The organism is Massilia sp. LC238, from assembly GCF_000735635.1.
Taxonomy (GTDB): domain Bacteria; phylum Pseudomonadota; class Gammaproteobacteria; order Burkholderiales; family Burkholderiaceae_D; genus Telluria; species Telluria varians.
The window spans coordinates 1-57,147 of sequence record NZ_JNNN01000050.1 but is presented as its reverse complement, the minus strand read 5'-3'; the positions used below and the strand labels follow the sequence as shown (position 1 = coordinate 57,147).

Below are 57,147 nucleotides of genomic sequence, written 5' to 3'. Positions count from 1 at the left end.
TGCATCGACCGCTACGCGCGCCGCGAGGGCGGCCTGGTCAAGGGCGCGGTCGTGCTGTATGGCGGCCGTATCTCGCCCGAGGGCAAGATGACTCAGGTATCGGTACTGGGCGCGGAGAATGTGAACGACGCGATGTTCATGGCCTGCGTCGCGCGCAGCTTGTGCGAATGGGAAGTGAAGCCCAGTGCGGACCGGAAGGAACGCCTGGTCATGCTGCCGCCGGTGTGGCTGCGCTACATCCGGAACGCTGACGGCGTCCAGGGCAGCACGACGCCTGCTTTCCAGTAGTCGCGGCACGCCGGCCCGGCTCCGGCCGGGCATCTCTGGGCGCCTTCCACCCATGGCCCCCACCCCATTTCCTTGCTATCATTCTGCCCGGGCGTATTCCGCCCATTTTTTATTTGCGAACTCCCTGCACAGCCAGTCCTGTGCCCACTCCCTCTTTCTTTTTGACCAACATGCAAGAAATTTTCATCGACATCAAATCCCTGGATGCGGACGCGCGCGGCGTCGGCCACCTCGAGAACGAAGACGGCACCCCGGGCAAGGTGATCTTCGTCGAAGGCGCACTGCCGGGCGAACGCGTCAGCTTTGAAACCCTGCGCAAGAAGAAGAACTGGGAGTCGGGCCGCATGGTCACCCTGCAGCGCGCCTCGTCGATGCGGGTCGAGCCGAAGTGCCAGCACTTCGGCTACTGCGGCGGCTGCTCGATGCAGCACCTCGAGCCCTCGGCCCAGGTCGCGATGAAACAGCGCGTCCTCGAGGACAACCTGTGGCACCTGGGCAAAGTGAAAGCGGAGAACATCATGCGCCCGCTGTACGGCCCGACCTGGGACTACCGCTACCGCGCGCGCCTGTCGGTGCGCCACGTGGCCAAGAAGGGCGGGGTGCTGGTCGGTTTCCACGAGCGCGCTTCGTCCTATGTGGCCGACATCACCTATTGCGAGATCCTGCCGGACCACTTCGCCCACTTGATCGTGCCGCTGCGCGAGTTCGTCGGCCAGCTGTCGATCTACAACCAGATGCCGCAGATCGAAGTCGCGATCGGCGAAGAAGTGACCGTGCTGGTGCTGCGCATCATGGCCCCGCTCACCCCGGCGGACGAGGAACTGGCCAGGGCCTTCGCCGACAAATGGAACATCCAGTGGTGGCTGCAGCCGAAGGGCCCGGATACCGCCTACCCGTACTACCCGCTGGGCAAGGAGCTGTACTACACGCTGCCGGAATTCGGCATCCGCATGCCCTTCAAGCCGACCGATTTCACCCAGGTGAACCACCAGATCAACCGGGTGCTGGTCTCGAAGGCGCTGCGCCTGCTGGACGTGCAGCCGGGCGAGCGCGTGGCCGACCTGTTCTGCGGCCTTGGCAACTTCACGCTGCCGCTGGCGACCCAGGCGCGCGAGGTGGTGGGGATCGAAGGCAGCACCGCGCTCACCACCCGCGCGCTGGAGAATGCGCAGGCCAACGGCCTGGCCGCCAAAACCTCGTTCTCGACCCGCAACCTGTTCGAGGTGAACAAGGACGACCTGGTCGCGCTCGGCAAGTTCGACCGCATGCTGGTCGACCCGCCGCGCGACGGCGCCATGGCCCTGTCGCTGGCGCTGGCCGACCTGCGCGAGTCCCACGAGGAGCTGATGCCGCAGCGGATCGTGTACGTATCCTGCAGCCCCTCGACGCTGGCGCGCGACGCCGGCATCCTGGTGCACAAGGCGGGCTACGTGCTGAAGAAGGCGGGGGTGTGCAATATGTTCCCGCATACCTCGCACGTGGAGTCGATCGCGGTGTTCGAGCTGGGCGAGAAGCCGGCGGCAGCCGCCACCTACGAAGTGCCCGCCGAGGCCTAACGCACACAGATCGGGGTCAGGTCTGACATTCAGACACGGTCTCAAGCGTAAGTACGGAAGAGCTTGTGTCCGAATGTCAGACCTGACCCCAGTGGTATAAAAAAAGCCGACCTCGAGGTCGGCTTTTCATTTCGGCTGAAACCGCTTAGTCGCGGTCGCCGCCGGCGATGCCCAGCAGTTGCAGCAGGCTGGTGAAGATGTTGTACACGTCCAGGTAGATCGACAGGGTGGCGGTGATGTAGTTGGTTTCGCCGCCGTTGACGATGCGCTGCACGTCGAACAGGATGAAGGCCGAGAAGATACCGATCGCCAGCAGCGAGATCACGATGGTCAGGGCCGACATCTGCAGGAAGATGTTGGCCACGGCTGCCAGGATCAGCACGATCACGCCGGCCATCAGCCAGCTGCCCATGCCCGAGAAGTCGCGCTTGGTGGTGGTGGCGATGCTGGCCATCACAGCGAACACGCAGGCGGTGCCGCCGAAGGCGGTCATGATCAGGGTGCCGCCGTTCGAGTAGCCGAGGGTGTGCTGCAGCAGCGGGGTCAGCATCAGGCCCATCACGAAGGTGAAGGCCAGCAGCAGGCCCAGGCCGACGGCCGAGTCCTTGAACTTCTGGATCGCGAAGATGAAGCCGAAGGCGACCAGCATGAAGCCGATGAAGCCGATGCCGCCGATGCCGGCCATCAGGTCGAACGACACGCCGATGTAGGCGCCCAGCACGGTCGGGATCATCGACAGCGCCAGCAGCCAGTAGGTGTTGCGCAGGACTTTGTTGCGCGTGACGTCGACCCGGCCGGCTTTGGTCAGGTCGATCGTACTGCGGGGTTGCGAATTAGGGATCATGGTGCCTCCGGTTGGTGGATGAGCGTCACTGAAAACCATACAAGCAGATGCTTAGCAGAGCCTTAAGCCAGGACGATTTTGCCCTGCAACTCTACCACTTTGCTTGCCAGTGCCGCAATATCGGTTATATGAGGCAGCTGTGGTAAAATTAAAGGTTAATTGAGTTCCAAATTCAGTTGCAGGAGCCACTAAAGGTTCTTGATTCAAACCATTCTTTTCATTGGAGTTTTACATGGCAATCGAACGCACCCTGTCGATCATCAAACCGGACGCAGTTGCAAAAAATGTGATCGGCCAAATCTATAGCCGCTTCGAAGGCGCTGGCCTGAAAGTCGTCGCTGCACGCATGACCCAGCTGTCGCAAGCCGAAGCCGAAGGCTTCTACGCCGTGCACGCTGCGCGTCCGTTCTTCAAGGACCTGGTCAACTTCATGATCTCGGGCCCGGTCATGATCCAGGTGCTGGAAGGCGAAGGCGCGATCCTGAAGAACCGCGACCTGATGGGCGCGACCGATCCGAAGAAAGCTGAAGCCGGCACCATTCGCGCCGACTTCGCCGACTCGATCGACGCCAACGCCGTCCACGGTTCGGACGCCGCTGAAACCGCTGCCGTGGAAATCGCTTACTTCTTCCCGGCACTGAACGTCTACTCGCGTTAATTAGTAGGGGGAGCGCATCCGGGGCGCGCCCCGTAAATTTTCCCCCGGACTAATTTAAAAGAGTAAACCACTCGCCCGCGGCCCCGGGCCGGCGCGAGTGGTTTCAGGAAATAAAGGATTTTGCCATGACGACTCTCACCAACCTGCTGGACTTCGATCCCGCGCAACTCGTTGCGTACTGCGCCGAGCTGGGTGAGAAACCGTTCCGCGCCAAGCAGCTCCAGCGTTGGATCCACCAGTTCGGCGCTGCGAACTTCGACGACATGACCGACCTGGCCAAGTCGCTGCGCGAAAAGCTCAAGACCCGCGCCGAGATCCGTGCGCCGGGCATCATCAGCGACCATACCTCGCTTGATGGCACCCGCAAGTGGCTGGTCGACGTCGGCAATGGCAACGCCGTGGAAACCGTGTTCATCCCGGAAGAAAACCGCGGCACGCTGTGCATCTCGACCCAGGCCGGCTGCGCCGTCAACTGCCGCTTCTGCTCGACCGGCAAGCAGGGCTTCAACCGCAACCTCACCGTGGCCGAGATCATCGGCCAGCTGTGGATGGCCGAGTTCGAGCTGCGCCGTACCAAGGGCATCGAGCCGGGCCCGAAGGGCGAGCGCCAGATCACCAACGTGGTCATGATGGGCATGGGCGAGCCGCTGCTCAACTACGAGCCGACCGTCACCGCGCTGAAGATGATGCTGGACGATAACGCCTACGGCCTGTCGCGCCGCCGCGTGACCCTGTCGACCTCGGGCGTGGTCCCGAACATCGACAAGCTGTCCCAGGACGTGCCGGTGGCCCTGGCCGTGTCGCTGCACGCGTCGAACGACGCCTTGCGCGACATCCTGGTGCCGCTAAATAAAAAATACCCGCTGCGCGAGCTGCTGGCGGCCTGCAAGCGCTACCTGGAATTCGCCCCGCGCGACTTCATCACCTTCGAATACTGCATGCTCGACGGCTTCAACGACAGCGACGAGCATGCGCGCGAACTGATCGCCCTGGTGAACGACCCGGTGGTGGGTGTGAACTGCAAGTTCAACCTGATCCCGTTCAATCCGTTCCCGGAATCGGGCCTGACGCGCTCGAAGAACCCGCGCATCAAGGCCTTCGCCCAGGTGCTGATGGATGCCGGCATCGTCACCACCGTGCGCAAGACGCGCGGCGACGACATCGACGCCGCCTGCGGCCAGCTGGCCGGCGAAGTGCAGGACCGCACCCGCGTGGCCCAGCGCATGGAAAAGATGGCCGAGTACCAGAAGAAGTTCGGCGCCGACTTCGGGCGCATCGTGGAGATCCCTTCCTGATGGTTCGCGCAGCCGGTCGTGCAGCTCTCCTGTCAGCGTCTATCGCTGCGCTGGCTGTGCTCGCCGGCTGCGCCAGCAATGGCGCCGGCAGCGGCGAACTGAAGACCGCGTCCGACGTCACGGCGGCGGAAAAGCGCGCCTCGATCCGCCTGCAGCTGGCGGTCGGCTACTACCAGAACGGCCAGTACGAAATCGCCCTCGACGAGGTCAAGCAGGCGCTCGCGGCCGACCCGGGCAATGCCGAAGCCCACGGCCTGCGCGCGCTGATCTACACCGCGATGGGCCAGCTGGCCCTGGCCGACGACAACTACCAGACCGCCCTGCGCCTCAAGCCGGGCAACCCGGATTTGTCGAACAACTACGGCTCCTTCCTGTGCACCTCGCTGAACAAGCCGGCCCAGGCCATGCCGTACTTCGACGCGGCGCTGCGCAACCCGTCCTACCAGACCCCGGTGAGCGCGCTGGTGAATGCCGGACTGTGCAGCATCCGCAGCAAGAATTTCCAGGCCGCCGAGCGTTACCTGCTCGAGGCCCTGCGTTACAACCCCGACCTGCAGGCGAGCAACGCCGGCCTGGCGCGGACCTATTACGAGCGGCGCGAGTACCCGCGCGCCGGTTTTTTCATTAACCGCCTGATCGAGACTTCGAAACTCGACACGCTGTCGGCCGACGCGCTCTGGCTGGCTTTGCGCGTGCAGCGCAAGCTCGGCGACCGGACCCAGGAAGCCAGCCTGGCAGCCCAGCTGCGGCGGCGCTTCCCCGGCTCGCCGGAGTACGCGGCCTTCGAGCGCGGCGCATTCGATGAGTGAGACAAGATGATGAACGAGCATGCAGACCAGCCGGCGACGCCGGGCAACGACGCTGGCATTCCCGGCAAGACCCTGCAGTCCCAGCGCGAAGCGATGGGCTGGAGCGTGGAGCAGGTGGCCGACCAACTGAAACTGGCGCCGCGCCAGGTGGTGGCGCTGGAAGCCGGCGATTACGCCTCGCTCCCGAGCCCGGCCGTGACGCGCGGCTTCGTGCGCGCCTACGCCAAGCTGCTGAAGATCGACGCCGCCCCACTGGTCGCCAAGATCGAGATGAACATGCCGCCCGAAGCCCAAGCCGGCGCCACCGCCTCGATCCCGCGCCGCGAGCAGCGTCCGGCCTCGTTCTCGCAAAGCCGCTTCCCGATCGGCGGCAAGCGCAATAAGGTGCCGGTCGGCCTGATCGCCGGCGTGGCGGTACTGGTCGCCGCCGGCGCCGCGCTCTGGCACTTCGGCCTGCTCCCGGGCAGCCAGCAGCCGCAAGCGGACAATGGCGCCCTGCTCGAAACCCCGGTGGTGACCCCGCACGGCGGCGCGCCGGCCGCGCCGGCGCACCAGGACAGCCTGCAGAACCCGTCGGTGCCGCTGATCTCGGTGCCGGCGCCGGCAGGCGAGGGTGCGACCGCGCCGGCAGGCGCCACGCCGCCGGCCGCGGCGCCGGCGACCGCCCCGGGCGCAACGCCGCCGGCCGCCGCTGCGCCGGGCACCGCGCCCGCAGCTACGACCGGAGCGCCGGCCACGCTGGCAGCGCCCGTGACCGCCGTACCTGCCGCGCCGGCAGCCGCCGGCGGCAATGCGCTGGTGCTGAACGTGCGTGAAGATGCCTGGATCGGCGTGGTCGTCGGCGGCAAGCGCCTGCTGTGGCGCGAGGTCAAGGCCGGCTCGACCGAAACCTTCGACGTCACCGCGCCGGGCATGCTGACCGTCGGTAATCCGGCTGCCGTCAGCGCGACCCTGCGCGGTTCGCCTGTCAGCCTGGAACAGGCCCCGGGCAAGAAGTTTGCTCAAGTCTCTTTGAAGTAATGGAACGGAACATGATCGTGAACGAACCCTGCATTGGCGAACCGATCCCCTCGGGCCCGCTGCCGCGCCGCGCGCGCCGCAAGGTCGCGGTCTCGCATGGCAATCGCACCGTCTGGGTCGGCGGCGACGCGCCGGTGGTGGTGCAGTCGATGACCAACACCGATACCGCCGACGCGATCGGCACCGCGATCCAGGTGAAGGAACTGGCGCGCGCCGGCTCCGAGATCGTGCGCATCACCGTGGACACCCCGGCGGCGGCCGCCGCGGTGCCGGCGATCCGCGAACAGCTCGACCGCATGGAAATCGACACCCCGCTGGTGGGCGACTTCCACTACAACGGCCACCTGCTGCTGCGCGACTATCCGGAATGCGCGCAGGCGCTTTCCAAATACCGCATCAACCCGGGCAACGTGGGGCAGGGCGCCAAGCGCGACACCCAGTTCGCCCAGATGATCGAAATCGCGGCGAAGTACGACAAGCCGGTGCGCATCGGCGTCAACTGGGGCTCGCTGGATCAATCCCTGCTGGCCCGCATCATGGACGAGAATGCGGCGCGCGCCACCCCGTGGAGCGCGCAGGCCGTGATGTACGAAGCGCTCATCACGTCGGCGATCGAGAATGCCGTGCGCGCCGAGGAAGTGGGCCTGGCGCGCGACAAGATCATCCTGTCGTGCAAGGTCTCGGGCGTGCAGGACCTGATCGCGGTCTACCGCGAACTGGCGCGCCGCTGCGACTACCCGCTGCACCTGGGCCTGACCGAGGCCGGCATGGGCAGCAAGGGCATCGTCGCCTCGACCGCGGCGCTGTCGGTGCTGCTGCAGGAAGGCATCGGCGACACCATCCGCATCTCGCTGACCCCGGAACCGGGCGGCGACCGCACCAGGGAGGTGGTGGTCGGCCAGGAGATCCTGCAGACCATGGGCCTGCGCAAGTTCACCCCGATGGTGATCGCTTGCCCGGGCTGCGGCCGCACGACCTCGACCGTGTTCCAGGAACTGGCGGACAACATCCAGACCTTCCTGCGCGAGCAGATGCCGGAATGGAAGAAAACCTACCCGGGCGTGGAAGCGATGAACGTGGCCGTGATGGGCTGCATCGTGAACGGTCCGGGCGAATCGAAGCACGCCAACATCGGCATCAGCCTGCCGGGTACCGGCGAATCGCCGGCGGCGCCGGTGTTCGTGGACGGGCAGAAGGTGGCCACGCTGCGCGGCGAGCGCATCGTGGATGAGTTCAAGACCATCGTGCTGAACTACGTGCAGAAGAATTACGGCCGCCAAGAGGCGGTCGCACAATAAAATACACCACCGTCATCCCGGCGAAGGCCGGGATCCAAGTTGCACGAGCAGTCGAGATGCACGCAGAACTTGGGTACCGGCCTTCGCCGGTACGACGGTTTTAAGGCTAACGGTACTAACAATGTCCAAACCAGAAAAAATCGTCGCCGTCAAAGGCATGAACGACATCCTCCCGGCCGATGCGCCGATGTGGGAGCTGTTCGAGAACACCGCCGAAACGATCCTGAAGAGCTACGGCTACCAAAAGATCGTCACCCCGATCGTCGAGGATACCTCGCTGTTCGCACGCGCCATCGGCGCCGTGACCGACATCGTCGAGAAGGAGATGTACTCCTTCGAAGACTCGATGAACGGCGACCAGCTGACCCTGCGCCCGGAAGGCACCGCCGGCGCCGTGCGCGCCGTGATCGAGCACAACCTCGTGTACGACGGCCCCAAGCGCCTCTGGTACAAGGGCCCGATGTTCCGCCACGAGCGTCCGCAGCGCGGCCGCTACCGCCAGTTCTTCCAGTTCGGCGCCGAAGCCGTCGGCTTCTCGGGCCCGGACATCGACGCGGAACTGATCATGCTGTGCCGCCGTCTTTGGGACGACCTCGGCCTGCAGAACGTGCGCCTGGAGCTGAATTCGATCGGCAATGCCGACGAGCGCCTGCGACACCGCGCCGACCTGATCGCCTACTTCGAGAAACACGACGACATCCTCGATGCCGAAGCCAAGCGCCGCCTGCACAGCAACCCGCTGCGCATCCTGGACACCAAGAACCCGGCCATGCAGGAAATGGTCAACGGCGCGCCGAAGCTGCTCGACTACCTGGGCGAGGAGTCGCTCGCGCACCTGAACGGCCTGCGCAAGATCCTCGACCGCAATGCGGTGCAGTACACCATTAACCCACGCCTGGTGCGCGGCCTGGATTACTACAACCGCACCGTGTTCGAATGGGTCACCGACGAACTGGGCTCGCAGGGCACCATCTGCGCGGGCGGCCGCTACGATCCGCTGATCGAACAGTTCGGCGGCAAGGCCACCCCGGCGGTCGGCTTTGCGATGGGCATCGAGCGCATCATCGAACTGATGAAGGGCCTGGGCGAGACCCAGGCGCCGAGCCAGTGCGACGTCTACCTGGTGCACCAGGGCGAGGACGCCCAGCTGCAAGCCTTCATCCTGGGTGAGCGCCTGCGGGATGCCGGCCTGGATGTTGTGTTACATTGCGCAACGCCGGCAGGCGCGGGCAGCTTCAAGAGCCAGATGAAGAAGGCCGACGGCAGCGGCGCCTCGTTCGCCGTGATCATCGGCGAAGACGAGATCGCGAACCAGAAGGCCGCGGTCAAGTCCATGCGCGGCGAGGCCGGCGAGCAGCAGCAGGCCAGCGTGCCCTTCGAGGAAGTGGTCGACTACGTGGTCGACCAGATCGTCGGAGGCGGCGGCCACGACTGCGACGACGAGAATTGCAACGAGCACGGTCATCACCACCGTCCGTAACGGCACCGATTTACCATTCCAAATAACAAACAGACACTGAGCAGACCATGGCATACGACCTCGAAGAACAGGAACAGATAGCGACTTTCAAGGCCTTCTGGGCGCGTTTCGGCAACCTCATCATGGGCGTGCTGATCGTCGCGCTCCTCGCCTACGCCGGTTACAACTTCTGGCAGTCGCGCCAGCGCACCCAGGCCGTCGAGGCCTCGGCGCTGTACGACGAGCTGCAGGCTGCCCTGGTCGCCAGCGACAATGCCAAGTCCCAGCGCATCGCCGGCGACATCAAGCAGAAGTACGAAGGCACCGTGTACGCGCAGATGGCCAGCCTGGCCGCCGCCAAGACGGCCTTCGATGCGAACGACCTGAAGACCGCCAAGGCGCAGCTGCAGTGGGTGGTGGACAAGGGCAACGACGAGTACAAGGCGATCGCGAAACTGCGCCTGGCCGGCGTGCTGCTGGACGAGAAGTCCTTTGACGCCGCACTCAAGCTGCTGAACGACAAGTTCCCCGAGCAGTTCTCGGCCGAAGTGGCCGACCGCAAGGGTGACGTGCTGGTGGCGCAAAACAAGATCACCGAAGCGCGCCAGGCCTATGTGTCCGCACTGGCTGCGATGCACAAGGATAATCCGGGCCGCCAGCTGGTCCAGATCAAGCTCGAAGCCATCGGCGGCACCGTGCCGGAAGCGAAAGACGCCAAAGCCAACGCCGCGGCCGCGTAAACTCCAAGATTGACAGGCCCGCGCAGGCCGCGAAGGCATGCGCGGGCTTTGCGTCCTCTACAGCTCTACAGTCCAGGAACAAGGTTAAAGAATATGCGTATCAGCAGCAAACTTGTCGGTGTTGGTGTACTGGCCCTGGTGACGGGTTGCTCGAGCCTGAGCCCGTCCAGCATGGTCAACAAACTCAGCTCGCTCAATCCGTTCGCGTCGAAATCCAAGACCGACCAGCCGGCGCCGCTGGTGGAACTGAAGGCGACGATGGCCGTGCGCACCGCGTGGAAGCTCGACATCGGCAAGGCCGGTCCGTACACCTTCTCGCCTGCGCTGGCGGGCAACACCGTGGTCGTGGCCGGCGGCAACGGCGACATCGCCCGTGTCGAGGCTGAAAGCGGCAAGCAGCTGTGGCGCATCAAGGCCGGCAGCGAACTGTCGGCCGGCGTCGGCACCGACGGCAACCTGATCGTGGTCGGCGGTACCAAGGGCACCGTCCTCGCCTTCGACATGGATGGCAAGAAACTGTGGACTTCGCAGCTGTCGAGCGAACTCCTGTCCTCGCCGGTGGTGGGGCAGGGCATCGTCGTCGCCCGCAGCCTGGACAACCGCATCGTCGGCCTAGATGCCAAGACCGGCGAAAAGAAATGGACCGTGCAGCGCGTGACCCCGTCGCTGACCCTGCGCACCGCACCGGGCATGATCGTCAACGGCAGCGACGTCATCGTCGCCCAGCCGGCCGGCCGCCTGTCCTCCATGATCCTGGCCACCGGCGCGCCGCGCTGGGACCAGGAAGTGGGCGTGGCGCGCGGCGCCACCGAACTGGAACGCGTGACCGACATCGGCGGCGCCCCGGTGCTGTTCGAGGGCGAGGTCTGCGCCGCGTCCTACCAGGGCCGGGTCGCCTGCTTCGATGCCAGCGCCGGTTCGCCCAAGTGGACCCGCGACCTGTCGTCGGAAGTCGGCGTCGCCGTCGACCAGCGCTTCGTGTTCGCGGCGGACGACAAGGGCGCGCTGTACGCCTTCAACCGCGACACCGGTTCGAGCGCCTGGAAGAACGACAAGCTGGCTTTCCGCCGCCTGTCGACTCCGGTCTCGTTCGGCCGTGCGGTGGCGGTGGGCGACTACCAGGGCATCGTGCACTTCCTGTCGCGCGAGGATGGCAGCTTCCTCGCACGCGCCGCTACCGACGGCAGCGCCGTCATCGGCACTCCTCTGGTGGCTGGATCGCACCTGATTTTTCAAACACAAAATGGAACTGTGGCCGCCATCGCGGTCGAATAGAATAACTACATGAAGCCGGTAATTGCACTCGTTGGTCGCCCGAACGTCGGGAAGTCGACCCTATTCAACCGCCTGACCCGCTCGCGGGACGCGCTGGTGGCCGACCTTCCTGGCCTGACCCGCGACCGCCACTATGGCGAAGGCCGGATCGGCGAACGGCCGTTCCTGGTCATCGACACCGGCGGTTTCGAACCGGTGGCCAAAGAGGGCATCATGTTCGAGATGGCGCTGCAGACGCGCCAGGCGGTGGCGGAAGCCGACGTCGTCGTGTTCATCGTCGACGGCCGCCAGGGCCTGACCCCGCACGACAAGACCATCACCGATTACCTGCGCAAGTCGGGTCGCAAGGTCATGCTCGTGGTCAACAAGTCCGAGGGCATGAAGTACACCTCGGTCACTGCTGACTTCTACGAACTCGGCATGGGCGACCCGTACGTGATCTCCGCCGCCCACGGCGACGGCGTGCACGACCTGGTGAACGAGGCGCTCGACTTCGCCTTCGCCAACCGTCCGGATGAAGAAGACGAAGCGGAACATCCCGACCACGGCATCAAGATCGCCATCGTCGGCCGACCCAACGTGGGTAAATCGACGCTGATCAATACCCTGGTCGGCGAGCAGCGCGTGATCGCCTTCGACATGCCGGGCACCACCCGCGACTCGATCGAAGTGCCCTTCGAGCGCGAGGGCAAGAAGTACACCCTGATCGACACCGCCGGTATCCGCCGCCGCGGCAAGATCTTCGAGGCCATCGAGAAATTCTCGGTGATCAAGACGATGCAGTCGATCTCGGACGCCAACGTCATCATCCTGCTGCTCGACGCCCAGCAAGATATTTCCGAGCAGGACGCCCACATCGCCGGCTTCATCCTGGAATCGGGCAGGGCGCTGGTGGTGGCCGTCAACAAGTGGGACGGCCTGCAGTCGGACCAGCGCGACCAGGTCAAGATGGACCTCGACCGCAAGCTCGACTTCCTGTCCTTCGCCAAGACCCACTTCGTCTCGGCCCTGAAGGGCACCGGCATCAGCCAGCTGATGAAGTCGGTGGACTCGGCCTATGCCGCTGCCACCGCCAACCTGTCGACCCCGCGCCTGACGCGCGCGCTGCAGGAAGCGATCGAGAAGCAGGAGCCGAAGCGCAAGGGCAGCACCCGTCCCAAGATGCGCTACGCCCACCAGGGCGGCCAGAATCCGCCCATCATCGTCATCCACGGCAATGCGCTCGAAGCCGTCAGCGACCCGTACAAGCGCTATCTGGAAAAACATTTCCGCGATACCTTCAACCTGGTCGGCACCCCAGTGCGCATCGAATTCAAATCCGGTAAGAATCCTTTTGCCAAGGAGCAGAATTAAATCAGTGCTGGGGCATAGCAGTACGACAAAGAGTGGCGAAACAGGTTACAGTAGCTCAGGGCTTTCATTCGCCACAGCTGAATGCGGCTCAGGCACTTGAAATTTGGCAAACCGCCACTATTTTTAAACTACAACAACATTACGGAGCTGTTATGAGCAACAAAGGGCAACTGTTACAAGACCCATTCCTGAACGCTTTGCGCAAGGAGCACGTCCCCGTCTCCATCTACCTGGTCAACGGCATCAAGCTGCAAGGCCACATCGAATCCTTCGACCAGTACGTCGTCCTGCTTCGTAATACCGTGACCCAGATGGTCTACAAGCATGCCATTTCCACCGTTGTCCCGGCTCGCGCCGTCAACCTTAACCTCGACTCCGAAGCCGAGTAAGGCCGATGGCTGACGCCCCCGGCAACACCTCCATGCGCGCAGCGCTGGTCGGCATCGATTTCGGTAGCGGTGATTTCACCGCCAGCCTGGAAGAGCTGTCGCTGCTTGCGCGCTCCGCCGGCGCCGAACCGATCACCACGATCACGGCCAAGCGCAGCAGTCCCGATCCCGCCCATTTCGTCGGCAGCGGCAAGGCCGACGAAATCAAGATGGCCTGCAAGGCCGAGGGCATCGAGCTCGTCATCTTCAACCATGCCCTGTCGCCTGCCCAGCAGCGTAACCTCGAGCGCAGGCTCGAGGTGCGCGTGGTCGACCGTACCAGCCTGATCCTCGACATCTTCGCCCAGCGCGCCCAGAGCCACGAGGGCAAGTTGCAGGTGGAACTGGCCCAGCTGCAGCACCTGGCCACGCGCCTGATCCGCGGCTGGACCCACCTGGAGCGCCAGAAGGGCGGTATCGGCCTGCGCGGCCCGGGTGAAACCCAGCTCGAGACCGACCGCCGCCTCATCGGCGAGCGCGTCAAGATGCTGCGTACCCGGCTCACCAAGCTGCGCAAGCAGCACGAGACCCAGCGCCGCCAGCGCGGGCGCAACCAGACCTTCTCGGTCTCCCTCGTCGGTTATACCAACGCCGGCAAGTCGACCCTGTTCAATACGCTGACCAAGGCCGGGGTGTATGTTGCGAACCAGCTGTTCGCGACGCTCGACACCACCAGCCGCCGCCTGTACCTGGGCGACGAAGTGGGCAACGTGGTGATTTCCGATACCGTCGGCTTCGTGCGCGAACTGCCGCACCAGCTGGTGGCGGCCTTCCGCGCCACGCTGGAAGAAACCATCCACGCCGACCTGCTGCTGCACGTGGTCGACGGCAACTCGCCGGTGCGCATGGAACAGATCGAGCAGGTGAACGAAGTCTTGCGCGAGATCGGCGCCGATCATGTGCCCCAAATCCTGGTCTGGAACAAGATCGATGCGGCCGGGCTCGAGCCCGGGGTCGAGCGTGATGAATATGATAAGATCAGCCGCGTTTTCATCAGCGCCCACAGCGGGGCCGGCCTGGACCTGCTGCGAGATGCCATCGTCGAGGCGGCGTTGGCGGCACGCGCAGAACAGGAACAGTCGCGCAATGGGGAAGAACCGGCGGTGGGCGGCTCCCTGGCCAATTCTGCAGAGAACAATATGACAACCTCCACCCATCTCGGGCCACACTAGCCTATGCTCGTTTCTTTACTAAAACGTTGCGGCATCAAACTGTCGCTGAACGACCCACGTTGGGGTCATAAACCCGACGGTGACCACAAGGCCCAGGAGGGCCGCCGGCCGGGTGAAGGCCCGCCCGACCTCGATCAACTCTGGCGCGATTTCAATGCGCGCCTGAACCGCATCTTTGGCGGCCGCAACAACGGCGGCGACGGCGGCGGCGGCCCGGGCGGCCGCGGCGAGATGCGCGGCGCCGGCATCGGCGCCGGCGTGGTGGCGACCATCGTCGGCCTGATCTGGCTGGCGAGCGGCGCCTTCATCGTGCAGGAAGGCCAGACCGGCGTCGTCACCACTTTCGGCAAGCTCAGCCATACCACCGGCGCCGGCTTCAACTGGCGCTGGCCGTACCCGATCCAGGCCCACGAGACCGTCAACGTCTCGACCATCCGCACCGCCGAGATCGGCTATCGCGCCAACGTGCGCAACAAGCAGCCGCAAGAGTCGCTGATGCTGACCGACGACGAGAACATCATCGACATCCAGTTCGCGGTCCAGTACACGCTGAAGGACCCGGTCCAGTGGCTGTTCAACAACCGCGAGAACGACGAGACCGTGCGCCAGGTGGCCGAGACCGCCATCCGCGAAGTGGTCGGCAAGAGCAAGATGGACTTCGTCCTGTACGAAGGCCGCGAGAAGGTCGCTGCCGACGTGCACCAGATGATGCAGCAGATCCTCGACCGCTACGCGCTGGGCGCTCTGGTCACCAATGTGACCATGCAGGGCGTGCAGCCGCCGGAGCAGGTGCAGGAAGCCTTCGACGACGCCGTCAAGGCCGGCCAGGACCGCGCCCGTGCCCGCAACGAGGGCGAGGCCTACGCCAACCAGGTGATCCCGCAGGCACGCGGCCAGGCCTTCCGCCTGCAGCAGGACGCCGAGGCCTACCGTTCGATGGTGGTCGAGAACGCGACCGGTAACGCCTCGCGCTTCGACCAGGTGGTGGCCGCCTACGCCAAGGCCCCGGCCGTCACCCGCGACCGCATGTACATCGATACCATGCAGCAGATCTTCTCCAGCACCAGCAAGGTGATGGTGGATTCGCGCGCGGGCAATCCGATGATCTACCTGCCGCTGGACAAGCTGATCCAGCAAGGCGCCGGCAACGAAAGTGTCGGCGCCCGTTCGGGTCCGGTGCAGGTGCCGCAGTCGGCGCCGCCGTCGGACGTCATGCAAGCCATGGATTCGGTGCGCCAGCGCGACAGCCGCAGCCGCGATTCCTCACGTGACAGGGAGAGCCGTTAATGAACCGCCTCGTAACTTTATTTGTGGCGGGCTTCATTGCCCTGATGCTGCTGTCGTCCACCGTGTTCGTGGTCGACCAGCGCCGCTTCGCCATCGTGTTCGCCCTGGGCCAGGTGCGCGACGTGATCACCGAGCCGGGCCTGCACTTCAAGCTGCCGCCGCCGTTCCAGAACGTGATCTACCTGGACAAGCGCATCCTGACGCTCGACACGCCTGACGCCGACCGTTTCATCACGGCCGAGAAGAAGAACATCCTGGTGGATGCCTTCATGAAGTGGCGCATCACCGACCCGCGCCTGTACTACGTCAGCTTCGGCGGCGACGAGGCCCGTGCCCGCGACCGCCTGTCGCAGATCATCAAGGCAGCCCTGAACGACGAGATCACCAAGCGCACCGTGCGCGAAGTGATTTCCGGCGAGCGCGGCGCCGTGATGAACGCGGTGAAGGAAAAGGTCGTGGCCGAAGCCAAGGAGATCGGCGTGGGCGTGGTGGACGTGCGCCTCAAGCGCGTCGACTACATCGAGCAGATCAACAACTCGGTGTACGAACGCATGAAGGCCGAGCGCGTGCGCGTGGCCAACGAGCTGCGCTCCACCGGCGCCGCCGAATCCGAACAGATCCGCGCCGACGCCGACCGCCAGCGCACCGTGATCATCGCCGAAGCCTTCCGCGAGGCCGAGAAGATCAAGGGTGACGGCGATGCCAAGGCATCGGTGATCTACGCCGAGTCCTTCGGCAAGAACCCGGAATTCGCCAAGTTCTACCGTTCGCTGGAAGCCTACCGCGCGACCTTCAAGAACCGTGGCGACGTGATGGTGGTGGATCCGAATTCGGAGTTCTTCAAGTACTTCAAGCAGCCGGGCGGGAAGTAAGCCAGGTCGCTTTTGTAGGGTGGGCGGGTTCCCCGCCCACGCGGTCGAGTAGCGGTGGATTTGCCCGAGCGGCTATTCACACCTCAGCTATTACCGCGTGGGCGGGAGACCCGCCCACCCTACGTTTACTCTGCCGGTTTTAGTCTATACAAGCGTTGCAACATGGCACTATGGCAAGCCGCCAGACCTGTCAAACCAACATCCCCCGCCTACGCCTTATCATTTTCGGGTAAAATTGCCGATTCGGCGCTCGCACCGTGCGCCAGCACGCCCGTGCCCTTTGTACCGCTCTTGTCAAACAACCCGTTAGCTCCGCCCATGCCGAACTGGCTTCTGCCTGAAAATATCGCCGATGTCTTGCCGTCCGAAGCGCGCAAGATCGAGGATCTGCGCCGCAAGATGCTCGATACCTTCCGCCTGTACGGCTACGAACTGGTGATGCCGCCGCTGCTCGAGTACGTCGAGTCGCTGCTGGCCGGAGCTGGGCAGGACACCGAACTGCGCACCTTCAAGGTGGTCGACCAGCTGTCCGGCCGCCTGCTCGGCCTGCGCGCCGACATGACCACGCAAGTAGCGCGCATCGACGCGCACCTGTTGAATCGGGAAACCGTCACCCGCCTGTGCTACGCCGGCAGCGTGCTGCATACCCGTCCGTCGGGCCTGCACGCCACCCGCGAGCCGATCCAGATCGGCGCCGAGATCTACGGCCACGCCGGCCTGGAAGCCGACGCCGAGATCCAGGAGCTGGCGCTCGGTGCGCTGGCGCTGGCCGGCTTCGACAGCGTTCGCCTCGACCTGTGCCACGTCGGCATCCTGCGCGCCATCCTCAGCGACGATCCGGCCGCGCGCCGCGACGAAGCCCAGCTCATCGCCATGCTGCGCGCCAAGGATGTGCCGGGACTGGACGGGCTCACGCAAGATTATCTGCCCGCCACCCGCAAGGCCCTGCTGGCGCTGCCGCACCTGTACGGCGACGTCGAGGTGCTGGCGCGCGCCAGGGAAGAATTGCCGGCCCTGCCGGGCATCACCCGCGCGCTTGCCGAACTGGCCGCGCTCGCCGCGAGCGCCATCGGCCGCGCCGAGGTGGCGATCGACCTGGCCGACCTGCGCGGCTACCAGTACGAAAGCGGCGCCATGTTCGCGCTCTACGTGCCGGGCCTGCCGAACGCGGTGGCGCGCGGCGGCCGCTACGACCATGTGGGCGAGGCCTTCGGACGTGCGCGTCCGGCGACCGGCTTCTCGCTCGACCTGCGCGAACTGGCGCGGCTGCTGCCGACTGCCGAGCGCAAGCATTCGATCCGCGCGCCCTGGGGCAATGCGCCGGAGCTGAAGGAAAAAATCGCTGACCTGCGCAAGGCAGGCGAAGTCGTGATCCAGTCCATGCCGGGTCACGACAATGTTCAGGACGAGTTCGAGTGCGACCGCGTGCTCGTCCTCGAAAACGGAAATTGGATTCTCAAAAACTTAGGTTAAGTGATGTCAAATACTAACGTGGCAAAGAACGTCGTTGTCATCGGCACCCAGTGGGGCGATGAAGGTAAAGGCAAGATCGTCGACTGGCTGACCGACCATGCGGCCGGCGTCGTCCGTTTCCAGGGCGGCCATAACGCGGGTCACACCCTCGTGATCAAGGGCCAGAAGACCGCGCTGCAGCTGATCCCGTCGGGCATCATGCGCGAAGGCGTGGCCTGCTACATCGGCAACGGCGTGGTCGTCTCGGTCCCGGACGTGATGCGCGAAATCGACAAGCTGCAGGCCGCCGGCATCGAAGTGGTGTCGCGCCTGAAGATCTCGGAAGCCTGCCCGGTCATCCTGCCTTACCACGTCGCCATCGACAAGGCACGTGAAGCCAAGCGCGGCGAGAACAAGATCGGCACCACCGGCAAGGGCATCGGCCCGGCCTACGAAGACAAGGTCGCCCGCCGTGCGATCCGCATCGCCGACCTGCTCAACGAAGAGCGCTTCGCCGAGAAGCTCAAGGAAAACCTCGAGTACCACAACCACGTGCTGGTCAACTACCTGGGCGCCGATCCGATCGACTTCCAGACGACCTACGACGACGCCATGGCCCTGGTCCCGCGCCTGCGCCCGATGGTGGGCGACGTCTCGTCGCAGCTGTACGCCGCCCACAAGGCAGGCGGCAGCCTGCTGTTCGAAGGCGCGCAAGGCTCGCTGCTCGACGTCGACCACGGCACCTACCCGTTCGTGACCTCGTCGAACTGCGTGGCCGGCAATGCGGCCGCCGGCGCCGGCGTCGGTCCGGGCATGCTGCACTACATCCTCGGCATCACCAAGGCCTACACGACCCGCGTGGGTTCGGGCCCGTTCCCGGCCGAACTGCCGACCGACGCCGGCGTGGGCGAGCACCTGTCGCGCATCGGCCACGAGTTCGGCACCGTGACCGGCCGTGCCCGCCGCTGCGGCTGGTTCGACGCCGCGCTGCTGCGCCGCTCGGTGCAGATCAACGGCGTGTCGGGCATGTGCCTGACCAAGCTGGACGTGCTGGACGGCATCGAGTCGCTGAAGCTGTGCACCGGCTACAAGATCGACGGCCGCGAGGTCGACATCTTCCCGGTCGGCGCAGAAGAAGCGGCGCTGTGCGAGCCGGTCTACGAAGAGATGCCGGGCTGGACCGAATCGACCGTCGGCGCCAAGTCGATGGAAGAGCTGCCGGCCAATGCCCGCGCCTACATCAAGCGCATCGAAGAACTGGTGGGCGTGCCGATCGACATGGTGTCGACCGGCCCGGACCGCGAAGAAACCATCGTGCTGCGCCATCCGTTCGCAGCTTAATAACAATAGGAATGACCTGAAATGAACACCCCTGCATCGACCGACAAGGACCTCTGGGTTTCGTGGGACGAGTACAACCGCCTGGTCGAGCGCCTCGCGCTGCAAGTGTATGAATCGAACTGGAAGTTCGACATGGTGCTGTGCCTGGCGCGCGGCGGCGTGCGTCCCGGCGACGTGATCTCGCGCATCTTCGACGTGCCGCTGGCGATCCTGTCGACCAGCTCCTACCGCGAAGAAGCCGGCACCAAGCAGGGCAACCTGGACATCGCCAAGTACATGACGATGACCAAGGGCCCGCTGGCCGGCCGCATCCTGCTGGTCGATGACCTGGCCGATTCGGGCGTGACCCTGCAGAAGGTGCGCGAGCACCTGCAGACCAACTATCCGGACGTCTCGGAAGTGCGCTCGGCCGTCATCTGGGTGAAAGGTACTTCGGCCTTCAAGCCGGACTACCACCTGGAAGACCTGCCGCACAACCCGTGGATCCACCAGCCGTTCGAAGACTACGACGGCCTGCGTCCGCACCAGCTGGCGGCGTGGATGAAGAAGTTCGAGAAGTAATCGACCGGGCCTGCAAGGGCAAGGCGAACGGGCGGGGAAGGCGCAAGCCTTTCCTGCCCGTTTCATTTGCTAAGCCGCTCTCTTGAAGCGGCGCCCGCAGCGCGCGATGCAACTCCGTTCGTGGCGGAGGTTCAGGACGGCGCGGAATGTCTCGATGAAGTACCCCTCCATCGTAGAGGCAGGAGCCAAAAAGGTGCTTTCGTTGTTTCCCCGTTTTAAGGAGAATATGGGAGAATCTCCTGTGTATATGTAAAACATCAGGAGTTTCTTCTCATGGAAGCCGACAGCAAGCCCAAAAAGGACGTCCTCGACGACATCGACCGGAAGATCCTGCGCATCCTGCGCGTCGATGGCCGCATCACCAACCAGAAGCTGGCCGAGAGCGTCCACCTCTCGCCCACGCCCTGCTGGAACCGGGTCCGCGCGCTGGAAGAACAGGGTTATATCGAAGGCTATGCCGCCATCCTGTCCCAGCGTGCGCTGGGCCTGCCGGACACCGTCATCATCGAGGTCACGCTGGAACGCCACGACGACGACATGCTGATCCGCTTTGGCGAAGAACTGGCGAAACTGCCCGAGGTAATGGAGGCGAGTTTGCTGACCGGCGACTACGACTACCTGATCAAGGTGGCGGTGGCCGGCACCGAGGGCTATGAGCGCTTCCTGCGCCAGCGCCTGTACAAGATTCCGGGTATTCGCCACAGCCGCTCGACCTTCGTGCTGCGCACCCTCAAGCGCACCCATTCGGTCGAGCCTTGAACGTAATACTCTGCTAAGATGCGTCGCGGCCATCCGCACATATTTAACAATAAAAAACCTAAAAATCGATGACCCAAAGTTTTTTCCAGACCTTCATCCTGCTGATCCTCGTCACTGATCCTTTCGGCAACGTTCCCCTGTTCGCCGCCGCCCTCAAGGAAGTCCCGGTCCAGCGCCGCCCCCGCATCGTGGTGCGCGAATGCGCCATCGCCTTCCTGCTCCTGCTGGTGTTCATGTTCTTCGGCCAGCACTTCCTGGAAGCGCTGCACCTGTCGCCGGTGGCCCTGCGTATCGGTGGCGCGGTTATCCTGCTCATCATCGCCATTCGCATGATCTTCCCGCATCCGGACGGCGTGCTCGGCCGCAGTGAGGGAGGCGAGCCCTTCATCGTGCCGCTGGCCATTCCCGCGCTGGCTGGGCCGTCGGCACTGGCCACCGTGCTGCTGTTCAGCTCCGGAAGCATCAACGAGACCATGGTCCATGTCGCTGCGCTGGCCGCGGTCGGCGTGGTCTGGCTGGCGGTCTTCCTGAGCGCGGAGAAGCTGCAGCAGCGCCTGGGTCCGCAGGTCATGACCGCCTTCGAGCGCCTGATGGGCCTGATCCTGACCGCCATGTCGGTCGAGATGCTGCTGGGCGGCATCCGCGAATTCGTCCAGACACTATGAGGGCAGCGGTGCGGGGGCAAACCTCGCCTTTCTGGCACACTTTTGGCATGCGCACCGCTGCGACCACATCCGTATTGACCTAGGCATGAAACCCGAACACAAGACTCCTTCCGAATGGCTGCCCTTCCTGAGCGGGGGCGGCCACATGGGGGCCATGATGCGGGCGCACGACTGGTCGCATTCCCCGCTCGGCCACCCGCGTACCTGGCCGCAGGCCCTGCGCACCACGGTCGGCCTGATGCTCAACTCGAAGTTCCCGATGTTCGTGGCCTGGGGACCGGAGCTCGGCTTCCTGTACAACGACTCCTACGCGATCATCCTCGGCGAGAAGCATCCCACGGCGCTGGGTGACCGCTTCCACGACATCTGGCGCGAGATCTGGGATGACATCCATCCGCTGATCGTCCGTGCGCTCAAGGGTGAATCCACCTACATGGACCGGCTGCCGCTGCGCATGAACCGCCACGGCTACGACGAGGACACCTGGTTCCGCTTCTCGTACTCGCCGGTGCGCGATGAGGACGGCACCGTGGCCGGCATGTACTGTGCCTGCGTCGAAATGACCGGCGAAGTGCTGGCGGAACGCTATCGCGAACAGGAGAACCAGCGCCTGATGGCGCTGTTCGAGCAGGCGCCCGGCATCTTCGCCGTGCTGCGCGGCCCGGACCACGTGTTCGAGATCGCCAACGAGTCCTACCTGCAGCTGATCGGCCGGCGCAAGCTGATCGGCATGCCGGCGCGCGCGGCCCTGCCCGAGGTCGCCGACCAGGGCTTCTTCGAGCTGCTCGACCAGGTCTACCAGTCGGGCCAGCCTTTCGTGGGCCACGCCGTGCCGGTGCGCGTTCAGCGCGAGGCCAGCGCGCCGCTGGAAGAGCGCTTCGTCGACTTCGTGTACCAGCCGATCCGCGGCCCGAAGGGCGACGTCGAGGGCATCTTCGTGGAGGGCAGCGACGTCACCATGCGCAAGCGCGTCGAGGACGAGCTGCGCGCCGCCAACCGCCAGAAGGACCAGTTCCTGGCGATGCTGGCGCACGAGCTGCGCAACCCGCTGGCGCCGATCACGACCGCCGCCCAGCTCTTGCAACGCGGCTCGCTCGACCCGCAGCGCGCGCGCCACGCCAGCGACATCATCGTGCGCCAGGCCGAGCACATGACCGACCTGGTGAACGACCTGCTGGACGTCTCGCGCGTCACCCGCGGCCTGGCCGAGATCGAGAAGGAAGACCTCGACGTCGCCGCGGTCGTCAACGGCGCCATCGAGCAGGTGCGTCCGCTGCTCGACATGAAGCGCCACGAGCTGCGGGTAGAGCAGTGGCAGGAGCCGCTGTACGTGTCGGGCGACCGTACGCGCCTGGTGCAGGTGGTCTCGAACATCCTGAATAACGCCGCCAAGTACACGCCGTCGGGCGGCCGGATCGCCCTGCGCGTGAGCAGCGAAGGCGGCGAAGCCGTGATCGCGGTGAGCGACAACGGGCAGGGCATCGAGCCGCAGGTGCTGCCCTACATCTTCGACCTGTTCACGCAGGCCGAGCGCACGCCGGACCGCTCGCAGGGCGGCCTGGGCATCGGCCTGGCGCTGGTCAAGAGCCTGGTGGCGCTGCATGGCGGGCGGGTGGCGGCCTTCAGCGAGGGCCCGAACAAGGGCAGCGAATTCGTGATCCGCCTGCCGCTGCTCTCCGGCGCCGAGGCGCAGGAGCCGCAGCAGCCGCTTGACCAGGCCAATGAGGGTGCGGTGCGGGTATTGGTGGTGGACGACAATGCCGACGCCGCGCAGATGCTCGCCACGCTGCTCGAGGCGCACGGCCACGTGGTGAGCGTTGAGTACGACGGCACGGGCGGCCTGGCACGCGCCCTGCGCGAACGGCCCGAAGTCATGCTGCTCGATATCGGCCTGCCCGACATGGACGGCCACGAGCTCGCGCGCCGCCTGCGCGCCTCGCCGGATACCGCCAACGCCATGCTGATCGCACTCACCGGCTACGGCCAGAGCGAAGACCGCGAACGCGCGCGCCAGGCCGGCTTCGACCGGCACCTGGTCAAGCCGGCCGACCTGTCGGAACTGCTGCGCATCCTGGCCGAGCTGCGCGAGCGGGTCGACTAAGAACCTATCCCAGTAGAGGCTGAGTCGTTGCTAGCGCGCCTGACGAGCGGGTGCTGCGTTGCTTGTCGTTGCATGGCTCGCCATGCGGCCTCCTCGCGCCTTGCCCCCGCTCGCCATGCATCGCTATCAACTTCCTCATCCCTACTGGAATAGGTTCTAAGAACCGTCCCATCCGTGCGCGGTCCGCGCCCCAGGCCGGTGTATGCTGGTTCCGGGACAATACGGGGACAAAGCTCGCATGAGAACCTGGAGGATTGCGGAAGAAGACGTGGCGCTGGACCGCAGCTGCGAAGGCGCGCGCAAGAGCGGCGGACACTGGCACGAAGAGGGCTGCGCCGCGCTGTACACCGCCATGACCGCGGAAATGGCGGTGCTGGAAAAATTCGTCCATACCGAGGGCAACGAACCCGGCCTGGTGCTGGTGGCGGTGGACTTGCCGGACGATCCCGAGCTGGGCATCGACGTGTCGCGCGAGGAGCTGCCGGAAGGCTGGGACGACCTCGACGACGGCGGCAGCGCAACGCAATTCGGCACCGCCTTCCTGCAGAAGTGCCACCACCTCTACATGCGGGTGCCGTCGGTGATCGTGGGGGAGGGCGTCAACCTGGTGATCAACCCGGAGCGTCCGGCCTATGCGGACGTGAAGCTGTCGATCGCCAGGTCATTCAGCTTCGACCCCAGGATGTTCAATCGGCCGGACTAATCCACCCCGATGGTAATGACCGTCTTGTCGCTGTTGACGAATGCCGGCTTCCACGGCGGATTGACGACCCGGATGTCGCGCACGCCGAGCTTGGCGAAGTCCGCGATCGAATAAGTCCACCCGACCGATTGTTCGGTCTCGGCCTGCGCATGCGCAGGCGATTGGCCCAGCGTCGTGATGCGTTGCTGTACCCCGATGAGAGCGAAGTAAAGCGCTTCTTCCGCGGCTTGCGGTGCGGCCGCCTCCCGCACGGCCTGTTCCAGCTTGGCGCGCAGCGCCTCGCGCTGCCCGGCGGGCAGTGTCTTGAGCATGGCTTCCTGTTCACGATCGAGCTGAAACGACATGCTACTGAGGCCGCCGTGATAGCCGACGACGGCAAAATTGCTCACCACCTTGCGCGGCGCCGCCGGGAAGACGTAGTTCGCACACGAAGAAAAGCAGTATTCCATCACCTTGACCGTCAGGCCCTGGGCATGCACCCAGCGGCCCAGTTCGATGCCGGCGCCGGTGACCCCGCCCTTGCTGCGAATCGACAGGATCGCAGGCCTGGGCTGCGCCTGGCTGAACAACGCGAAGGCGCGCTGGTTGGCGTCGGCCGTCAGGCTGCCCACGTAGTTCAATTCACCGTTGTCGATGAAGACCTGGGTGGACGAGGCGGCGGCCGTTGGAGGCAGTGCCAGCGCAGTCAGGCATGCCGCCGCCAATGTCAATCGCGGCTTCGGGTTCACGTCAGAAGCTGCCCACAACGATCGGGATGAAGACGACGATGAAGACGAGGATGCGGATCGCAAATGTCCCGCCGACCTGCACCGAGGGATGGCGCTTTTCCACGCGCAGGGACCAGACAAAGCCGGCCATGCCGACAACGAGCGCGAAGGCGACCAGGCCTCCCAGGTTCAGCAATCCTTCTCCCAGTGAGCTCATGCGATAAGGAGCGGGAGACACCATGGCGAGGAAGCGGTAAAAGCTGATCGGGACCAGCACGGCTCCCAGTAGCATGAGAGCGTTGGCAACTTTGAGTTTGGTATGAGGCGTCATGGACAGCAGTCTACACAGCCGGCCTTGATGAAAATGCACGAAATTCCACCGCAATAGAAAAAACCTGAGGCGAAAAAAAACCGTTCCCGCAGTAAGCCGGGAACGGTCTTGGGTACGGTGCAGGCTTACTTGCCCAGCATCGACACGACGTTGTCCGCCCCCGGCGCCCCGAAGGCCTGCTGCTTGAGCACATGCAGCTGGTCGCGCACCTGCGCCGCTTTCTCGAACTCGAGGTTCTTGGCGTGGTCCACCATGAGCTTCTCGAGGCGCTTGATCTCCTTGCTGATCTGCTTCTCGCTCATGGCCTCGACCTTGGCCGTCGCCTCTTCGTCGACCATGCCTTCGCCCATGGCCTTCTGCGCCGCGTTGCTGTAGACGCCGTCGATCATGTCCTTGATCTTCTTGTTCACGCCCTTCGGCACGATGCCATGCGCCTCGTTGAAGGCGATCTGCTTGGCGCGGCGGCGTTCGGTCTCGTCGATCGCCTTCTTCATCGAATCGGTCATCTGATCCGCATAGAGAATCGCCACGCCGTTCAGGTTACGCGCCGCGCGGCCGATGGTCTGGATCAGCGAACGTTCGGAACGCAGGAAGCCTTCCTTGTCCGCGTCCAGCACCGCCACCAGCGACACCTCCGGCAAGTCCAGGCCCTCGCGCAGCAAGTTGATGCCGACCACCACATCGAAGGTACCCAGGCGCAGGTCGCGCAGGATCTCCACGCGCTCCACCGTCTCGATGTCGCTGTGCAGGTAGCGCACCTTGATGCCGTGGTCGCTCAGGTATTCCGTCAGCTGCTCGGCCATGCGCTTGGTCAGCGTCGTTACCAGCACGCGCTCGTCCTTGGCGATGCGGTCGGTGATTTCGCTCATCAGGTCTTCGACCTGCGAGCGGGCCGGCTTGACGATGACCTTCGGGTCGACCAGGCCGGTGGGGCGCACCACCTGCTCGACCACGTTGTCGGCCTTGCCCTTTTCGTACTCGGCCGGCGTGGCCGAGACGAAGATCGTCTGGCGCATCTTGTTCTCGAACTCCTGGAACTTCAGCGGCCGGTTGTCCAGCGCCGACGGCAGGCGGAAGCCGTAGTCGACCAGGTTCACCTTGCGCGAACGGTCGCCGTTGTACATCGCGTTGAGCTGGCCGACCATCACGTGCGACTCGTCCATGAACATCAGCGCGTCCTTGGGCAGGTAGTCGATCAGGGTCGGCGGCGGCTCGCCCGGCATCGAGCCGGACAGGTGGCGCGAGTAGTTCTCGATGCCCTTGGTGAAGCCGATCTCGGCCAGCATCTCGAGGTCGAAACGGGTGCGCTGCTCGAGGCGTTGTTCCTCGATCAGCTTGTTCTCGTTGCGGAAGTATTCGAGGCGGTCGCGCAGCTCGGCCTTGATCGATTCCACCGCGCGCAGCACGGTCGAACGCGGCGTGACGTAGTGCGAGCCCGGGTACACGGTGAAGCGTGGGATCTTCTGGCGCACGCGCCCCGTGAGCGGGTCGAACAGCTGCAGCGACTCGATCTCGTCGTCGAACATCTCGACGCGGATCGCCAGCTCGGCGTGTTCCGCCGGGAAGATGTCGATGGTGTCGCCGCGCACGCGGAAGGAGCCGCGCGAGAAGTCCATCTCGTTGCGCGTGTACTGCATCTGGATCAGGCGCGCGATGATGTCGCGCTGCGCCACCTTGTCCTTGTGGCGCAGCGTCAGGATCATCTTGTGGTATTCGTTCGGGTTACCGATACCGTAGATGGCCGACACGGTGGCCACGATGACGACGTCGCGCCGCTCCATCAGCGACTTGGTGCACGACAGGCGCATCTGCTCGATGTGCTCGTTGATCGACGAGTCCTTTTCGATGAACAGGTCGCGCTGCGGCACATAGGCTTCCGGCTGGTAGTAGTCGTAGTAGGACACGAAATACTCGACCGCGTTCTGCGGGAAGAATTCGCGGAACTCCGCATACAGCTGGGCCGCCAGCGTCTTGTTGGGCGCGAAGACGATGGCCGGACGCCCCGCCTGCGCGATCACGTTCGCCATCGTGTAGGTTTTGCCGGAACCGGTCACCCCGAGCAGGGTCTGGTACATCAGGCCGTCATTGATGCCTTCGATCAGTCCGGCAATCGCGGTCGGCTGGTCGCCGGCCGGCGGGAAGGGCTGGTGCAGTTTGAAGGGCGATCCGGGGTAGGTGATGACGGTCGGTTCCGGGGCATTTGCGATGGATAAATCTGCCATACTTTCAGACCTTTGCTAGAATGGGAGTCCACATGACGCAGTGCAGCACTGACGTCTATGTCTATACAACCGCTGCGAACCCACCGACAACTCAGTTTATCACGATGACTTCCACAGCCTCCGCCAGCCTCTTCGGCGCCATCGAAATGGCGCCACGCGACCCGATCCTGGGCATCACCGAAGCATTCAACGCCGACACCAACCCGGCCAAGATCAACCTGGGGGTGGGCGTCTACTACGACGACAACGGCAAGGTTCCTTTGCTGCAGTGCGTGCAAAAGGCGGAAGCGAAGCTGATGGAACAGCCGGCGCCGCGTACCTACCTGCCGATCGAAGGGCTGGCAAGTTACGACAAGGCCGTGCAAGAGCTGGTATTTGGGGCCGACAGCGCCGTAATTCAAGAGAAGCGTGCGATCACCGTGCAGGCCCTGGGCGGCACCGGCGCACTCAAGCTGGGCGCCGACTTCCTCAAGCGCTTTGCCCCTGAATCGGACGTCTACATCAGCGACCCGAGCTGGGAAAATCACCGCGCGCTGTTCGAGAGCGCCGGCTTCGCCGTCAACAACTACACCTATTACGACCCGGCCACCCATGGCGTGAATTTCGAGGGCATGCTGGCCTCCCTGAAGGCCATGCCGCGCGGCTCGATCGTGGTGCTGCACGCCTGCTGCCACAACCCGACCGGCGCCGACCTGAGCCAGGATCAGTGGAGCCAGGTGATCGCGGCCGTGGTCGATAACGGCTTGGTGCCTTTCCTCGACATGGCCTACCAGGGCTTCGGCGCCGGTATCGCCGAAGACGGCGCCGTGGTGCGCCGCTTTGCCGAGACCGGCATCCCGCTGCTGGTGTCGAACTCGTTCTCGAAGTCCTTCTCGCTGTACGGCGAACGCGCCGGCGCGCTGTCGATCGTGGCCGCGAGCAGCGAAGAGTCGGCGCGCGTGCTGTCGCAACTGAAGCGCGTGATCCGCACCAACTACTCGAACCCGCCGACGCATACCGCCAAGGTGGTTGCGATGGTGCTGTCGACCCCGGAACTGCGCCAGCTGTGGGAAGAGGAGCTGGCCGGCATGCGCGTACGCATCCGCGAGATGCGCAACCTCATGGTCGAGAAGCTCAAGGAAAAAGCCCCGGGCCACGACTTCGAATTCGTGCGCGAGCAGGTCGGCATGTTCTCGTACTCGGGCCTGACGAAAGAGCAGGTCGGCAAGCTGCGCGAGCAGTCGATCTACGCGGTCGACACCGGCCGTATCTGCGTTGCCGCCCTGAACTCGACCAACCTCGACCGCGTCGTTGACGCCGTCGCGAAAGTTCTTTAAAATCGCGGCTCTTCGGAACTGACGAGAGTTGATTCCGAAGAGCAGCAAAAGTGGCTGCGCGACACGCGTCGAATTTGACACACTGTCGCCGCAAACATATAATGCTGTCATCAATTCCCTGATAGCTCAGTCGGTAGAGCGACGGACTGTTAATCCGCAGGTCCCTGGTTCGAGTCCAGGTCGGGGAGCCAGAATTTTCAGAAAAGCCACATCGCGAGATGTGGCTTTTTTGTTTTTGCGTGTGGATGCGTTTTGGTAGTTGCGTATTTACATGTGAAATGGGTAAGCTGGCAACATCAACTCATCAGGATCAAGCAAGTGAAGCATCTACCATCGAACAAGCGGATCGCCGTCGCGGGCCAGGTGCTGCGTTTTTCGCAATCGGGGCAGGGCAGCCCGACCATCGTCATGCTCGGCGGCGCCGGCAGCGCGCTCGAAACCTGGTTCAAGCTGTTTCCCGAGATCGAACGACTGGGCACGGTGATCACCTACGACCGCCCCGGCGTCGGCGGCAGCGCGCGCCCGCGCGAGGCGCAGATGGGCACTACGGTCATCCTGCAGTTGCGCGCGCTCTTGCGCGAAATCGAGGCCAGGCCGCCTTTCCTGCTGGTGGGGCATTCCTTCGGCGGCCTGCACGCGAACCTGTTTGCGCGCGTCTACCCGGAAGAAACCTGTGGCGTGCTGTTCCTCGAGGCGACCGCGCCCGACGACGTCCTCAACATGAAGCGCTACCGGTCGGCGCTGCAGCGTGCGGTCACGGGGCTGCTGGACCGTTTCTCGCCGCAGGATCCGAATGACGAGGTGAGCAACGAAGCCGAGACGGTGGCCGAGATTGCGGAAGCGCCGGCATTCCCGCCGATTCCCATCACCGTGCTGTCGGGCGGCAAGCGCCTGCCGCGCCTGATGGTGTCCGGCGCGGCGCAACGCGAGCGCGAGCGCAACCAGGAAGCGCTGGTGCATCTGTCGCCGCTGGGCGAGCGCGTGATCGCGAAGGGCAGTGCGCATTTCCCGCAGATGTCGGAGCCGCAGCTGGTGCTCGAGGCCTTGTCGAAGCTGATCCGCCGGACGCAGTGCTAGGAAATATTGCCTTTCGATAGCGCGATACTTCGCGAAATCGAAAAGCGCTGCTATAATACGGCCTCTAATCCCTGATAGCTCAGTCGGTAGAGCGACGGACTGTTAATCCGCAGGTCCCTGGTTCGAGTCCAGGTCGGGGAGCCAGAATACGAAGGGCTGCACGCAAGTGCAGCCCTTTTTGTTTTTGCTGCGGCGTGAGCGCGGCCTTCTGCGGCGAAGCCTGCTGCTGCCCGGCTGTCACCCTTCTGCGCTGGCGCCACCGTATCAACCCACTCCATGGCACGATGACCAGCGCTCGGGCCGTCGCCTGCCACTGCCATCGTGCGCGCTACCAGGCCGGGGAGATCACGGGGGCGAAGTCGCCGGAACGCCTTTCACCTCCACGATTGCCCATTCGAGTTCTGCATTTTCAGCGCCACCGACCGAAATTTGCAGCGCCCCCGTCGTCAGCGGGGCAATATACAGGTCGTCCACAAACTTCCTGACCCATCGTACCGTGCCATCTTTTTCCTTGGCGGTGATTTCCACCGTGATGTGACGAAGATTGTAATCGGAGCCGTTATAAATGGTGCCCCCGAACAGCGAGTTGTATTGGAGCCCAGCATTGCCGGTGACTTTTTCTGCCTGCTCGTAAGGCAGTGTGACCTGCGTATAACTCTGTCCGGCCGCCTCTGCCTTGGTGACGTATTGTTGATATGCGGGAATCGCAATCGCCGCAACGATCCCTAGGAGCATGACCATCAGGAAGATCGCACCAACGATCAGCAGAACTCTGCTGACGCCTCCGCTTTTCGCTACTGCCTGCAGTCGGCTGGCCTCATCTCCGAGCGCCAGGTTTGCCTTTGCCTCTGCAATCTTCTTCCTGCAGTGCCGATGGTAAAGGGCGTCGCCGTACAGGGGCGGGATCACGAACAGGACCGCCAAGACAAGGAAATATGTCATACCGACTACGCTTTCCCCGCCACCCATCAAGGTGCCGGCAAACACCACGGTGAAAATTATCACGTATGGCAGCACGAAGTAAATCAGGGCGTTCAACCACATTTTCCGGTAGATCAGCCAATAGAAGGTCAGGAAAAAAGCCCCCCAATTCCATGACCAGCTGGCACCTCCCTGATTGAAGCGCAAAAATTTGCTCAGGTAGTAGTCCTGGTTTTGCGGCCCGATCGCTGCTCTGTAAAACTGTTCGGGTGTCGGCGAGGCCGGCGCAACATGTTGGCCCTCGGTGTCGACCGCGTGATCGCCTTCTTGTGCAGCGATGGATTGTTCGTCTGGTGTTAAAGCATGCCCGCACTTGGAGCAAAACTTCGCCGTGATGTTATTGGGACTTCCGCAATTGGAGCAAAACATTTTTATTTATTGTAAAGATTGATCTTCCAGGACTGGCGCGCCAATGCATGGCCATGCACTGTCACGCGTTTCCTCAGGGTAGCGATTATTTTCGCCTGAAAGCTCACTCTTTATCACGCCCATTGGCCGCCGGGTCACGCGGTCTTAGCGGATCACGGGTTTCACGCGGGAAGCCGCTTCCAGGGCGCGTCGGCGCGCCGTTTGCACGTCGTCCGCCGTCGCCAGCGCCACGCCCATGCGGCGCCGTTCGAAGGACTCCGGCTTGCCGAACAGCCGCAGGTCCACGCCCGGCACGCGCAGGGCCTCGGCCACGCCTTCGAAGGCAATACCCGATGCTTCATGCTGGCCGTAGATCACGGCGGACGCACCGGGCGCACGCAGCGACGCATCCACCGGCAGGCCCAGCACGGCCTTGGCATGCAATTCGAACTCGCTCTGCACCTGGCTGGCCATGGTCACCATGCCGGTGTCGTGCGGGCGCGGGCTCACTTCCGAGAACCACACCATGTCGCCCTTGACGAACAGTTCGACGCCGAACACGCCGCAGCCGCCCAGGTCCGCCGTCACCTTGGCCGCGATGTCGCGCGCGCGTTCGAGTGCGGCAGGGTTCATCGGCTGCGGCTGCCAGGATTCGACGTAGTCGCCCTGCACCTGCTTGTGGCCGATCGGCTCGCAGAAGCTGGTCTCGACCTGCCCATCGGCGCCCAGCGAGCGCACCGTAAGCAGGGTGATCTCGTAGTCGAAGTCGATGAAGCCTTCCGCGATCACGCGGCCGGCATCGACGCGCCCGCCGCTGGCGGCGACTTCCCAGGCGTTCACCACGTCCGCGGCGCTGTCGAGTTTGGACTGGCCCTTGCCGGACGAGGACATCACCGGCTTGACCACGCAGGGGAAGCCGACCGCGGCGCAGGCCTGTTCCAGTTCTTCCAGGCTGCTGGCGAAGCGGTAGGGCGAGGTCGGCAGGCCGAGTTCCTCGGCGGCCAGGCGCCGGATGCCTTCGCGGTTCATGGTCAGCATGGCGGCGCGCGCGGTCGGGATGCAGGTGATCTTGCCGGCTTCTTCGAGGGCCAGCAGGGTCTCGGTGGCGATGGCTTCGATTTCCGGCACCACCAGGTCGGGCTTTTCCAGCGCGATCAGGGCGGACAGGGCGGCGCCATCAAGCATGTCGATCACGTGGGCACGGTGGGCGACCTGGTGGCCCGGGGCGTTCGGGTAGCGGTCGACGGCGATGGTCTCCACGCCCAGGCGCTGCAGGGCGATGATGGTTTCCTTGCCGAGTTCACCGGAGCCGAGCAGCATGACCTTGGTGGCGGAAGGGGAGAGCGGGGTACCGAAGAGACGTGGGGAAGTCATTGGAAATCGCGGTTGTGAAAAGTGCGACGACTATAACAAAGCAGCCTTGCGGCTGCTGGCGGCCTAACTGTTTATGCGCAGTACTAGGCAAACCGGAAACGGGCCGCTATAATGCGGCCTCCTTTCCCTGATAGCTCAGTCGGTAGAGCGACGGACTGTTAATCCGCAGGTCCCTGGTTCGAGTCCAGGTCGGGGAGCCAGAATACGAAGGGCCGCATGCGAATGCGGCCCTTTTTGTTTTCAGGCGTCAGAATGCGGCGCTATCGGATGAGTCGTCTCGCTATTTACTCGTCGTTCCGGCGCAGGCCGGAACCCAAGTTCTTTCGAAGACCACTGACGCGTCGCGAAGCGATAACACCGTTCTACGGAATTGGATCCCGGCCTTCGCCGGGATGACGTTGCTTGAGTTGAGGGATGGCTCAGGCAGGAGCGACTTCGGTAGCGCATGTTGACTGCGTTCCTTCCCGCGTCATTGCCGGCAACCGATCGAACCACGGCTGCGCCCCCTCGAGCTGATGCGCCAGCTGCAGCAGCACGTCCTCCCTCCCGAACGGCGCCACGAATTGCACCCCCAGAGGCAAGCCATCGCCCGTCCAATGCAAGGGCACCGACATCGACGGCGTCCCCGTCAGGTTCGACAGCTGGGTGAAGGGCACATAACGCAGGTTGTCGCGCGCGATCTGCTCGACGGTGCTGTCCAGCAGCCCGAGCCGCGCCAGCAGGCCGAGCATGCCGGTGCGCTGCAGGAAGCCCAGCAGCGCCTGCTGCGCCGCAGGCAAGTCGCCGGTGCCATGCTTGACGGGCGGATGTGCCAGCGTCGGCGTGAGCAGCAGGTCGTAGCGCTGGTGGAAGCGTCCCAATGCCCGCGCAAAGGTGTTCCACTGCGCCAGCTGCGTCGCCAGCGCCGGCGCCTTGAGCGCGCCGCCCAGCGTCACCAGGAGGCGCGTCATCAGCTCCGGCTCGCCGCCGCCGGCGCCGAGCGAGCGCATGCGCGCCACCAAAGAAGGCACTTGTCCGAAATAGATGTGCAGGTAACTGGTCGCCAGGGCCGCGCCGTCGATCTCCGGCGCCGCTTCCTCCACGTCGTGTCCCAGCCCGCACAGCAGCGTGGCCGCATGGTTCACCGCCGCCACCGCTTCCGGATGCACCTCGGTGCCGATCGGCGAGACGCTGGTGAAGCCGATGCGCAGCCGGCCCGGGTCACGCCGCATCAGTTCCGCGTAGGGCGCGGACGGAGGCGCGACGATGAACGGGTCGCCCGGCTCGGCGCCCTGCAGCACGTCGAGCGCCAGCGCGGAATCGCGCACGCTGCGCGAGAGCACGCCTTCGCTCGATGCGCCGAACCAGACTTCGCCCACGTCGGGTCCTGCGGAGACGCGCCCGCGCGAAGGCCGCAGCCCGAACAGGCCGCAGCAGGCGGCCGGGATGCGGATCGAGCCGCCGCCGTCGTTCCCGGCCGCCATCGGCACGATGCCGCTGGCCACGGCCGCCGCCGCCCCGCCGCTCGAGCCGCCCGGCGTGTGCGCCAGGTTCCACGGGTTGCTGGTCCGGCCGAAGAGTTCAGGGTCGGTCACGCCCTTCAGGGCGAACTCGGGCAGGTTGGTCTTGCCGAACACGACCAGGCCGGCGCCAAGATAGCGCCGCACCACGGCGGCATGCTCCCCGGGCACATACGCACGTGTCGTGCGGCTGGCGTTGGTGGTGGGCAGGCCGGCATAGTCCTGCAGCGTATCCTTGAGCAGGAAGGGCACGCCGGCGAAGGGCCCGCGCAGCGGACCCTGCAGCTGGCGGCGTGCTTCGTTCTCCATCAGCCGCACCACCGCGTTGACGCGGCCATGGACCTGGTGGTGGCGCGCCAGCGCCAGCTCGAGCAGCTGGTGCGGCGTCACCTCGCCTCCCGCGACGAGGGCGGCGAGGGCGGTGGCGTCATGGCGGGAATAGTCGTCGAAATCCATGGGCAAGCCGGTTGTTGGACATGCATCCCATGAAATGCGCTGCGCCCGCGCTTGTCAAGCAAAAGCCTGCTCAGCGCCTCTTTTCAAGCAGCTCGAACAAGGCCATGCCCGCCACCATCGCGCCCACGAACAGCAGCGGCTCCAGGCCGCCCCAGGCGAGCGACACCAGCGCCGGGCCGGGGCAGTAGCCGGCCAGTCCCCAGCCGGCGCCGAACACCAGGCTACCGAGCACCAGCCGGCGGTCGATGCGCCCCTTGGCGGGAAGGTGCAGCGGGGCGCCGTCCAGGGTGCGTCCGCGCCGCGCAAGCCAGGCAAAGGCCGGCGCCGCCACCAGGAGGGCGCCACCCATCACGAACAGCAGCGAAGGATCCCAGTTGCCGCCCAGGTCGAGGAAGGCAAGCACCTTGGACGGGTCGGCCAGCCCCGACAGCAGCAGTCCGATGCCGAACACGAAGCCGGCAAGGAGGGCATAGGCGATCGTCATGCGGCCCCCAGCACGTGGCGCAGCAGCCAGACGGTGATGAAACCGGCGCCCATGAAGGCGGCGGTGGCGGCGATCGAGCGCGGCGAGCGGCGCGACAGGCCGCAGATGCCGTGGCCGCTGGTGCAGCCGGAGCCGTAGCGGGTGCCGACGCCGACCAGCAGGCCGGCCAGCAGCAGCACGGGCACCCCGGCATCGACCCGGACCTCGGGCAGCGGCACGAACAGCGCGTACGCGAAGGGCGCGCCGACCAGGCCCGCCAGGAAGGCGATGCGCCAGCCGGTCTCGCCGGGCTTGGGACGCAGCAGGCCGCCGACGATGCCGCTGATGCCGGCGATGCGGCCCGCCAGCAGGGCGAACAGGGCGACCCCGGTACCGATCAGGAGGCCGCCCGCCAGCGACATCCAGGGCGTGAAATTGGCCATGTCAATGTTCATCGCGTGGCTCCTCGTCGCTTGGACAGTAGAGGGAATACAGGAGTTGCAGCACGGCGAGGGCCTTGGCGCTCGCGATGCGGTAGAACACCTGCTTGCCGGCGCGGCGGGTCGCCACCAGGCCTTCCTCGCGCAGGACCGTCAGTTGCTGCGACAGGGTGGGCTGGCGGATCCCGGTCAGGGCTTCGAGCTGGCCGACCGAGCGCTCCTCCTGCGTCATCTGGCACAGCAGCAGGAGCCGGTCGCGGTTCGACAAGGCCTTGAGCAACTGGCTCGCTTCGCCCGCTGCCGCTTCCAGCGCGGGCAGGTCCGCGGGACTGTTCATGAAGTTACCTCACACAGGACATCAATATATAAAATTATATATTGATGTCGCGATGCCTGCACGGTTCAGCGCAATTTCTTCTTGTTCGAGGTGTAGGTGCGTGTATAGAAATCCGGCGGCTTCCTTGCCACCCAGTCGACGAAGGCGCGGATGTCTTCGTGTCCGCGCAGCGCTTCCCAGGTGTGATAGGTCTGCAGCAGTTCGCGTTCCGTGAAGGCCGAATGGATCTTGCGGTGGCAGATTTTATGGATGGGGAACTGATCCTTGCCCTTGAAGGTCTTGGGGATCAGGTGATGGCGGTCGATGTTGACCGTACCGAGCACGCGGCCGCACAAGGGGCAGTGCGCATCGGCGAGGGGCGCTGCTTCGATCGGTTCTGGCCGGCGTTTAGGCATGCCGCATAGATGGCGGCGCGACCGCCCACTTGCAAGATGCCTCCTCAAATCCGTCAATCGTGCGCGCCATTTGTAAAATATAGTAGAATTAATGCTTACCTTTATGCAAGATCGTGTCGTATCAACGAGCCCGCCGCAATGATTGACGATCGTCCCGAATGCTCCGTTCTCCTCATCGACGATGAGCCTTTTGCGCAAGACATCATTGCGCACGGCCTGCAGGGATGCACCAGCCACACCTTGTGCTACGAGTCGAGTCCGGCGCGGGCGGTCGAGGTGGCGCGCGAGGTGCGTGCCACGGTGGTGCTGGTCGACCTGCGCATGCCGGACCTGGACGGCTTCGACGTCACCGCCAGCCTGCGCGCCCATCCCGATACCGAAGACCTTCCCGTCATCGTCCTGTCTTCCGAAGACGACCCGGAGATCAAGGCGCGGGCCTTCGCGGTAGGCGCCAACGACTACATGGTCAAGTGGCCCGACCCGCGCGAGCTGGTGGCGCGCGTGCGCTACCACAGCGGCGCCTGCATCGCGCGGCGCCAGCGCGATGCCGCCTTTGCCTCGCTGCGCGTGAGCCAGGAACAACTGGCCGCCAGCCAGTCGGCGCTGCACCAGGCCCAGAAGATGGAAGCCATCGGCCAGCTCACCGGCGGCGTGGCCCACGACTTCAACAACGTCCTGCAGATCATCGGCGGCAACCTGCAGCTGCTCAAGCTGGTGGGCAACCTGAACGACAACGCGAGAAGCCGCGTCGACATGGCCCTGGGCGGGGTCGAGCGCGGCGCCAAGCTGGCCGCGCACCTGCTGGCCTTCGCGCGGCGCCAGCCGCTGCAATCGGTGGTGGTCGATCCCGGCCACCTGCTGCGCGACATGGACGACATGATGCGCCGCGTGCTGGGGCCGAGCGCGCGCGTCGTCACCGATATCGCCCCTGGCCTGGGCAGCACCATGGTCGACCCGAACCAGCTCAACAACGTGCTGCTGAACCTGGCCATCAATGCGCGCGACGCCATGGCCGGCAGCGGCACCCTGACCATCCGCGCCTGCAACGTCGCTCCGGACGACGAGCGTCCCCCCGAGGTCCCGCAGGGCAGCTTCATCATGATCGAGGTGGCCGACACCGGCAAGGGCATGCCGCAGGAAGTCCTGCTGCGCGCCTTCGAGCCCTTCTTCACCACCAAGCCGACCGGGCAGGGCACCGGCCTGGGCCTGTCGATGGCCTATGGCTTCGTCAAGCAGTCGGGCGGCGAACTGGTGATGCGCAGCGAAGTGGGACGGGGCACCAGCGTGCGCATCTACCTGCCGCGCAGCGACGCCGCGCCCGCGGCCATCGAGCCCGTGCACAGCGCGCCGCTGGCGGGCGGGCTGGAGACGATCCTGGTGGTCGAGGACGAGCTTGACGTACGCAGCTCGACCTGCGGCATCCTGTCGGCGCTGGGCTACGAGGTGCTGGAAGCGGAAGACGCGCAAAGCGCGCTCGAGATCATCGACAGCGGCCGCCACATCGACCTGGTGTTCACCGACGTGATCATGCCGGGACCGGTCAGCAGCCTGCAGCTGGGCGAGATCGTGCGCCGCCGCCTCCCGCACGCGCAGGTGCTGTACACCTCGGGCTATGCGGAAGGCGTGCTCGCGCACGAGGGCAAGCTGGACGCGTCGGTGCACCTGTTGCAGAAACCCTACCATCCGGACGCGCTGAGCGCGCGCATCCGCCACCTGCTGCGCCGCGCGAAGCGCGACCAGAAGGCCGGCGTGTCACCCCCGCAGCGGGCGGCGCAGAATCACTTGGGCTTGACGTAGCGGCGCGAGCCCGGCGGCGGTTCGTTCAGGACCGCCCAGAAGATGCCCAGGTCGGCGATGGCGCGCACGAACTCGGTGAAGTCCACCGGCTTGACCACGTAGGCGTTCACGCCCAGCTCGTAACTGCGCACCACGTCCTGTTCTTCCTTCGACGAGGTCAGCATGCAGACTGGGATGCTCTTGAGCGTTTCGGTTTCGCGGATTTCCTTCAGCACTTCCAGGCCGTCCACCTTGGGCAGCTTCAGGTCGAGCAGGATCACGGCCGGGTTGCCGATGGCGCGCTCCTTGAACTCGCCGCGGCGGTTGAGGTAGTCGAGCGCTTCCGCGCCGTCGCGCACAATCACGACCTCGTTGGCCAGTTGGCTCTTCGACAGCGCGATCAGCGTCAGTTCCAGGTCGTGCGGATTATCTTCGACGAGAAGTATGGGCTTGAGCATTGTCTGCCTCGGTAGGATTGTGTTTCGGAATACTGAAGGAGAAGATTGCGCCTTGTCCCTGTACGGAGGTGGCCCAGACGCGGCCGTTGTGGCGCTCGACGATGCGGCGCACGTTGGCCAGGCCGATGCCGGTGCCCTGGAAGTCTTCCATGCGGTGCAAGCGCTGGAACACGCCGAACAGCTTGTGCACGTATTCCATGTTGAAGCCGGCGCCGTTGTCGGCCACATGGAAGACGATGAAGTCGGCGTCTTCCTCGGAGCTGATGGTGATGACCGCCGGGTCGCGCTGGCCGGTGAACTTCACCGCGTTCGACAGCAGGTTGGTCACCGCCAGGTGCAGGAAGGTCGGGTCGGCCCACACCGTGGGCAGCGGCTCGATGTGCCAGTCGACGTTGCGGCCCTGCATTTCCATGCCGAGCTTGTCGATGCAGGCCGACACCAGGTCGTTCATGTCCACCGTGGTCGGGCGCAGGGCGGCGCGGCCCATCTGCGAGAACGACAGCAGGTCGTCCACCAGCTTGCCGGCCAGGCGGGCCGACTCCTTGATGTTCTTCAGGAAGCGCTGGCGCCGCTCCGGGTCTTCCGACCCGGCCGATTCGATCAGGAGGTCGGAGAATCCGACGATGTGGCGCAGCGGCGCGCGCAGATCGTGCGAGACCGAATACGAGAAGGCTTCCAGCTCCTTGTTGGCGCGCCCGAGTTCCTCGGCCAGTTCTGCCATCTGCTCGGCGCGCTCGAGCGCGATGCCCAGCAGGGCGCTGCGGAATTCGATCGTCAGCTCGATCTCGGCGCCATGCCAGGGCAGGCTGCGGCCATGGATGGTCTCGCGCCAGGCATCGAAGCTCAGGCGCGGCGTGAGCTGGGTCGGGTCGTCGGGCGAAGCCTGCTTGCCGCGCGGGTTGCCGGCCCATTCGATGGTCTGCACCACCTCCGGGCGGAACCACAGCAGGTAATGCTGGTGGATGCGCGAGATCGGCAGGGCCAGCAGGCCGCTGGCATTGCGCACCATGTCTTCACCCGGAGGATAGACCTCTTTCAGATGATCGGTGTGGAACACCTCGGTGTGCCCGTGCAGGGACAGCCAGTCGGCCAGCGCGCGGATCTGCGGCTCGCTTGGGGTGTCGCCATAGGTCAGCACGCGGTCGTCCACCACGATGGCGACCCCGCCGGCGCGCCCGAAGCGCAGCAGTTCGGGGAACACGCCGCTCATGTTTTCCAGGAAGTCGGCGCCCTTGGTCAGGTGCCCCAGCATCTCGACCATGATGCGGCGTACGTCGAGGCGGAACTGCAGTTCGGCCGCGTCCTCGCGCGACTCGATGACCAGCGCCAGGATCTGACCCAGCTGCTCGCAGGCGGTGCGTTTCTCGACCGAGACCGGACGGGGCTCGGCGTTGTGGCAGGAGATCAGGCCCCACAGCTTGCCCTTGACGATGAGCGACACCGACATCGAGGCCAGCGTGCCCATGTTGCGCATGTACTGCAGGTGTACCGGCGAGACGCTGCGCAGCGAGGCGAAGGACAGGTCGTTGCGCGCCCCGGTCGCCGGATTCAGGCCGGGCACCAGCGGCGCCGGCACGTAGTTGGCGTCCTGGATCACGCGGATCGGCGACAGCGTGTACAGGGCGCGCGCCTGGGCCGGCACGTCGCTGGCCGGGAAATGCTGCCCCAGGTAGGAGTCGTAGCCGTCTTCCTTCGATTCGGCCAGCACCTGGCCGTGGCCGTCGGTGTCGAACTGGTACACCATGACCCGGCCGTAGCCGGTCACTTCGCGCACCCGGCGCGCCGCCAGTTCGGACATCTCGGGAATCGAGGCCGGCTGGTTGATCTTGACGAGGAAGTCGCCAATCAGGGGGTACAGGTGGCGGAAGTCGGCGGCGCGGCGGCGCTCGACCCCTTCGAATTCGAGGATCAGCAGGCTGTCCCAGGCATGGACGAGGACGTCGAAATGGGCGCCGTTGCCGGCCGTGATCGTGCCGATATAGGCTGGTCGCGACACCGCCGCGTTGGATTCGATCTCGGCGCCGATGCGCGCCGCGGCCGTCTCGCCCACGACCTCGGCGAGCGGCCGGCCGATGGCTTCCTGGGCCGGGGTGCCGATCCAGCTTTCGAGGTTGGCACTGGCTTGCTGCACCACGAGCGCTGCCGGCGACAGCGTCAGCATGAAGCCGTGCGGCTGGATGCTGCCGGGCGTGCGGATCGGTTCGTCCGCACAGCGGCTGAGGTCGAGGGTGTCGGTAGGTGCCTGGGTCATTGTCAAACGGAAGGCCTGCTGAGGATACAACTCGGTATTGTAACGTCAAATCCGGCAGATCACGCGGAGGGTGGCGCAATTTCCAATATTGATCTTGCGTATACAAGGCGAATGCGGGTCAATTGCGTGGCATCCTATTGCTGAGTATCGGTATGATAGGATATTTGCCGCTCCAGACATAGCAAGGTCCCGGTCATGAACACGCACCACCCGTCCAAGCCGCCGCTGACCGAGGAACAACGGTTCCAGTACCTCATCGCCGGCATCAGCGACTACGCCATCTACATGCTGGATCCCTCTGGCCACATCGCCAGCTGGAACGCCGGGGCGCAGCGCTTCAAGGGCTACCAGCCGCACGAGATCCTGCGCGAGCACTTCTCGCGCTTCTACACGCCGGAAGACCGCGAGGACGGCCTGCCGGCGCGCGCGCTGGCGCAGGCCCTGGAGAACGGTAAATACGAGGCCGAAGGCTGGCGCGTGCGCAAGGACGGCACCCGTTTCTGGGCCCACGTCGTCATCGACCCGATCTACGACGAAGAGCGCAACCTGCTGGGCTATGCCAAGATCACCCGCGACGTCACCCAGCGCAAGCTGGCCGAGGACGCACTGCGCGAGAGCGAGCAGCGCTTCCGCCTGCTGGTGCAGGGCGTCACCGACTATGCGATCTACATGCTCTCGCCCGAAGGCCTGGTGACCAACTGGAACGTCGGTGCCGAACGCATCAAGGGCTATAGCCTGGAGGAGATCCTCGGCAGTCATTTCTCGCGCTTCTACACCGATGAAGACCGCGCGGGCGGCATGCCGCAGCGCGCGCTCGGCACCGCCGCGCGCGAGGGCCGCTACGAGGCCGAAGGCTGGCGCCAGCGCAAGGACGGCACCCGTTTCTGGGCCCACGTCATCATCGACGCCATTCGCGACGACGACGGCAAGATCCTGGGCTTCGCCAAGATCACGCGCGACCTCACCGAGAAGAAGCGCACCGAGGAAGCGCTGGAGCAGGCCCAGCTCGCCCTGTTCCAGTCGCAGAAGATGGAATCGATCGGCCAGCTCACCGGCGGCGTGGCGCACGACTTCAACAACCTGCTGTCGGTGCTGGCCAGCGGCCTCGAGGTGCTGAGCATGAACCGCCAGGGCGGCGGCGACGCCAAGACCCTGGACAGCATGCGCCGCGCGATCGATCGCGGCGCCACGCTCACCCAGCAGCTGCTCGCCTTTGCGCGCCAGCAGCCGCTGCAGCCGGAAACGCGCAGCATCAACCGCCTGATTTCCGGCTTCGAGTCGGTGCTGCGCCGCGCCGGACATTCCGGCATCGAGTTCGAATTCAATCTCGACCCCCAGGCCGGCAGCGCGGTGGTGGATGCAGCCCGGTTCGAATCGGCCCTGCTCAACCTGGTCGTGAATGCGCGCGACGCCATGCCCGACGGCGGCCGGCTGACGCTCGACACCGCCCAGCTGACGCTGCAGGAAGGCGAGGTGCCGGGATTGGCGCCAGGGCCTTACGTGTGCACCTCGGTGACCGACACCGGCACCGGCATGTCGCCCGAGACGGTGCAGCGCGCCTTCGAACCCTTCTACACCACCAAGGAGACCGGCAAGGGCACGGGCCTGGGCCTGTCGCAGGTGTACGGCTTCATCAAGCAGTCGGGCGGCGAGGTGGTCATCCAGAGCACGCTCGGCGAGGGCACCACGATCGCGATCTACCTGCCGGCCGTGACTTCGCAGGACGGCGAGCTGTCGCGCGGCGACTCGGAAACCGTGCTGATCGTCGAAGACGAGCCGGACCTGCTGGACGTGGCCTCGGCGCTGTTCATGAGCATGGGCTACGAGGTCACCACCGCGGCCAGCGGCCAGGAAGCCATGAACGTGCTGGCCACCCGTGACGTGGACATCCTGTTCACCGACATCGTCATGCCGAACGGCGTCAACGGCATCGAGCTGGCCGAGTACACCCGCGAGAACTACCCGGGCATCAAGGTGATGCTGGCTTCGGGCTATCCGCAGCCGGCGCTCAAGCTGGACCAGTACCGGCTGGGAGACTTCACCTTCGTGAGCAAGCCCTACCGGCTGTCGGATCTGGCGCGGGGGCTGCGCAGCGTGCATTGAACGCTGGCCGGGTCGTTTACGAAATCAGGTTGGTGTCGCTTCCCGCGTAGATCTTCCGGTAGCGCAGGTAGCCGGCTTTCGACATCAGGCCGTATGAGCGGTCCCATGGCTCCCGGCCTCCAACCTGGAAGCGGGGAATCTTGTTCGTTCGGGCATACTCGTCTGCTAGGCGCTGCTCCTCCTGCGTCAGTGTCGACCTGTGGTCGGACTTGCCGACGACGACAGCCAGTGACTCCTTGCGCTGCTGTACGCATCGGCGCAGATATGCGTGCATTTCTTCTTCATTGGCTGGCCCGTTCAGTTTGAAAGAAGCTCGCGAGTCATGAACGTAATTGTCGAACAGGTCGAGGCTCGCTTCGCACGGATGTGCGAGTGCGTGCCAGTAGGTCGCGATTTCTTCCCACTCCGCATCATGCAAGTCGCCGAACCCCGGGCGTTGGAATGCAGGCTTGAAATGCGCTCCTCGCAACTGCAGCCATGCACTGAATGCCCTGATCTCGTCATCGAATTCCAGCGCTGCGCTGTGCAGGTCGTTCTGATGAAACGTGGCGGCCCGTAGAAAGCTCCCGCTGTCTTGCAGTGGCGCTTTCCCGGTCACCCTGCGGTGGACGCGCCACTCGATCTGCTTGCGTATATGCTCGCGCACGATGCGGTGCAGGGCCCCCTGCTTTTCCGTGCAGGTGTCGAGATAGGCATTGAAGGCCTGGATCGTCTCCCTGCTGACTGCGAACTTGGCCTTGGTGGCTTCCGTCGCCAGTTCGAGTTTCAGTGGTACGCCGCTCAGTCGAGCCTCCTTGTACATCATGATCAGGGGGATCCGCGACAGCATGTCCGCACCATTCGGATCGGAGCCTCGCCCTTGCTCACGCGGGCAATACCCACCACCGATGTCGGAGTGCACGCCGGGCACCACGACCTCCTTGCAACCGGCGGGAACGGCGCCGTTCACCGAGATCGAATCGAGGGGAAAGCTGCGCCTGAGTTCGTGCGCGGCGACCAGGTGGAGGCATTTCATGCCAGTGGGGACGCGCAGGCTGTCTTCCGCATCAGCCCAGGCGCCATGGCCGTTCTGACCGGCCACCGTGTTGCCCGCTCCGACAGAGGCAACCGTATCGAAGATACCGAGGAAATCGAACTCCACCGGAAAGCCGCCGAGCGACATCCGTTTCGCGCCGCAAAGCTGCGCATCTAGTCGGCACAGGGTGTGGAGCCAGTTTGCAAAGACCCGTGCCTGGGTCGCACCGCGGGAGAAACCGAATATCGAGATGTAAATCGTCTTGACGAGGCCTGGATCTTTCTTTGCCGGCTTACCAGTACGTTTGTCGATCCAGTGGGGCGCGACCGCCCTGTGCAGCCGAGTCAGCATTCCGCTCAACAGGAATTTCGCCAGCGTACCTACTGCGGAGTCGACGACGTCGGCATCGTCGTCCTGTCGCCCGTCCACCGCCCGCCTGGTGTTTTTCGTGAGCGACAAGGTCGAGAGCAGGCTCTCGATTTCAGGCGGCGGGAACAGCGGGGAACCGAGAAAAAAGCGATGCACATTGTTGATCGCCTGCGCCAGCGCCCAGATGATGCGACGCTCGCCCCAGCGGCCGGTACCGCCTCCCAGGACCCTGTCGCTCCCGGCGCCGCTATCCTTGACCAGCGAGAATTCCGTACCGACGCCAGGAACGTAGACCCGGAAGAAGTGCTTGTGCTCCGTGGGCTTGTATTCCCAGTCGGTGGACTTTGGGAGCACGCCAGGAACGCTCATTCCCGGGAAGCAGTCGTACAGGCGGGCGATGTTCGAATGGTCTTTTGTTTTTTCGGCGGCGGTGTAGTTGTTGCCTGTGCCGTCGAAAAAGAAGCCGAAGAATAAGTTAGTTTCGCATGAGGATCTTGGTGAGCAAATTGGTACGGTTTCCCTATTGTTAAACTGTTTAAGTTCCATTTTTTGTGCCTTGTCAAAAAAGGCGTCAGGTATGGAGGATTTTTCAAATTCAGGGCCGACTCGTGTAGAAAGAAATGCATTCATGGTTTGGCTTTCATGATTTCTTCAAGATCGCTTCTGCTTCGCTTGAGCCCTTCAATGTAGGTTTTCTTCAGGTGTCTGATATAACGCGGATCATTAGGGCCTGTAAATCCTGTTATTTCCGAGGAGCTGTATTCAGTGTCGTGTTTCCACATCTTTATTACATGATTGTCTGGATCTTGCTCCAGCTCTTTTAATAAGGATTCGAAAGCATCAACATAGGATCTCTCGACGTCGCGATAGATCTCCCATCTTTCACGCTGGTACTGAACAGATGGGACCGGCCAACCTTTTATCTCGCCGGGCCAAGCAAGATGATCCGGCTGAACATTGCTGGAAACTACGCTGATCTTTCCTTCACCATTTCTGATGACCCAAAGCTCACCAGCCTCGGCATACTCTGGCACTTCGACCTCGTGTTCTTCGGTCACCTCTGGCAGGCTCCCGTCAGGCAGCTTCTTCAGCCAGTGAGTCGTCGTGAGTCGTACTTTGGTGCCCGGTTTCCACTTCCATGGGAGCACGGCACAGCAGGTTGTACCACCGCCTGCGAAAGGGGCAATATGTTCGCCCCCGATAGTTTTTTGCGGGTTCTCGGGATCGGAAATGAAATAGCTGAATTCGCGGTCGCTGTAGTTCACACCGTGCAGACTAACGCTTGCATGCGAGCTCCGGTATTGCGAAAGAGCGACGCCAACCACGCCTGCAACACTCAGTACGCCAACGAGAATCTTATGTTTCAGTTGCATCAGCCGCCTCCATCAAGAGCGCGTGTGACTCCCACGCCGTGAACAATCGCGCGATGTCCGGTTCATCGTCCCGTTTACCGTGCGCCAGCAGCCAGCCACACCAGCCGACGATGTCACCGTCGCCTAAGCCGGCTTCGAGAGCCGGCGCAAGTGCGGAGGAAACCAGTGCATGGGCCTGCGACGGGCGGTACGCACTACGATGGGGATGATCGGCGAGCCGCGCCAGCACCTCGTCGGCGCGGCTGTCTTCCACCAGCAGCGCGAACCGGGCATCTTCGAGTCGCGGAGCGGTAGCGATGGGCTCGCCCGATCCTTCGAGCGCAAGCGTCTTCCAGTTGCCGTCTCTTCCGATGTAGCTCCAGCTCACGGCAGACCCGGTGAGCTGTCCGCGCTGCGCGCGCTCGAGCGTCTTCACGATGACGGGAAGACGCCGGGTATCGGCGAAACGGAAATTGAAACGCTGACCGTCGGCTTCGACGATGCACCATGCCGCCAGCCGTGCCGCCAGGTCCGGCCATGGTTCCGGCGATTCGATCACGCTGACCATGGGCCAGCCCTGGCACTTGCGCAGCACGGCCCTGAGCGCACGGTCTTCGGGATCGAAAGGAACAATGAAGGGCGACACGTCCAGCGTGCTCGGCCCGCTCGCCGGCAGGCCCTCGAACAGAAGCGCCTTGCGGTCGACGCCAATACGTCGGTGCAGGCCCGGTACGAAGGCGCCATCGACCAGCACATGCAGTGCGTGAGCAGCGGGACGGTCGCGAAAGCGCTGGTGCAGTATGTCGAGCCAGTCTTCGGCAAATGGATCGGTCAGCATCTCACTCCACCATGGAAAAGGCCGAGCCCGCTGCAAGGGCGCGCTTGAGACATTCGACGCACACGCTGCGGGGTAGGGCAGGCATCGGATAGTTCAGTTGCTGCGGGTCCGTCAGGCTCTTCTTGTTCGCATGGACGCTGAGTTTGCCGGGACATTGCACACTGATGTTCCCGCCATCGATCGTCAGGCTAGCGCCGCCGGCGGTCGACAGCACGATCCGCTGCGCCGCAGCCCAGTCGATGTGCGCGCTGGCGCTGACCAGCTTTACGTCATCGCGTGCCTGTACGGAGAACGCGTCCGCCTGCGCCTGCAGGCCGATCTCGTCCTGGGCGGCGATCAGTTGCAGGCCGGCGCTGCCCGCGCCGGAGTCGGTGGCGCCTGCCAGCGCGCCGATGGCCTGGCCGGTGTGCAGCCGAAGCCCTGCGCTGCCGGCCAGCTGGGTGTTCTGTACGCTTACCAAGGTGACGGTCTCGCCGTTCGCCAGTTGCAGGCTTCGCCCGGCGCTGGCGCCGAAGACGTCCTTTGCGGATACCGTAACGAGGGCAGCGCCGCTCTCCGTCTGCGGCGCCGACACGGCATTCGACATCGCCGTGACTGATCCGCACTTGCCGTCCAGGACGCTTGCGTTGGCCTTGACGCTGCCGGCGTGAGCCGCCAGTCCCACGGTCTGATGAATCGTCGCTGCGGGGTGCAGCGTGCCAGCCGTGGCAGCTGCCTGCCGGATCAGGCTGGCGCCAGTCGCATTCTCACCGGCGACATCGCGCGAGGCTGCATCGTGCCTGAGCTGCCAGCTCGATACCAGCAGCCCCGATCCGCCGCGCGCCGCGCCATACCTGTCGGAACGCAGCTCGGCGCCGCGCCCTCGCGAGCTGCCACGGTAGTTGTCGGCGGCGTGGAGCAGATGTCCAAGATTCAGCTCGGTCGCCGACTGGGTAGTCCTGAGCTGGGCGCGGCCTTGCCCATCGCTGTCGTCGATCAGCAGCTGGTTATAGCCGCTCCCGCCAATCCCGGCCGCGCGCAGACCCCATTGGGCAGCCCCGTTGCGGTGACCGTCGGTGTCGCTCGACGCACCATGCCATGCCGGGCTGTTGCCGCCAGCGAGGTTGGCCTGTGCCGAGTACGCATGGTCGTGCGCACGCCGGAAGCATTCCCGATCCTCCGGCGCGCCGGCCTGGCCGCCCGGCGTGGGCGCAATGCCGCCTTCACCCCGGCCGTTGTACACTGCCCCAACCACGACCGGCCGATCGATATCATTTTCGAGGAACTGCACCAGTACTTCCTGTCCGACCCGGGGAAGGAACTGGCACCCCATGCCGCTACCAGCCAGGCGCTGCGCGACCCGTACCCAGCAGCTCGCATGTCCGCTGTCCTGCCAATGGAAACGGATGCGAATGCGTCCCAGGCGATCGCAGTAAGCGTCGTCAGCCTTGTCTGGGCGGTCGTTGCCATCGGCGCCGATGACAATCGCAGTTTGTGCGCCATGTGCGGTCGGCCTTGTCTTGATGTGGTCCTCTCCCTGGTGCAACTGCAGACGCCATGGAACCCCTGCCGGAATTGCATCGAAGCAGTTGGCATAGCCGGTTTTCTGGGCCTGCTCGATGACCTGGGCCAGGCCGTCCTGCCGGGCGCGGACAGCCTCTTCCAGCAGTTCTGGAAGCGGGCCGAACAGTTCGGCAAGGGCGAGCTGCGCGGGCGGTGGCATGTTGTTCACGCCAATGCTCGTGACGTGATGGATGGTGAACCCGGCAGCATCGCCGAGCCGCCCCAGTGGCATGCCGGTGACGGTCAGCCGCGTTCCCGCGCGCATGGTACGAACGGTGGAGCGCCCTTGCCACAGCTGCCCCCTTGCTTCGGCAGCTTGCATCTGCAGATCGGCATGGCGCCGCGCCGACGCCGCGTCGGTGAATGCGTACTGCCCGGGAGCGTCGTAGCATTCGAGTTCGGGCGGCGATTTGGCCTTCGTGACGGAAAGAGATGCCGCGCCGACCAGTTGCTTGGCTTTGTAGTCAGCGCTTTGGAGGGTCGTCAGCGAGGCGTGCAGGCGCTTGTGCTCCACCAGCGCCTGCACGGTATCGTGGTGTTCTACAGAACTTGCGTTGTGATAGCGGACGCCGGCATCATCGCGGCAGCTTCGGTCATCCGGTACTGCATCGAGCGAGGTGCTGTCGGTAAACAACACCAGGCCAGGACCGTCTTCCGTTTGCTCGGTTCGCCAGCCAAGGCCTTCTTCGGCCAGGAGTCGGCGCACGAAATCGAGGTCCCGTTCGCGGTATTGGCAGCAGTAGCTGCGTGACGGCACAGTAGCCATATACGACGCGGTATCGGCGCTCCAGCGCCAGCGCGCTGCGGGCCGGTAGGCGGCGAATACCTCATCCACGATCTCCACGATCGTCTTGTCCTGCCACACACGACTGTTACGGACATGTTCCAGCCGCCATATCCAGGGAGAGATACGGAGTCGGTATCGTGCCAGCCCGCCATCGCTGCCAAGAATGGATACGGCGCAGATTTCGCCGCCGATGCTTTCCTGTTCTCCGTCCGCGAGGGTAATCTGCAGCGAGGCCGGTTGGCCCAGCAGGGGCTCCGCTTCCAGATAGGCGTCGGTGGATAGCGCAACGACGTCGCATACCGGAATGTCGAGCAAAGCGTCCTCGGCAGCGAAAGCCTCGACAAGAAGTGTGGAACACGGGGCGTCACCGATTTTGAACTCGAACAGCCTGGTCGCGCTCGAGAACTCCGCAAGCGTAGCAGTGATTTGATCGGTCAAGTCGCTGCTCATGGCAGACGCTCCATTTTTCAAATGAAACGTCAGCCACGATACGTTCGACTTAGGCGAAGGCTATTGCGTCAAGTCATCTTACAAGCTGAAGATGATGTCGCTGATCCGCTCATACACCGGATTTGCCGACGGCCCCGGATTCGGCCAGTTCAGGATGTCGAAGTGGTCATACCCCTTGTAGGTGCCGAGGAAGTTCCAGGTCCCCTTGACCGACTTGCCGTCGTAGTTCCGCACCGGATGCCCCGTCGGCGCCCGCATGCTGGCCGTGTTCACCACCCCGTCGTTGGGAAACCACTCGCTGTCGATCGCTACCCGCCCGGCGCCTGTCTGGGTATAGCCGCCCAGGCCGTTCTGGAGCACCGAGGGCACGATCCATTCTCCCGCCATGGCCTTGAAGGCCGGGATCATGTCGAGCCGCGGGTACTGGTAGAGCGTCGTCTGGATCGGCGCAATCACGCGGTCGGTCTCGTTGCAGCACCAGCTGCCGGCTTCGGTCGCCTGCGTGCCCACCGAGTAGTAATAGATGTGTGGCGAGGTGCGCGCCCACAAGTTGAATTCGCGCGCACCGTCCGGCGACAGCTCCCAGTTCGCCCAGCGGTGCTTGAGCAGGTCGCCGAGCGGTGACTGCAGCGGCGGCACCACGTTCAGCACGGCGTCGGCGAAAGTGGTGCCGTTGTGGGGCGTCGAGATGGTGGTGACGCTGCGTATCCAGCCCACCTTGCCGCCCTTGAACAGCTCGTGGCCGCCTTCGTCGTCTGGCGAGCCGTGTTCCAGCAGTTCGATCAGGGCGCGGATGGTCGTGCCGCCCTGGCTGTGGCCGATTAGGTGGACCGGATGCTCCGCATCCCAGGCCGGGTAGAGCGCGAGCGGGTAAGCCTCCGGGTTGTTCTTCGGATCGGCGGCCCAGCACTTGCCGGCAGGTTTCTGCTGCTGGCCCGGCAGGCCGTACTTGCGCACGTGCGCGGCGCCGTAGTCGACGCAGCCGCCCTTGATCTGGGCGTACAGGTCGGCCGCGCGGTCCCAGTTGGAGCTGATCGGGCCGACCACGGCCGCGAACACCGTGCGCGGGCCGCGGTAGACCTGCATGTGGGAGGCGATGTCGCCGTAGCCGCCCCAGTAGTTGAAACCGCTGTGTTCGAAGGTGTCCGGGCCGAAGCCGAGGAAGCCGTGGACCAGGATCACGGGGTGGTTGTTCGCGGCGCTGGCCGGGGCGCTGGCGCACAGCGCGGCCAGCGCCAGCAGGGCGTGGATGATGCGAAACATGCAATTCTCCGAAATGACGTCAGGGCCATTGTCGGAGCTGCGGGCGGGGCGCGGTTTGCGCTGGGTCGGACTCTTGGCGGCTGTCAGATTTTACGCACAGAAACAGTGCGTCGCAGGCTTGACAGCCGCCCAGCCCGCGACAAGCTAGTTGGTGGCCTTGTTGGAGCCGATCGACGTCGTCGGCGCCGACGCCGTCGGATCCACCGCCGGCTTCGGCACATCGATCACCGACGCCGTGACCGAGGTCTTCTCTGCCTGGTCGAGGTCGCCGGTCCAGACCACGTAGTCGTCCACCGAGTACAGGCGGCACGGTTCCTTGCTCTTGGCAGTGCAGGTGGCCAGTGCGCGGCCGTCCGGGTCTTCGCCTTCCTCGGCCCAGGTCCAGGCGCCGCTCGGCGACACCGCGAAAGCGCGCGGGGTCATCTTGCTCAGGTATTCCTGGTAGGCGCGGCGGCCGTTCTCGGACAGGAAGGGCACGGCCTCGACATCGTCCACCTGGGCATAGTCGGTACGCGCCGGGCTCGGCGGCGGCGGCACGTCGTGGATCACCTTGGTCGGCATGCCGACCTGGGCCAGGAAGCGCATGGTGTCGTCCAGCCATACCTTTTCGCCGTCGCGGCTGGCCAGCATGCCGTGCGAATCGCGCTTGAAGGCCGGGAACTCGACCAGGCGGCCGCGGCCGCCGGCCTGTTCGAACGCCGCGTGCATGCGCTGCGCCAGCTCGGGGCCGAACAGCGAGTCGTTCTGACCATACATCCACAGGGTCGGCAGTTTCGTCTTGGCGCCGTATTCGGAGAAGGCGGTCACCAGCGCCGAGCGCCAGGCGCAGCGGTCGCTGTCGTCGCGCAGGCCGCCGGCGAAGTTGATCAGGCCGCGCACGCCCGGCAGCTCCTTGGTGCCGAGGGCGATGGTCGCCAGGCCGCCATAGGACTGGCCGGCGATCACGATGCGGTTGGCGTCGATCCATTTCTGCTGGCGCGCGTAGGCGAGGGTGGCGGCAATGTCTTCCGCCTGGGCATAGCCGTTGGCGGTCATGTCGCAGCCGAAGTCGCGGTAGCGGCCGGTCGAATTGGCGAAACCCTGGCGCATCGGCACCATCACGGCGTAGCCGCGCTTCACGAAGGCGGAAGCCATGTGATAGAAGCGGTCGCGCGGCTGCAGGTTCGGGCGGCCCGGATCCTTGCCGTGGTTGATGATGATGAGCGGGAAGGGGCCCGGGCCGTTCGGCTGGAACACGGTGGTCTCGAGCATGGCGCGGCCCTGCGGGCCGGCAGGCACCTGCTCGATGTGCTCGTTCATGCGGTGATCAAGTTGCAACTCCTGCTGCACGGCGATCCCTGGGGTCAGTGCGGCGGCAGCCAGGGCGGCTGCCAGGATGTTGCGGAGCGTGAAGCGTGGAACCATGGTGACTCTGTCTCGACTGCGTACCGGGTGAAACAAACACGGAAGAATTTCCGCATGGCATAAATTGATTCTAGGTACGTAGAAAAGGCAGGGCAATACTCAATCTGGCAATTCCGAAGGTAAATTTTTGTGCCGTAACAAAGTGATCACGTGTTCCTTATCTTTATTGCGCCGTTCACGCCCCAGCCACCGTCCGACGTGGTTTTTCGTGAACGGTTATCATGCAAACCTGGCAACGAAAGGTAGAGGAATGATCGGATGAGCAAGTACGCGCCGCGCGAGTGGGCGCCCGACGAGAAGCCGATGCTCCCCGGCTCTCCGTCCACGCCCGCCCATCCGACACCGCTGCGTTTCGCCTACCTCATCGTCGGCATCCTGATCACCATCACGGGCGGCCTCGGCAATGCGCTGGTGGCCGTCAACCTGGTCAACCTGCAGGGCACGCTGGGCGCCTATTCCACCGAGACCGCCTGGCTGCCGGCCGTCTTCGTGATGGCCAATGCGTCCATGAACCTGCTGCTGGTGAAGTTCCGCCAGCAGTTCGGGCTACGCCTGTTCACCGAATTCTTCCTGGTGCTGTACGCGCTGGTGACCTTCGCCCACCTGTTCGTCAATGACCTCGGCTCGGCCATCGCGGTGCGCGCCGCCCACGGCATGCTGGCGGCGGCGGTGTCGCCGCTCGGCCTGTACTACGTGCTGCAGGCATTCAAGAAGGAGTGGCGCCTGCGCGGCGTGGCGCTGGCGCTCGGCTGCGCCCAGCTGGCGCTGCCGCTGGCCTACCTCTTCTCCAACGACCTGCTGCAGATCGCCGAGTGGCGCGGCCTATACATGTTCGAGCTGGGCCTGGCCATCGTCTCGCTCGGCGCGGTGCTGATGCTCAAATTGCCCCCGGGCGACCGCTTCCAGGCCTTCCGCCCGATGGACTTCGTCACCTTCGCGCTGTTCGCGCCCGGCATGGCGCTGCTGTGCGCGGCGGTGAGCTTCGGCCGGGTGCGCTGGTGGTTCGAAGCGCCCTGGATCGGCGTTGCGCTGGCGGTCTCGATCGTCCTGCTGGCGGCGGCGATCTGCGTGGAGCACAACCGCGCCAACCCCTTGCTGAACATCCGCTTCTTCACCAATGCGAACATCCTGCGCCTGGCGCTGTCGATGATCCTGGTGCGCATCGTGCTGTCCGAGCAGAGCGTCGGCGCGGTCGGCTTCCTGCGCCTGGTGGGCCTGGACAACGACCAGCTGCAGACCCTGTTCGCCATCGTGCTGTGCGCGACCATCGCCGGCGTGGTGGTCTCGGCGCTGACCATCAACGTGCAGCACCTGATGGCGCCGCAGGTGATTTCGCTCCTGATCATGGCGCTGGGCGCCTGGCTGGATGCCCACGCCACCAACCAGACCCGCCCGGAACAGATGTACCTGAGCCAGAGCCTGCTCGCCTTCGGCGGGACGCTCTTCCTCGGACCGCTGGTGATCTCCCTGATCGGCACCGTGATCGCCAATCCGGCCAACCTGATCAGCTTCTCGGTGCTGTTCGGCCTCACGCAGAACCTGGGCGGCCTGCTCGGTTCCGCCATCGTCGGCACCTTCCAGGTGCTGCGCGAGAAATACCATTCCTCGATCATCGCCGAACACCTCAGCAGCCTCGACCCGCTGGTGGCCGGCCGCATCCAGTCCGGCGCCGCCGCCGTCGGCCAGCTGGTGGCCGACCCGGCCGCGCGCACCCGCCAGGGCGTCGCCTCGCTGGCGGCCAGCGCCACGCGCGAAGCCAACATCCTGGCCTACAACGACGTGTTCCTCGTCCTTTCCATCCTGGCCGCCACGGCCGCCGTGTGGATCTTCGTGCACGCGGTCTGGCTGCATTATTTCCCCGCCCCGAAACCCGTGCCGGCAGTGCGGCCGCCCGGGGCGCCGCCGCCACCCGAACCGGTAACAGACTGATATGCCCGAACCATCGACAAGCCCCGTCAACAAACGTTCGCGCCGCATCCTGCTGAGCGCACTCGCCTTCGCCGCCATCGCCCTGGCCGGCGTGCTGATCGTGCTCTATGCCTGGCAGCTGCCGCCTTTCCGCACCACGCTGCAAAGCACCGAGAACGCACTGGTACGCGGGCAGGTGACCATCATCAGCCCGCAGCTGAGCGGCTACGTGGTGGAGGTGCTGGTGCAGGACTTCCAGCCGGTGCGCAAGGGCGAACTCCTGATGCGCATCGACGACCGCATCCCGACCCAGCGGCTGGAACAGGCGCGCGCCGAACTGGCCACCCGCCGCGCCGCGCTCGAGAATTACGCGCAGAGCAATCGCAGCGCGCAGGCGACGATCGCGCAGAACCAGGCGACGCTGGCATCGAGCGAGGCACAGGCGCGCCGCGCCGAGGCCGACCTGCGCCGGGTGGAGGAGCTGGCGGCCGACGGTTCGCTGTCGGCGCGCGAGCGCGATGCCGCACGCGCCACCCGCGCCCAGGCGGTGGCTGCGCGCGACCAGGCCAGGGCGGCGCTCGAGATCGCGCGCCAGAACCTGCGTTCGGTCGGCGTGAGCCGCGCTTCCCTGGAGGCCGCGGTGGCCAATGCCGAAGCCGCGGTGCGGCTGGCCGAGATCGACCTGTCCAATACCCACATCCTGGCGCCGCGCGACGGCCAGCTGGGGCAGGTGACGGTGCGCCAGGGCGCGTTCGTCAACGCCGGCGCCCAGCTCACCGCCCTGGTGCCGAACACGCTCTGGATCATCGCCAACATGAAGGAAACGCAGATGGCCAATGTGCGCCTGGGCCAGCCGGTGAGTTTCACGGTGGACGCGCTCAACAACGCAACCTTACGTGGCCACGTGGAGCGGATATCCCCGGCGACCGGCTCGGAGTTCTCGGTGATCACGCCGGACAATGCGACCGGCAACTTCGTCAAGATCGCGCAGCGCATCCCGGTTCGGATCAGCATCGACCCGAACCAGCCGCTGGCGCAGCGCCTGCGGCCCGGCATGTCGGTGGTGGCGACGATCGACACCGCCCAGGCGAACAAGGAAGCGCGATGAAGAGGGCGGCCTTGCTCGTGGCGCCGCTGGTGCTGGCCGGCTGTGCGATGGCGCCGCAGCCGGCGCCCGCGCCGACCCTGCAGGTGCCGGTTGCCTGGCGCACCGCGCCCGCCGCTGACGCAGCGGTCACGCGCGACTGGTGGAAGCATTTCGGCGACCCGCAACTGGACATGCTGGTGCGGCGCGCCCTCGACAACAACGGCGACCTGCGCATCGCCCGCGCGCGCCTGCAGGAATATGCGGCGCGCGTGCGCATTGCCGGCAGCGCGCAGCAGCCGTCCCTGAACTTCTCGTTTGCGCCGACGCGTGCGCGCGCCATCGGGCCGCTGGGGCAGCCGGTGGAAGTCACTTCTCTTGTAGGGGCCGTGCAGGCGGCCTATGAACTCGACCTGTTCGGGCGCCTGGCCAGTACCACGCAAGCGGCGCGCTTCGACGCCCTGTCGCAGGAAGCGGCCTTGGAAGCGGCCGCCCTGTCGGTGGCCGCGAATACCGCTTCCGGCTACCTCAATTTGCTAGGACTGGATGCCCAGCTGGCGTTGGCACGGCAGACACTGGCCTCGCGCGAGCGTTCGTTCGCGCTGGCGCGGCACCAGTTCGAAGTCGGCTACAGCTCGCGCCTGGAGATGTCGCAGGCCGAGGCCGAGCTGCACGCCACCGCCGGCGTGGTGCCGCAGCTGGAACGCGCGATCGCGCAGCAGGAACAGGCGCTGAACCTGCTGGCAGGCGGCAGCCCCGGGCCGGTGGCACGGGGCGTGCCGCTGCTTGCCCTGCGCATGCCCCTGCCGGCGCCCGGCCTGCCGTCCGAGCTGCTGCGGCGCCGGCCCGACATCGCCCAGGCCGAGCGCGCGGTAGCCGCCGCCGACGCCAGCCTGGCGGCGGCGCGCGACCAGCTGCTGCCCTCGATCCGGCTCACCGCATCCGCCGGGCTGGAGGGCGCCAGCGTGGCGCGCCTGCTGCGCTCCCCGGTGGAGCTGTGGAGCATCGGCGGCAGCGTGCTGGCGCCCCTGTTCGATGCGGGCCGCCTGCGCGCCCAGGCCGAGATTGCGGGAACGGTGCGCGACCGCGCCATCTACACCTACGAGAACGTGGTGCGCGGGGCTTTTGCCGAGACCGAGAACGCGCTGGCCGGCATCGACGGCCTGCGGCGCCAGCTGACCGAGGCCGAAGCGCGACGGACGGCGGCGAATGAGGTGCTGCGGGTGGCGCACAACCGCTATGCGAACGGCTATGCGTCCTACCTCGAAGAGCTGGACGCCCAGCGCAATGCCTTCGGCGCCGAGAACACCGTGCTGCAGCTGCGCGCCAGCCTGCTCGCGGCCCACGTCGACCTGTACCGTGCGCTGGGCGGCGGCTGGTCGCCTTCGCTATGAGCGGGGTATCCGTGAAACGTGCGCGCTGCGCCACCTGCCTGCGCGCGCAGTCGGCCTGCATCTGCCGCTGGATCACCCGCGTCGAGCCGCGTGCGGCGCTGCTGGTGCTGCAGCATCCGCTCGAAGTGGCCAATGCCAAGAACAGCGCGCGCCTGCTGCACCTGAGCGTGGCCGGAAGCAGGCTGGCGGTGGGCGAGCAATTCGACAGCGCCGAACTGGATGCGCTGCTGCACGCGGATGGGCGGGTGCCGGTGCTGCTGTACCCGGACACGCCGGGCGACGCCAGCCTGCCGGCGCCGCCGCCTTTCGAGGCGATGGCGGCGCAGCGCCTGCGCCTGGTGGTGCTGGACGCCACCTGGCGCAAGAGCCGCAAGATGTTGTACCTGAACCCGGCCCTGCAAGCCTTGCCGCGCCTGGCGCTGGTCGACGTCGCGCCCTCGAATTACCGGATCCGCAAGGCGCATGCGCCGCACCAGCTGTCTTCGCTGGAGGCGGCGGCGCTGGCGCTGGCCCAGCTGGAAGGGGACGATGCCGCCTTCCAGCCCTTGTTCGACGCATTCGACGGCTTCGTGCAACAGCAGGCCGCCTATGTGCCGCCTGGTGCGCCGGACTTGAAATCCCGCTGAGGGAGGCGTACCATACTGTATAAATATACAGTATGGAGCCGACGTGCCCGACCGCAACCAACCCAGCCAGCGCCAGCCCGTGGACGAGCAGCCCATGCTCGGCCCGCGTCCGCTCGCGGCGCGCAAGGGGCGGGGCGCGGTATCGAACCTGCAGGGTCGATACGAAGTCAATGGCCGCGAAGAATTCGACGACGGCTGGGAGCGTGAGGAGGACGAAGCCGCCGGCATCAAGACGGTCGTCACCGACGAGCACGCCAAGAGCATCCTCTCGCGTAATGCTTCGCCCGACATCCCCTTTAAGGTCTCGCTGAATCCGTATCGCGGCTGCGAGCACGTTAACAATGAAGCTCCGATGCGTGACTAGTAGTGGACCTTTCCACGCAGGCATGAGATTATGCACAGGAAATCTTGTGTAACTATCAACAGTGCAGGCAGGCGTGTCACGAAATCCCTTTAAAAAAAACCTTGTGGCCTCTAACGAGGGAAGCGAAACGAAGTTAGTAACAACACTTTCCAACGGCTTTGTTGAGCAAATCGAGTGAAGGCCGAGCTGACGCTGTTTGTAATCAGTTTTATAACACTGGGACCGTGACCGGGGTACCCAGCCGAGTGAAGCGGTTGAGCACGGCAGCGCGTATCTGCAAT

Annotated in this window: 49 protein-coding genes, 3 tRNA genes and 1 pseudogene (1 of these 53 only partly in view); 34 read left to right on the top strand and 19 right to left on the bottom strand. The window is 64.9% G+C overall.

The genetic code is table 11. From position 1 onward, the window contains the following. Together FG94_RS13560 and rlmD are read left to right on the top strand one after the other, a co-directional pair. Nucleotides 1–288 carry the 3' portion of a hypothetical protein gene (locus tag FG94_RS13560; RefSeq protein ID WP_036212429.1) on the top strand. 198 nt of this gene lie to the left of the window's left edge, so only the last 288 of its 486 coding nucleotides appear in the window; its start codon lies beyond the left edge, outside the window; it ends in the stop codon at nt 286–288. A gap of 170 nt (nt 289–458) precedes the next feature. Continuing rightward, on the top strand, nt 459–1,844 hold the full coding sequence (rlmD, locus tag FG94_RS13555; protein ID WP_036212426.1) for a 23S rRNA (uracil(1939)-C(5))-methyltransferase RlmD: 1,386 nt from the start codon (nt 459–461) through the stop codon (nt 1,842–1,844). Between the two features lie 145 nt (nt 1,845–1,989). Here rlmD and FG94_RS13550 read toward each other — a convergent pair whose 3' ends face one another. Next, entirely contained in the window at nt 1,990–2,688 is a 699-nt protein-coding gene (locus FG94_RS13550) for a Bax inhibitor-1/YccA family protein (RefSeq protein WP_051996649.1), read from the bottom strand. A 232-nt stretch (nt 2,689–2,920) separates the two neighbouring features. On the opposite strand from FG94_RS13550, the gene ndk reads away from it, so the two are divergent. From ndk to FG94_RS13450, 20 genes are all read left to right on the top strand, one after another. Continuing rightward, on the top strand, nt 2,921–3,346 hold the full coding sequence (gene ndk, locus FG94_RS13545; RefSeq protein ID WP_027867147.1) for a nucleoside-diphosphate kinase: 426 nt from the start codon (nt 2,921–2,923) through the stop codon (nt 3,344–3,346). Between the two features lie 125 nt (nt 3,347–3,471). Next, on the top strand, nt 3,472–4,641 hold the full coding sequence (gene rlmN, locus FG94_RS13540; protein ID WP_036212425.1) for a 23S rRNA (adenine(2503)-C(2))-methyltransferase RlmN: 1,170 nt from the start codon (nt 3,472–3,474) through the stop codon (nt 4,639–4,641). Beyond that, nucleotides 4,641–5,450 (top strand): type IV pilus biogenesis/stability protein PilW, encoded by an 810-nt coding sequence (pilW, locus tag FG94_RS13535; RefSeq protein ID WP_036212424.1) that lies wholly within the window; start codon nt 4,641–4,643, stop codon nt 5,448–5,450. Before rlmN ends, pilW begins: the two co-directional genes overlap by 1 nt. A 9-nt stretch (nt 5,451–5,459) precedes the next feature. Next, nucleotides 5,460–6,470 (top strand): RodZ domain-containing protein, encoded by a 1,011-nt coding sequence (locus tag FG94_RS13530; protein ID WP_036212471.1) that lies wholly within the window; start codon nt 5,460–5,462, stop codon nt 6,468–6,470. Nucleotides 6,471–6,481: 11 nt separating this feature from the next. After that, nucleotides 6,482–7,768, top strand: coding sequence for a flavodoxin-dependent (E)-4-hydroxy-3-methylbut-2-enyl-diphosphate synthase (gene ispG, locus FG94_RS13525; RefSeq protein ID WP_036212469.1), 1,287 nt, complete (start codon nt 6,482–6,484; stop codon nt 7,766–7,768). Between the two features lie 121 nt (nt 7,769–7,889). Next, nucleotides 7,890–9,248 carry a histidine--tRNA ligase gene (gene hisS, locus FG94_RS13520; protein WP_036212423.1) on the top strand — a complete coding sequence of 453 codons (1,359 nt, stop codon included), beginning with the start codon at nt 7,890–7,892 and terminating at the stop codon, nt 9,246–9,248. Nucleotides 9,249–9,295: 47 nt separating this feature from the next. Further along, nucleotides 9,296–9,967 carry a tetratricopeptide repeat protein gene (locus tag FG94_RS13515; RefSeq protein ID WP_036212422.1) on the top strand — a complete coding sequence of 224 codons (672 nt, stop codon included), beginning with the start codon at nt 9,296–9,298 and terminating at the stop codon, nt 9,965–9,967. 93 nt (nt 9,968–10,060) lie between these two features. Beyond that, nucleotides 10,061–11,242: an outer membrane protein assembly factor BamB gene (gene bamB, locus FG94_RS13510; RefSeq protein ID WP_036212421.1), complete on the top strand. Its 1,182-nt coding sequence runs from the start codon at nt 10,061–10,063 to the stop codon at nt 11,240–11,242. A gap of 9 nt (nt 11,243–11,251) precedes the next feature. Then, nucleotides 11,252–12,595, top strand: a complete 1,344-nt coding sequence (gene der / locus FG94_RS13505; protein WP_036212420.1) for a ribosome biogenesis GTPase Der — start codon at nt 11,252–11,254, stop codon at nt 12,593–12,595. 152 nt (nt 12,596–12,747) lie between these two features. Further along, nucleotides 12,748–12,984: an RNA chaperone Hfq gene (hfq, locus tag FG94_RS13500; RefSeq protein WP_026354376.1), complete on the top strand. Its 237-nt coding sequence runs from the start codon at nt 12,748–12,750 to the stop codon at nt 12,982–12,984. Between the two features lie 32 nt (nt 12,985–13,016). Then, nucleotides 13,017–14,195: a GTPase HflX gene (hflX, locus tag FG94_RS13495; protein ID WP_036212418.1), complete on the top strand. Its 1,179-nt coding sequence runs from the start codon at nt 13,017–13,019 to the stop codon at nt 14,193–14,195. A gap of 3 nt (nt 14,196–14,198) precedes the next feature. Then, nucleotides 14,199–15,482 carry an FtsH protease activity modulator HflK gene (gene hflK, locus FG94_RS13490; protein WP_036212417.1) on the top strand — a complete coding sequence of 428 codons (1,284 nt, stop codon included), beginning with the start codon at nt 14,199–14,201 and terminating at the stop codon, nt 15,480–15,482. Then, nucleotides 15,482–16,354 carry a protease modulator HflC gene (gene hflC / locus FG94_RS13485; protein WP_036212415.1) on the top strand — a complete coding sequence of 291 codons (873 nt, stop codon included), beginning with the start codon at nt 15,482–15,484 and terminating at the stop codon, nt 16,352–16,354. Before hflK ends, hflC begins: the two co-directional genes overlap by 1 nt. A 318-nt stretch (nt 16,355–16,672) precedes the next feature. Continuing rightward, nucleotides 16,673–17,827 (top strand): ATP phosphoribosyltransferase regulatory subunit, encoded by a 1,155-nt coding sequence (locus tag FG94_RS13480; RefSeq protein WP_036212413.1) that lies wholly within the window; start codon nt 16,673–16,675, stop codon nt 17,825–17,827. A gap of 3 nt (nt 17,828–17,830) precedes the next feature. Beyond that, a complete protein-coding gene (locus FG94_RS13475) occupies nt 17,831–19,147 on the top strand; it encodes an adenylosuccinate synthase (protein ID WP_036212411.1) in 1,317 nt (438 codons plus the stop codon). 21 nt (nt 19,148–19,168) lie between these two features. Further along, nucleotides 19,169–19,708: a phosphoribosyltransferase gene (locus tag FG94_RS13470; protein ID WP_036212409.1), complete on the top strand. Its 540-nt coding sequence runs from the start codon at nt 19,169–19,171 to the stop codon at nt 19,706–19,708. A 273-nt stretch (nt 19,709–19,981) separates the two neighbouring features. Continuing rightward, complete coding sequence (locus tag FG94_RS13465; protein ID WP_036212407.1) at nt 19,982–20,467, top strand: Lrp/AsnC family transcriptional regulator; 486 nt, start codon at nt 19,982–19,984, stop codon at nt 20,465–20,467. Between the two features lie 68 nt (nt 20,468–20,535). Next, entirely contained in the window at nt 20,536–21,132 is a 597-nt protein-coding gene (locus tag FG94_RS13460; protein ID WP_036212406.1) for a MarC family protein, read from the top strand. Nucleotides 21,133–21,217: 85 nt separating this feature from the next. Then, a complete protein-coding gene (locus tag FG94_RS13455) occupies nt 21,218–23,233 on the top strand; it encodes an ATP-binding protein (protein ID WP_036212404.1) in 2,016 nt (671 codons plus the stop codon). A 238-nt stretch (nt 23,234–23,471) separates the two neighbouring features. Beyond that, nucleotides 23,472–23,936: an RES family NAD+ phosphorylase gene (locus FG94_RS13450; protein WP_161783967.1), complete on the top strand. Its 465-nt coding sequence runs from the start codon at nt 23,472–23,474 to the stop codon at nt 23,934–23,936. Here the strand turns inward: FG94_RS13450 and FG94_RS13445 are convergent. The 3 genes from FG94_RS13445 to uvrB all read right to left on the bottom strand — a co-directional run bounded on the left by FG94_RS13445 (nt 23,933) and on the right by uvrB (nt 27,196). After that, nucleotides 23,933–24,664: a peptidase gene (locus tag FG94_RS13445; RefSeq protein WP_152570970.1), complete on the bottom strand. Its 732-nt coding sequence runs from the start codon at nt 24,662–24,664 to the stop codon at nt 23,933–23,935. The genes FG94_RS13450 and FG94_RS13445 overlap by 4 nt on opposite strands. A gap of 1 nt (nt 24,665) precedes the next feature. After that, on the bottom strand, nt 24,666–24,935 hold the full coding sequence (locus FG94_RS27290; protein ID WP_152570969.1) for a hypothetical protein: 270 nt from the start codon (nt 24,933–24,935) through the stop codon (nt 24,666–24,668). 164 nt (nt 24,936–25,099) lie between these two features. Then, nucleotides 25,100–27,196, bottom strand: coding sequence for an excinuclease ABC subunit UvrB (gene uvrB / locus FG94_RS13440; RefSeq protein ID WP_036212401.1), 2,097 nt, complete (start codon nt 27,194–27,196; stop codon nt 25,100–25,102). Between the two features lie 104 nt (nt 27,197–27,300). Between uvrB and FG94_RS13435 the strand changes: the two genes are divergently transcribed. The 4 genes from FG94_RS13435 (at nt 27,301) to FG94_RS13420 (ending at nt 29,733) form a co-directional block, all read left to right on the top strand. Next, nucleotides 27,301–28,512: an amino acid aminotransferase gene (locus tag FG94_RS13435; protein ID WP_036212399.1), complete on the top strand. Its 1,212-nt coding sequence runs from the start codon at nt 27,301–27,303 to the stop codon at nt 28,510–28,512. A 115-nt stretch (nt 28,513–28,627) separates the two neighbouring features. Beyond that, nucleotides 28,628–28,703: transfer RNA gene (locus FG94_RS13430), tRNA-Asn, on the top strand. Nucleotides 28,704–28,830: 127 nt separating this feature from the next. Then, entirely contained in the window at nt 28,831–29,589 is a 759-nt protein-coding gene (locus FG94_RS13425; protein WP_036212397.1) for an alpha/beta fold hydrolase, read from the top strand. Nucleotides 29,590–29,657: 68 nt separating this feature from the next. Continuing rightward, nucleotides 29,658–29,733, top strand: a tRNA-Asn gene (locus FG94_RS13420). 201 nt (nt 29,734–29,934) lie between these two features. Here the strand turns inward: FG94_RS13420 and FG94_RS13415 are convergent. Then, nucleotides 29,935–30,939 carry a DUF2628 domain-containing protein gene (locus FG94_RS13415; protein WP_036212395.1) on the bottom strand — a complete coding sequence of 335 codons (1,005 nt, stop codon included), beginning with the start codon at nt 30,937–30,939 and terminating at the stop codon, nt 29,935–29,937. 144 nt (nt 30,940–31,083) lie between these two features. After that, entirely contained in the window at nt 31,084–32,292 is a 1,209-nt protein-coding gene (gene purT / locus FG94_RS13410) for a formate-dependent phosphoribosylglycinamide formyltransferase (RefSeq protein WP_036212394.1), read from the bottom strand. A 124-nt stretch (nt 32,293–32,416) separates the two neighbouring features. Here purT and FG94_RS13405 point away from each other — a divergent pair. Further along, nucleotides 32,417–32,492 (top strand) — tRNA-Asn (locus FG94_RS13405). Between the two features lie 219 nt (nt 32,493–32,711). Here FG94_RS13405 and FG94_RS13400 read toward each other — a convergent pair. The 5 genes from FG94_RS13400 to FG94_RS13380 all read right to left on the bottom strand — a co-directional run bounded on the left by FG94_RS13400 (nt 32,712) and on the right by FG94_RS13380 (nt 35,882). Next, the gene (locus FG94_RS13400) at nt 32,712–34,247 is read right to left on the bottom strand and encodes an amidase (RefSeq protein ID WP_051996644.1); all 1,536 of its coding nucleotides are present in this window, start codon (nt 34,245–34,247) and stop codon (nt 32,712–32,714) included. 70 nt (nt 34,248–34,317) lie between these two features. Then, nucleotides 34,318–34,731 (bottom strand): YeeE/YedE family protein, encoded by a 414-nt coding sequence (locus FG94_RS13395; protein ID WP_036212392.1) that lies wholly within the window; start codon nt 34,729–34,731, stop codon nt 34,318–34,320. After that, the gene (locus FG94_RS13390; protein WP_036212390.1) at nt 34,728–35,165 is read right to left on the bottom strand and encodes a YeeE/YedE family protein; all 438 of its coding nucleotides are present in this window, start codon (nt 35,163–35,165) and stop codon (nt 34,728–34,730) included. Before FG94_RS13390 ends, FG94_RS13395 begins: the two co-directional genes overlap by 4 nt. Further along, nucleotides 35,155–35,487 carry a metalloregulator ArsR/SmtB family transcription factor gene (locus FG94_RS13385; protein WP_036212388.1) on the bottom strand — a complete coding sequence of 111 codons (333 nt, stop codon included), beginning with the start codon at nt 35,485–35,487 and terminating at the stop codon, nt 35,155–35,157. Before FG94_RS13385 ends, FG94_RS13390 begins: the two co-directional genes overlap by 11 nt. A 65-nt stretch (nt 35,488–35,552) precedes the next feature. After that, the gene (locus tag FG94_RS13380) at nt 35,553–35,882 is read right to left on the bottom strand and encodes an HNH endonuclease signature motif containing protein (RefSeq protein ID WP_036212386.1); all 330 of its coding nucleotides are present in this window, start codon (nt 35,880–35,882) and stop codon (nt 35,553–35,555) included. Nucleotides 35,883–36,020: 138 nt separating this feature from the next. Between FG94_RS13380 and FG94_RS13375 the strand changes: the two genes are divergently transcribed. Further along, complete coding sequence (locus FG94_RS13375; RefSeq protein ID WP_036212384.1) at nt 36,021–37,679, top strand: response regulator; 1,659 nt, start codon at nt 36,021–36,023, stop codon at nt 37,677–37,679. On the opposite strand, the gene FG94_RS13370 is transcribed toward FG94_RS13375, so the two are convergent. Together FG94_RS13370 and FG94_RS13365 are read right to left on the bottom strand one after the other, a co-directional pair. Beyond that, entirely contained in the window at nt 37,661–38,116 is a 456-nt protein-coding gene (locus FG94_RS13370) for a response regulator (protein WP_036212382.1), read from the bottom strand. The genes FG94_RS13375 and FG94_RS13370 overlap by 19 nt on opposite strands. Then, nucleotides 38,085–40,367, bottom strand: a complete 2,283-nt coding sequence (locus FG94_RS13365; RefSeq protein ID WP_036212380.1) for an ATP-binding protein — start codon at nt 40,365–40,367, stop codon at nt 38,085–38,087. The genes FG94_RS13370 and FG94_RS13365 overlap by 32 nt, the downstream gene beginning before the upstream one ends. 195 nt (nt 40,368–40,562) lie before the next feature. On the opposite strand from FG94_RS13365, the gene FG94_RS13360 reads away from it, so the two are divergent. After that, complete coding sequence (locus FG94_RS13360; protein ID WP_036212379.1) at nt 40,563–42,470, top strand: PAS domain-containing sensor histidine kinase; 1,908 nt, start codon at nt 40,563–40,565, stop codon at nt 42,468–42,470. A 16-nt stretch (nt 42,471–42,486) separates the two neighbouring features. Here FG94_RS13360 and FG94_RS13355 read toward each other — a convergent pair whose 3' ends face one another. The 6 genes from FG94_RS13355 to FG94_RS13335 form a co-directional block, all read right to left on the bottom strand. After that, on the bottom strand, nt 42,487–44,484 hold the full coding sequence (locus FG94_RS13355) for a DUF2235 domain-containing protein (protein WP_081925976.1): 1,998 nt from the start codon (nt 44,482–44,484) through the stop codon (nt 42,487–42,489). Further along, nucleotides 44,481–45,227 (bottom strand): DUF3304 domain-containing protein, encoded by a 747-nt coding sequence (locus FG94_RS26640; protein WP_081925975.1) that lies wholly within the window; start codon nt 45,225–45,227, stop codon nt 44,481–44,483. Before FG94_RS26640 ends, FG94_RS13355 begins: the two co-directional genes overlap by 4 nt. Next, nucleotides 45,211–46,044 carry a DUF4123 domain-containing protein gene (locus FG94_RS26045; protein ID WP_051996640.1) on the bottom strand — a complete coding sequence of 278 codons (834 nt, stop codon included), beginning with the start codon at nt 46,042–46,044 and terminating at the stop codon, nt 45,211–45,213. Before FG94_RS26045 ends, FG94_RS26640 begins: the two co-directional genes overlap by 17 nt. A gap of 1 nt (nt 46,045) precedes the next feature. Further along, a complete protein-coding gene (locus tag FG94_RS13345; RefSeq protein ID WP_036212377.1) occupies nt 46,046–48,823 on the bottom strand; it encodes a type VI secretion system Vgr family protein in 2,778 nt (925 codons plus the stop codon). A gap of 78 nt (nt 48,824–48,901) precedes the next feature. Further along, entirely contained in the window at nt 48,902–50,086 is a 1,185-nt protein-coding gene (locus FG94_RS13340; RefSeq protein WP_036212375.1) for a triacylglycerol lipase, read from the bottom strand. A 144-nt stretch (nt 50,087–50,230) separates the two neighbouring features. Beyond that, entirely contained in the window at nt 50,231–51,490 is a 1,260-nt protein-coding gene (locus FG94_RS13335; protein WP_051996638.1) for a dienelactone hydrolase family protein, read from the bottom strand. 258 nt (nt 51,491–51,748) lie between these two features. Here FG94_RS13335 and FG94_RS13330 point away from each other — a divergent pair, with 258 nt between their 5' ends. From FG94_RS13330 to FG94_RS13310, 5 genes and pseudogenes are all read left to right on the top strand, one after another. After that, nucleotides 51,749–53,419: an MFS transporter gene (locus FG94_RS13330; protein ID WP_036212374.1), complete on the top strand. Its 1,671-nt coding sequence runs from the start codon at nt 51,749–51,751 to the stop codon at nt 53,417–53,419. Nucleotide 53,420: 1 nt separating this feature from the next. Beyond that, nucleotides 53,421–54,506 carry an HlyD family secretion protein gene (locus FG94_RS13325; protein ID WP_036212373.1) on the top strand — a complete coding sequence of 362 codons (1,086 nt, stop codon included), beginning with the start codon at nt 53,421–53,423 and terminating at the stop codon, nt 54,504–54,506. Continuing rightward, on the top strand, nt 54,503–55,876 hold the full coding sequence (locus FG94_RS13320; RefSeq protein WP_036212372.1) for an efflux transporter outer membrane subunit: 1,374 nt from the start codon (nt 54,503–54,505) through the stop codon (nt 55,874–55,876). The genes FG94_RS13325 and FG94_RS13320 overlap by 4 nt, the downstream gene beginning before the upstream one ends. Further along, the gene (locus tag FG94_RS13315) at nt 55,873–56,502 is read left to right on the top strand and encodes a tRNA-uridine aminocarboxypropyltransferase (protein WP_036212371.1); all 630 of its coding nucleotides are present in this window, start codon (nt 55,873–55,875) and stop codon (nt 56,500–56,502) included. Before FG94_RS13320 ends, FG94_RS13315 begins: the two co-directional genes overlap by 4 nt. A 94-nt stretch (nt 56,503–56,596) precedes the next feature. Further along, nucleotides 56,597–56,836 (top strand): annotated as a pseudogene (locus FG94_RS13310) (radical SAM protein); the annotation flags it as partial. Between the last annotated feature and the right edge of the window lie 311 nt (nt 56,837–57,147).

Bases quoted from the DNA above. Each gene is read 5' to 3' on its own strand.
- rlmD (WP_036212426.1), top strand. From the start codon at position 459: ATGCAAGAAATTTTCATCGACATCAAATCCCTGGATGCGGACGCGCGC.
- FG94_RS13550 (WP_051996649.1), bottom strand. From the start codon at position 2,688: ATGATCCCTAATTCGCAACCCCGCAGTACGATCGACCTGACCAAAGCC.
- ndk (WP_027867147.1), top strand. From the start codon at position 2,921: ATGGCAATCGAACGCACCCTGTCGATCATCAAACCGGACGCAGTTGCA.
- rlmN (WP_036212425.1), top strand. From the start codon at position 3,472: ATGACGACTCTCACCAACCTGCTGGACTTCGATCCCGCGCAACTCGTT.
- pilW (WP_036212424.1), top strand. From the start codon at position 4,641: ATGGTTCGCGCAGCCGGTCGTGCAGCTCTCCTGTCAGCGTCTATCGCT.
- FG94_RS13530 (WP_036212471.1), top strand. From the start codon at position 5,460: ATGAACGAGCATGCAGACCAGCCGGCGACGCCGGGCAACGACGCTGGC.
- ispG (WP_036212469.1), top strand. From the start codon at position 6,482: ATGATCGTGAACGAACCCTGCATTGGCGAACCGATCCCCTCGGGCCCG.
- hisS (WP_036212423.1), top strand. From the start codon at position 7,890: ATGTCCAAACCAGAAAAAATCGTCGCCGTCAAAGGCATGAACGACATC.
- FG94_RS13515 (WP_036212422.1), top strand. From the start codon at position 9,296: ATGGCATACGACCTCGAAGAACAGGAACAGATAGCGACTTTCAAGGCC.
- bamB (WP_036212421.1), top strand. From the start codon at position 10,061: ATGCGTATCAGCAGCAAACTTGTCGGTGTTGGTGTACTGGCCCTGGTG.
- der (WP_036212420.1), top strand. From the start codon at position 11,252: ATGAAGCCGGTAATTGCACTCGTTGGTCGCCCGAACGTCGGGAAGTCG.
- hfq (WP_026354376.1), top strand. From the start codon at position 12,748: ATGAGCAACAAAGGGCAACTGTTACAAGACCCATTCCTGAACGCTTTG.
- hflX (WP_036212418.1), top strand. From the start codon at position 13,017: ATGCGCGCAGCGCTGGTCGGCATCGATTTCGGTAGCGGTGATTTCACC.
- hflK (WP_036212417.1), top strand. From the start codon at position 14,199: ATGCTCGTTTCTTTACTAAAACGTTGCGGCATCAAACTGTCGCTGAAC.
- hflC (WP_036212415.1), top strand. From the start codon at position 15,482: ATGAACCGCCTCGTAACTTTATTTGTGGCGGGCTTCATTGCCCTGATG.
- FG94_RS13480 (WP_036212413.1), top strand. From the start codon at position 16,673: ATGCCGAACTGGCTTCTGCCTGAAAATATCGCCGATGTCTTGCCGTCC.
- FG94_RS13475 (WP_036212411.1), top strand. From the start codon at position 17,831: ATGTCAAATACTAACGTGGCAAAGAACGTCGTTGTCATCGGCACCCAG.
- FG94_RS13470 (WP_036212409.1), top strand. From the start codon at position 19,169: ATGAACACCCCTGCATCGACCGACAAGGACCTCTGGGTTTCGTGGGAC.
- FG94_RS13465 (WP_036212407.1), top strand. From the start codon at position 19,982: ATGGAAGCCGACAGCAAGCCCAAAAAGGACGTCCTCGACGACATCGAC.
- FG94_RS13460 (WP_036212406.1), top strand. From the start codon at position 20,536: ATGACCCAAAGTTTTTTCCAGACCTTCATCCTGCTGATCCTCGTCACT.
- FG94_RS13455 (WP_036212404.1), top strand. From the start codon at position 21,218: ATGAAACCCGAACACAAGACTCCTTCCGAATGGCTGCCCTTCCTGAGC.
- FG94_RS13450 (WP_161783967.1), top strand. From the start codon at position 23,472: ATGAGAACCTGGAGGATTGCGGAAGAAGACGTGGCGCTGGACCGCAGC.
- FG94_RS27290 (WP_152570969.1), bottom strand. From the start codon at position 24,935: ATGCTACTGGGAGCCGTGCTGGTCCCGATCAGCTTTTACCGCTTCCTC.
- uvrB (WP_036212401.1), bottom strand. From the start codon at position 27,196: ATGGCAGATTTATCCATCGCAAATGCCCCGGAACCGACCGTCATCACC.
- FG94_RS13435 (WP_036212399.1), top strand. From the start codon at position 27,301: ATGACTTCCACAGCCTCCGCCAGCCTCTTCGGCGCCATCGAAATGGCG.
- FG94_RS13415 (WP_036212395.1), bottom strand. From the start codon at position 30,939: ATGTTTTGCTCCAATTGCGGAAGTCCCAATAACATCACGGCGAAGTTT.
- purT (WP_036212394.1), bottom strand. From the start codon at position 32,292: ATGACTTCCCCACGTCTCTTCGGTACCCCGCTCTCCCCTTCCGCCACC.
- FG94_RS13400 (WP_051996644.1), bottom strand. From the start codon at position 34,247: ATGGATTTCGACGACTATTCCCGCCATGACGCCACCGCCCTCGCCGCC.
- FG94_RS13395 (WP_036212392.1), bottom strand. From the start codon at position 34,731: ATGACGATCGCCTATGCCCTCCTTGCCGGCTTCGTGTTCGGCATCGGA.
- FG94_RS13390 (WP_036212390.1), bottom strand. From the start codon at position 35,165: ATGAACATTGACATGGCCAATTTCACGCCCTGGATGTCGCTGGCGGGC.
- FG94_RS13385 (WP_036212388.1), bottom strand. From the start codon at position 35,487: ATGAACAGTCCCGCGGACCTGCCCGCGCTGGAAGCGGCAGCGGGCGAA.
- FG94_RS13380 (WP_036212386.1), bottom strand. From the start codon at position 35,882: ATGCCTAAACGCCGGCCAGAACCGATCGAAGCAGCGCCCCTCGCCGAT.
- FG94_RS13375 (WP_036212384.1), top strand. From the start codon at position 36,021: ATGATTGACGATCGTCCCGAATGCTCCGTTCTCCTCATCGACGATGAG.
- FG94_RS13370 (WP_036212382.1), bottom strand. From the start codon at position 38,116: ATGCTCAAGCCCATACTTCTCGTCGAAGATAATCCGCACGACCTGGAA.
- FG94_RS13365 (WP_036212380.1), bottom strand. From the start codon at position 40,367: ATGACCCAGGCACCTACCGACACCCTCGACCTCAGCCGCTGTGCGGAC.
- FG94_RS13360 (WP_036212379.1), top strand. From the start codon at position 40,563: ATGAACACGCACCACCCGTCCAAGCCGCCGCTGACCGAGGAACAACGG.
- FG94_RS13355 (WP_081925976.1), bottom strand. From the start codon at position 44,484: ATGAATGCATTTCTTTCTACACGAGTCGGCCCTGAATTTGAAAAATCC.
- FG94_RS26640 (WP_081925975.1), bottom strand. From the start codon at position 45,227: ATGCAACTGAAACATAAGATTCTCGTTGGCGTACTGAGTGTTGCAGGC.
- FG94_RS26045 (WP_051996640.1), bottom strand. From the start codon at position 46,044: ATGCTGACCGATCCATTTGCCGAAGACTGGCTCGACATACTGCACCAG.
- FG94_RS13345 (WP_036212377.1), bottom strand. From the start codon at position 48,823: ATGAGCAGCGACTTGACCGATCAAATCACTGCTACGCTTGCGGAGTTC.
- FG94_RS13340 (WP_036212375.1), bottom strand. From the start codon at position 50,086: ATGTTTCGCATCATCCACGCCCTGCTGGCGCTGGCCGCGCTGTGCGCC.
- FG94_RS13335 (WP_051996638.1), bottom strand. From the start codon at position 51,490: ATGGTTCCACGCTTCACGCTCCGCAACATCCTGGCAGCCGCCCTGGCT.
- FG94_RS13330 (WP_036212374.1), top strand. From the start codon at position 51,749: ATGAGCAAGTACGCGCCGCGCGAGTGGGCGCCCGACGAGAAGCCGATG.
- FG94_RS13325 (WP_036212373.1), top strand. From the start codon at position 53,421: ATGCCCGAACCATCGACAAGCCCCGTCAACAAACGTTCGCGCCGCATC.
- FG94_RS13320 (WP_036212372.1), top strand. From the start codon at position 54,503: ATGAAGAGGGCGGCCTTGCTCGTGGCGCCGCTGGTGCTGGCCGGCTGT.
- FG94_RS13315 (WP_036212371.1), top strand. From the start codon at position 55,873: ATGAGCGGGGTATCCGTGAAACGTGCGCGCTGCGCCACCTGCCTGCGC.